Genomic DNA, 57,671 nt, shown 5'->3' with positions numbered 1-57,671 from the left:
TGGAAAACCTGCCGCGCACGCCGGAAGGTAAAGTCGACTACGACAAAGACTTCTTTGGTAAAGAAGCCTTCCTGACGGTATCCGGCCAGCTCAACGGCGAAACCTACGCCTGTGCGCTGTCTAAGATCTATACCTTCGGCCCAACCTTCCGCGCCGAAAACTCCAACACCAGCCGCCACCTGGCGGAGTTCTGGATGCTGGAGCCGGAAGTGGCGTTTGCCGATCTGAATGACGTTGCAGGTCTCGCAGAAGCGATGCTGAAGTACGTCTTCAAAGCGGTGCTGGAAGAGCGTCCTGACGACATGAAGTTCTTCGCCGAACGCATAGACAGCGATGCTGTGGCACGTCTGGAGCGTTTCGTCTCTGCCGACTTTGCGCAGGTGGACTATACCGATGCGGTAGCGATCCTTGATAAATGCGGTGAGAAGTTTGAGAACCCGGTTTACTGGGGCGTCGATCTGGCGTCTGAGCACGAACGCTATCTCGCCGAGAAACATTTCAAAGCGCCGGTTGTCGTTAAAAACTACCCGAAAGACATTAAGGCCTTCTATATGCGCCTTAACGAAGACGGGAAAACCGTGGCAGCGATGGACGTACTGGCGCCGGGCATCGGTGAAATCATTGGTGGTTCTCAGCGTGAAGAGCGTCTGGACGTGCTTGATGCGCGCATGGCAGAGATGGGTCTCAACCCTGCGGACTACAGCTGGTATCGCGATCTGCGCCGTTATGGCACCGTTCCGCACGCTGGGTTCGGTCTGGGCTTCGAGCGTCTGATCGCCTACGTTACTGGCGTTCAGAACGTGCGTGACGTAATTCCGTTCCCGCGTACACCACGCAACGCCAGCTTCTAAGCAACACAACAGACAATGGCCAGCATTTGCTGGCCATTATTTTATTCTGCCCTGTAAGTTTTTGTCAGCGTAAAGTCAGCGTTTTTAAACCACTAGCCCGTCACAACCGCTACCTGTTACGTTTTGTTTCCGCGAAATATCCAGCCACAAAAAATTAACCTCATTCTTATTGCGATTATTACATCCTGAAGTAATAGCACAAATTTCAACCAATTTTTCAGCCATCCAGAAGTCTTTATTGGGTCATAAGAAAAAACGAGTCGTTTAACATTCGTTTATAGGAATTGCCTTTATCCAAATTAATCATAAGGAATTCATATATATAGGAAACAAACCGATGCTTAATTCGCCAGGGGGTTCTGAAATTTGAGATGGTTCACAAAGTTCCCAAAAATACACATTTAGTTACACATATTTTCTTTCTGTAACTCAATCTTGAGAATTGTAGCACTTTCAGGCTAGCGAAACGCTTCGGTGAATGGAAAGATGCCTGTCAGATACATAAAGACACCAAACTCTCATCAATAGTTCCGGAAATATTTATTGACAGAATTTATTGACGGCAGTGGCGAGTGTCATAAAAAAACCAATGAGGGTAATAAATAATGATGAAGCGCAATATTCTGGCAGTGGTAATCCCTGCCCTGCTGGTAGCCGGTGCAGCAAACGCTGCAGAAATCTATAACAAGAACGGCAACAAACTGGACTTCTACGGGAAAGTTAACGCCGAGCACGATTTTGTGACCTCTGGCGATGACACTAACAACAACGACGCAACTTACGCGCAGATCGGTTTTAAAGGCGAAACCCAGATCAACGATCAGCTGACCGGTTACGGCCAGTGGGAATACCGCTTCATGGCTAACCAGGCTGAGAACACCGCTCAGGCTAACAAAAACCGTCTGGCCTTTGCGGGCCTGAAAGCGGGCGATGCTGGCAGCATCGACTACGGTCGTAACTACGGTATCGTTTACGACGTAGAATCTTACACCGATATGGCGCCGTCCTTCTCCGGGATGACCTGGGGCGGTAACTACGTTGATAACTTCATGACCAGCCGCAGCACCGGCCTGCTGACCTACCGTAACACCGACTTCTTCGGTCTGGTTGACGGTCTGAGCATGGGCGTACAGTACCAGGGCAAAAACGACCGTACTGACGTTAAAACCTCCAACGGTGACGGCGTAGGTTACTCTCTGGGTTACGATTTTGGCGAAGGCTTCGGTGCAATCGCATCTTACAGCAACGCAAACCGTACTCTGAATCAGAAAGCTGACGGCCTGGGCGATAAAGCTGAAGCATGGGGCGTGGGTCTGAAATACGACGCCAACAACCTCTACCTGGCAACCACCTATGCTGAAACCCGCAATACCACTCGTACCGGTTCCAGCGGCGATGCTGGTTTTGCTAACAAAACGCAGAACTTCGAAGTGGTTGCTCAGTACCAGTTCGACTTCGGCCTGCGTCCGGCAATCTCTTACGTGCAGACCAAAGGTAAAGACCTGGTTGGCGTAACCAATGCTAACGGCACCTTCTCAGGCGGCGATGCAGACCTGGCTAAATTCATCCAGGTTGGCGCGACTTACTACTTCAACAAAAACTTCAACGTGTGGGCTGACTACTACATCAACCTGCTGGACAAAGACACCGACTACGCGAAAGTGGTTGGCGGTCTGAACGGCAACGACGATATGGCTGCTGTGGGTGTAACCTACCAGTTCTAATCAGAACACCACGTTGTTATATGCATAATGAACAGGGCTTCGGCCCTGTTTTTTTATGCCTGACAGAAAATAATGGCGACTTTTGAAAAGCCGCACGCTTTTCGTCGCAAACGGTTGGCATTTTGTAAATCTCCCGTTAACCTGATAGCGGATTTCACTTCTGTAATCACAATGGAACTTCGTCATGTTTGAGAACATTACCGCCGCTCCTGCCGACCCTATTCTGGGCCTGGCCGATCTGTTTCGTGCCGACGACCGCCCTGGCAAAATCAACCTGGGTATTGGTGTATATAAAGATGAAACCGGCAAAACTCCGGTACTGACCAGCGTTAAGAAAGCGGAGCAGTATCTGCTGGAAAATGAAACCACCAAAAACTACCTCGGTATTGATGGTATTCCTGAATTTGGTCGCTGCACCCAGGAGCTGCTGTTCGGTAAAGGCAGCGCAATTGTGAGTGACAAACGTGCGCGCACGGCGCAGACCCCTGGCGGTACCGGCGCGCTGCGCGTGGCGGCGGATTTCCTTGCTAAAAACACCTCTGTTAAGCGCGTATGGGTGAGCAACCCAAGCTGGCCGAACCACAAGAGCGTCTTTAACTCTGCAGGTCTGGAAGTGCGCGAATATGCTTACTACGACGCGGCAAACCACGCTCTCGACTTTGACGGCCTGCTCTCAAGCCTGAGCGAAGCGCAGGCGGGTGACGTGGTGCTGTTCCACGGCTGCTGCCACAACCCAACCGGTATCGATCCAACGCTTGAGCAGTGGGAACACCTGGCGAAGCTCTCCGTTGAGAAAGGCTGGCTGCCGCTGTTTGACTTTGCTTACCAGGGCTTCGCCCGCGGTCTGGAAGAAGATGCAGAAGGCCTGCGCGCGTTCGCCGCCGTTCATCAGGAGCTGATCGTTGCAAGCTCCTACTCCAAGAACTTTGGTCTGTACAATGAGCGAGTAGGTGCCTGTACGCTGGTTGCGGCGAACGATGAAACCGTCGATCGCGCCTTCAGCCAGATGAAATCCGTGATCCGCGCGAACTACTCCAACCCGCCGGCACACGGTGCGTCTGTTGTTGCGACCATTCTGAGCAACGATGCGCTGCGCGCGATTTGGGAACAAGAGCTGAACGATATGCGTCAGCGTATCCAGCGCATGCGCCTGCTGTTTGTGAACACCCTGGCTGAGAAAGGCGCTGACCGCGACTTCAGCTTCATCATCAAACAGAACGGTATGTTCTCGTTCAGCGGCCTGACCAAAGAGCAGGTTCTGCGTCTGCGTGAAGAGTTTGGCGTATACGCCGTAGCCTCTGGCCGCGTAAACGTTGCAGGCATGACCCCTGACAACATGGCGCCACTGTGCGAAGCGATTGTCGCCGTCCTGTAATTTGCGCCCACAAAAAAGCCTGCGTTAAGCAGGCTTTTTTTATGCTGGTTACCAGACAGGCATTTCATCCTGAAGGAACGGGTTATGGAGCCGTTCATAGCCCAGCGTCGACATCGGACCGTGTCCAGGGATAAACGTTACGTCATCACCCAGCGGCAATAACTTCTGTTTAATCGACTGAATCAGCTGCCCGTGATCGCCGCGCGGAAAATCGCTGCGTCCTACGCCACCTTTGAAAATCACATCGCCGGAAATCAGCAGACGGGACTGGTCGTCAAAGAAGACGATATGGCCTGGCGTATGCCCAGGACAATGCAACACCTGTAAAGTCACATTCCCTACGTTAACGCGCTCTCCTTCGTTCAGCCAGCGATCGGGCGTCAATGGCAGACACTCATCAAGGCCAAACATGCGGCTTTGGGCGGGTAACCCCTGCAGCCAGAACTCATCTTCTTTTTCCGGGCCAATAATCGGCACACCGTAGTGTTTAGCCAGTTCAGCCGCTGCGCCTACGTGGTCGAGGTGACCATGCGTCAGCAAAATCTGCATCAGCGTCACGCCGCTTGCTGCGACTTCCTGCTTGATTTTCTCAGCGTCACCGCCGGGATCGACAAGCGCGGCCAGTTTGGTTTGCTCGCACCAGATTAATGAACAGTTCTGGGAGAACGCGGTAACCGGAATAATACGATAGTTCATACTGCTCCTGTGTTTCGTTATTACCAGTGCCGAACCGGCCCGGTATCAATATGCACAAAGTTGCTGCTGGGGTAATATCCTACACCACCCGCGCGCATAGATAACGCGGCTTTGCGAATATTGGCTAACGAAACGCCTTCAATGTGGAAATCCATTGCCTGTCCCTTCGTGTGGTAGCTTTTTTTCGCTACCCCACGGCTATGGGCGCGCAGTTCATTGTTGGTATCAATTGAGCGATAACCAGAAATAAGCTGCACCGGCTTGCTGGTGCCCAGCAGGCCCTGAAGGCGGAAAAGCTGATCAAACAGTCCTGGGTCGATGGCTTTTACTTTATTCGCGCGGAAATCACGGAAAAAATGGTTGAGTCTTGCTAATTCATCCTGAATATAGCCTCTGCCATCGAAAAACTCCGCTTTTAGCGACTCACCGGTGTGAAGATTGCTGAGCGTTAAAACGCGCGGACGAGGTGTCGAGAGGGTGGCAAATGCTGGCGTCGGTAAGATGGCCGCTGCGCCAAGCGCAACACCACCTAACGCCAGCAGCTTGCGGCGATTAGCGTCAAATTTGTCCATGATAATCAGGTCTACAGGTCAAAGAAATCGTAATATGCTTAGCGCACGAAGGGCACCTTAACTGGCAAAACAGGGTACGTCAAGGCGCCCAACCCCAGTGAATACGCGGCTTACAGCGATATTGGCCCCGATTCACCATAACTTACGACAATCATTTTTCCCGAACTACTTCATTTACCTGATTAATTGTTCCGCTTTTGGCAAAATTTGTGCGCCGGATCGCGCGGTGAGATCATAATTGTAAATATCTGTACGGTACTGAGTGCGACCGTCTTCACCCACAAACGCTGTCAGATAATAAAGATTAACCGGAATGTTGTGGCGAATATTCACGTAGCGCGTATCACCCTGCTTCAGGGCGTCAGAAATACGCGTATCGTTCCAGCCCGCATCCTGCAGCAGCATGTTGGCCAACTCCGAGGCTTTATTCACGCGCACGCAGCCTGAACTCAGTGCCCGGGTATCTTTCTGGAACAGATTGTGGTTCGGCGTATCGTGCAGATAGATAGCATCTGAACTTGGCATGTTGAATTTGTAGCGCCCCAGCGAGTTATGCGCTCCGGGAGCCTGCTGGAAGCGGAACGGCAGGTTGGAGGCAGTGATCGTCGACCAGTCGACCATGTAAGGATCGATCGCCTCTTTACTGTTCCAGCCACGCATGACCGTATAGCCGTGACGTTCCAGATAACCCGGATCGTTCCAGACCTTAGGCAGAATGTCCTTACGCGCCAGCGTCGGCGGCACGTTCCACGGCGGGTTAACCACCACGTTATTTAACGCGCTGCTCATCATCGGCGTTTTGCGATCCGGACGCCCGACAATCACGCGCGAGGCCAGCTTCTCGCTACCATCCTGATAATAAACCAGTGAATAGGCAGGGATATTGACCATAATGCCGGTAGACAGCGTGCCCGGCAGCAAACGCAAACGCTGAATATTAAGCGCCAGCACCCCGGCCCGCTGCGCAGGCGATACGTTAAGCCAGTCACGCGTTGAAGGTCCAATGACGCCATCGGCTCCCAGCCCTTGAGCGGCCTGGAACTGTTTAACCGCGGCGACCAGCTCGCGATCGTAAGCCTCGGGCTTATTGCTCAGGGTAGTGGCCTTGTTCTCTTTTATGGGCGCTGACGGGCTGACCACCGCGCTTTGCGGATCGTCGCTCGGCAGGGCAATGTTCGGCCCGCCATCAAGAATACCGGAGCGTTTAAGGATCTCGCGCAGGGCTGGCACATCGCTGCTCCACTGACCCGGACGCAGCGTTGCGGTCCCCCGCATTTGCGGCCATGGACGCGAGTCCCCCACCAGCGCGAGGAGCGACTGGTGCATAGTGGCATACTGTGGATGCGCCGGCGCGAGGCTGGCAATGAAGCGCGGCAGATCGCCGTTATCCAGCGCTAATTGCCACTGGTTAATCACCGACAGGGCTGGCGTCGCCAGCTTATAGGGCCTATCGCTGTACAGCCAGCGGTTGCCATTGACCGGAATACCCGCCACAAACTGCAGGTAACCCATCATGGCATCGGAAAGGACCACGTCCCGCGCCTGACCGGTGACGGCAGGATCGGTTAACAGCTCAACCCACTTCGTAAACTGCGGCTGGAATCCCGCAATCGCCACTTCCGCCAGCTGTTGCTGGAAGGCGCGCACGGCATCACGATTTTCCCACATGGGTTTCATATCGCGGGCAGCATAAAGCAGCGTGAGCTGATTGATATAGGCAGGCGTGTAGCCTGCAGGCAGGCCTGTCTGGAGCTGCTGGCTGAGCGATTCAACGTCGATGCCTTCCGGCAGCGGCTTAATCCCGGCCATGATGGCCGTAGCCGTAGACTGTTCCAGCGGCTGAGACAATGACGTCGGCTGCGCGCCTGTCGTTGCGGTGCTGTCAGTCGGCACAATTTCAGGCTCGTCGGCCTGGGCGGTTAACAGTGGAGCAAACATCACTGCCAGACATAAACTCAGCGCTGACAGCTGACGACCACATTCTTTCTTTAGCAACATCCCTTGCCCCCTGTTTTCACGACATGCCCATCACGGTGGGGCTTTCTTTTATTATAGGTAGACGACAACTCTGTTGCCTTACCTTATGTAAAGAAGTTTAAAGATAACGCAGCCCTGAACACAAGTTAAGAGAATAAAAAAAGCGGCGCTTCTGCGCCGCTCTTTGTAACAAAACGCCTCAGGAAGCGTCCGCCGTGGTTTCCGGCAATGATTCCGGCGGCTGCGGCGCAAAGCCACGCAGCCCGACAACGTGCACGTGTTCGCTGTTCTGGAACACTTTACGCACCAGCTTATAGGTGGTGCCTTTTTCAGGGCTGATGTTTTCCGGTGCCGCAATGATGAGCTGCATATCGAGACGTTCGCAAAGCTCAAACAGCGTGGCAATCGAGCGGGCATCAAGACGCGCCGCTTCATCGAGGAACAGCAGTCGGCATGGGGAGATGTCTTTCCCGCGCAGGCGGCGCGCTTCATCTTCCCAGCTCTGCACCACCATCACCAGAATCGACATCCCGGTACCAATCGCTTCACCGGTCGACAGCGCTCCGGATTCCGCACGCAGCCAGCCGTCTGAACCACGGTTTACCTCAACTTCCATTTCCAGGTAGTTACGATAGTCCAGCAGCTCTTCACCGATGGTTTGCGGCGTACGCTGGCCCATATCAATCTGCGGATTCAGGCGCTGATACAGCTTCGCCAGCGCTTCGGAGAAGGTCAGACGGTTGCTGTTGAACAGATCCTGATGCTGCTCGTGCTGCTCAGAGAGCACTTCCAGCAGCGTCGCGTGGGCTTCACGCACGTTGACGTTAAGACGCACGCTGTTGACCTGACCAAACGAGACGCTCTGCAGCCCCTGGTTCAGCTGGCGGATACGGTTCTGCTCGCGCTGAATGGTTTTGCGAATGATATTCGCCACGCTGCGGGAGCTGATCGCCAGCTTCTGCTCGCGGGAGGTCAGCTCTTCCGTCAGGCGGCCCAGCTCAATTTCCATCTGTTCGATGGCTTCGACCGGATCGTCGGTACGGATAATGTCCTGACGAATACGCTCGCGCAGGTGCTGATAAACCGCAACGAAGAACTGAATTTTACGTTCAGGACGTTTCGGATCCTCTGACATGCGCAGCACATCGCGCAGGTGTTCGTTATCCGCCACCGCCAGACGCAGAGCACCCAGCGCCTTATCCGACATCGAACGCAGCTCATCGGCAGAAAGGTATGCCAGCTCGCGACGGTGCAGGCGACGTTCAACGTTGTTGTCTTTCACCATCCGCATCACAGCGCACCAGCCCGCTTTCGCCGTCACGACCTGCTCGCGCATTTCATGATAGTCGCGCTCCAGCTTGCGCAGGCGGCGGGTCAGGTTATCCATTTCCGCTTCGCAGAAGGTGAGCGCTTTTTCCAGCTGATTACGACGCGCGCGGTTATTGCTGAGCTGGCTATGCAGCTCATCACGACGAATGCGCGCGCGCTCTTCCGCCCCGCTGTCGGCACGAACGCCAATGTCTTGCAGCTCTTTCTGCAGGTCGTTTAACAGCTCTTTCTTGGTGTCGAAGGAGCTTTTCAGCGAAGCCAGCACCTGGTTGTACTGGTTCAACTGAGCGGAGTGGCTGCGCATCGCTTCGCGAGCGCGGGTACGTTCCGCTTCCGCCTGCTCAAGGCGCTGGCGCAGTTTTTCATTCAGGTCGCTGTTACCGCTCAGCATTTCAGCCGAATCGGAGTAGCCGAAGTGCGCACGACGCTGCACCACTTCCGTCAGGGCAAACGCCTGCTGACGCGCTTCGCGCTGCACCTGCTGCGACCAGGCGTAATCTTCTTTTAACTGCTCGAACTGTTCCGGGTCGCTCTGCAGTACAGACACGACGGGCTCCAGCTTCGCCAGCTGGTTGCCGTGCTGCTGCACGAAGCGCGCGGCTTCCTGGGCTTCATCCAGACGTTCCTGGATCTCATCCACGCGGTCGGCCAGCGTGTCATCCGCCAGCAGGTTCAGGCGCGGCAGAATGCGGTTAAGGGCAGCGACGCCCTCTTTCGCCTGTTCGAACTGGACGCGGCTCTGCTGGTTGTCACTTTCATGACTGGCAATCGCGCGCTCAAGCTCGCCACGGCGGGTGTTGAGCTTGCGGATTTCCGCTTCCGGGTCGGCTTCAAACGCCACGCCCAGATGGCTGCCGATAAAGCGGCTGAACGCCTGGTGCAGACGCTGGGTTTTCTGTACGTCAAACGACAGAGTGGCAAAGCGTTCAGACAGCGTTTCACGCTCGGCGTGGAGGCTCTCGATGCGGCTTTCACGCGCGGCGCGGCCAAACAGCGGCAGCTCCGGGAAGCGGGAGTAACGCCACTGGCGATCGGCGATTTTCACCACCACCGCTTTTTCCAGCTCGTCAACGCTGAAGACGCTGTCATCGAACGACTGCGGATCCCCTTCGATCAGGTAGAGATCTTCCGGGCAATCTTCCAGCCCTGCGAGCTGCTCAGAAATCAGCGACAAATCCGGCACCACAATTGCGTTGCGGGACGGACCGTACAGCGCGGAGAAGTACGGCGCATCGTCCAGGCCAACGTCATCGTAAATCTCAGACAGCAGTACGCCGCCAAAACGCTCGGCTAAGGCGTTCAGACGCGGATCTTCTGACCCGCCCGGCTGGCTTAAGCGCTCGATTTCTTCATCGACGTCACGCTTGCGGGCACCCACTTCGTCACGTTCAACAATGGCTTCGCGCTCGCGCTCCAGCAACTGTTGCAGGTATTCGGTCACTTCCTGGCTGGACTCGAACTGCTCGCCGCACTGTTCGCTGAGCTGGTTCAGGCTGCTTTGCGCTGCCAGCCAGACCGGCGCACGCTGCAGGAGCGCCTTCGAACGGGACTGAAGCTGCTCCAGCTCCTGACGCAGCGTCATACGCTGTTCGCTGGCATTTGATACGGTATCGGACAGGGCCGCAATACGCGCTTCCAGCTCCTGATGCAGGGCCTCAAGCTCGTCGAAATCGTAATGTTTACCCTGACGCTTGCAGAACTCGGCCAGCAGACGCTCGGCTTCCTGCTGCTCGCGCAGACGCTGTTCCAGCTCGTTCAGGCGCATACGCAGCGGCTGCACCTGCTCGGCCAGATGGCGCTGGTTGACGCCGTCGCGCAGCAGTTCACGGGCAACGTCCCAGGCTTCGCTACGCGCCAGCGGGCCGTTAATCGCAACTACCAGCTGATAAGCCTGTTCAAACTGGCTGTGCGCCGTTTGCGCGACGCTCATTTTCTGTTCAAGCGAGAGCAGTTTCTCGGTGGCTTCCTGCTCTTTGGCCTGGAAGGTGTCCAGCCACTCGTCGGCACTTTCCGGCGTCAGGTCTGGCAGATGGCACAGCTCTTTCGCACGCTGTAGCGCCTGTAGCGCTTGGTTGTACTGAATCGCACGCGTCTGCTGTACGTCCAGCGCCTGCTGGTAGTCCGCAAGCTGGCTTTTCAGCTCGTCCACTTCCAGCTCGGCGGCTTCGGCACGGGCTTCGTTCTCTTCCTGCATCTCGGCGGCTTCGGCCACCACTTCATTCTGCTCTTCGAGACGAATTTGCAACTCATCGAGGTCCGCTTCGTAGCGTTCGATCTTTTCCTGCTGACGCAGCGCGGTCTGCACCAGGTTCAGGTGATCGCTGGCGGCCTGGTAGTCGGCTTCCAGATCGCCTTCGGCACCGTTGTGCTCACCCAGCTCGCGCGCCATTTCGACGTGCTTGTACTGCTCGGCCACCAGCTGTTTACGGGAGGTAAACAGCTCGCGGCGATATTCTAATGCCTGATCGAGATGGACGCGGCGCTCGTTGGCGTGGCGCATATAGTCCGCCGCCACGTAGTTGGTCGCTTCGCTGATCAGGTGTTTAAACAGGTCGCGGTCAGACTGGGTAACGCGAATCGCTTCCAGCGTCATGCGGTTTTCACGCAGTGCCGCCTCCATGTCCTGGAAGGCCTTACGCACGCCGCTGTTTTCCGGCAGCAGGTAGTCACGCAGGGAACGGGTAATGGCGCTGGAGATACCGCCGTACAGGGACGCTTCGATCAGACGGTAGTATTTACTACGGTCTGAAGCGGTGCGCAGACGGCGCGCCACCACGCCCAGATCGAACATCAGGGAGTGGTAGTCGGTAATGGAGTTGAACTGCTTAAACTGCACCCCTTCGATGGCTTCAAGCTTGTCCTTCAGCTCCTGCAGCGTCAGGACGCGCGCCTGGCGTTCATTCAGCGTTTCCGTCAGCAGCGCGGTCGGCTGTACGGAGGTTGGCAGCCCCTGAATGGCGAACGGTTTGATATCCACTTTACGGTCGCGGCCGGCAACCTGTTGCAGACGTACGCCCACCACCACGCGCTGGTGACGGGAGTTGATGACGTCCAGCACGGAATAACAGACGCCCGCTTTCAGCTTACCGTGCAGGCCTTTATCGCGGGAGCCGCTTGTCGCGCCCGCTTCGGTGGTGTTACGGAAGTGAAGCAGCGTCAGGTCGGGGATCAGCGCCGTTACAAACGCCGCCATGGTGGTGGATTTACCTGCCCCGTTACCACCGGAGAGCGTCGTGACCAGCTCATCCAGATCGAAGGTTCGGGCAAAGAAGCCGTTCCAGTTAATCAGCGTCAGTGAGCGAAATTTACCGCGTTCAATCATTACTCTTCCTCCCCGCTATCCGGCAGATTCTCTTCATGCTCATCATTGAGCTGCAAATGGTTTTCCACCGGCATCGCTTCACCGTCGCGGATCATGCGAAGCTGCGCTTCACGCGCATCATCGCCCGCACGCACGTCGGCGCCGAAGCGGAAGACCGATTCCGTGATGCGGAATTTGCTGCTGTCGTGGCCCATAAACCAGACCATCCCCAGACGGCGCAGACGGTTCAGGGAAGAGCGAACCTTTTCCTGTAATTTCTGACGGTCAAGATCCGACCCCGTCGAACGGTTATTCACCAGCTTAAGCAGCTTGCTCTCATCCGCCAGCGTCAGCAGTTCATCGTACAGCTCCTGCTGGGTGAAGATGCCTTCATTTGCCAGGCGTTCCGGGCTGAGGTAGAGATAGCAAAGAATTTTGCCAACCATCATGTCCAGCTCGGAGAGCACGGAGCGCGGGATCAGGGTCGTGGAACGCGGGCGCAGATAGAAAAAGCCTTCCGGCGCGCGGATAAGCTCCACGTTATAGCGGGCGTAAAACTCTTCCAGGTACTCCTGGAAGTCCATCAAAAAGGCGTGATTATCCAGCTCGTCCAGGCCAATGTGACGACCGGCACGCAGCTGGCTGTCCAGCGCCGGAAATAACGGATTCGCCAGCGCCTGTGCCAGCTTAACTGGCATCACTTGTTCAATATTTGTCAATGACATGCGCCTGTACCTTGGCTCCGTAATCGTTAATTGGCTGCCACTTCGGCGGCAGTCCGGTGAAGTCTGCTTGCGCGATACCCAGGCGCACCGCCTGGTCTACCACAATGCGGGCAACATCGAAGTGGCGCGCGCGCGGATATTGCGCCAGATAGTCGCGCACCACGAGCCCAAGATCCAGCGGCGCTTGTCTGGTTTTGTAGACGGCGAGCTGTTCTTCGATCATCGCCGCAAGTTGCTCACGAATTTCGTTGAATTCTTCGTACTCCAGATCCGGCGGCAGTTCACCGGTGACCTCTTCATCGCGCAGCGCCATCTCTTCGTCGCGCATATCCAACAGACGATCGGCATTGGCATAGGTCAGCGCCCACGGTGCATCAAAGTAGGTCTGTACCGACTGACGAAGACGCTGAGCAAAGACGCGGTTTTTATCCATATCAATCGCGGTACGGATAAATTTATGCACGTGGCGGTCATAGCCGATCCACAGATCGATCGACTGCTGGCCCCAGCTGATAATGCGGTCAAGTTTGCTCTGCAGATCAAACACCAGACGGTCGATAAAATGCAGATCGTCGTGCGCCAGGGTCGCGTCCTGGATGCGCAGCAGGTTGGCCTGCAGCTTGTCCCCTGCGGCCTCCAGCGTATCCTGCAGCTCACGCAGCGTACCGGAGGTTTCTGACAACAAAAGTTCACAGCTGGAAATGGCCGCACGCCAGTCCTTGTTCAGCAGCTGCGCGATATCGTCTTTCACCTGCTGCTGCTGCTCGTCCATCAGACGCTGAGTGAGATCGATACTGTCGAAAATCTCGGCCACCGAGTATTTCAGCGGCGCGTAAACGTTGCGATGCCAGTGGAATTCGTCACCGTTTTCATCGGCCGCGTCGGCGGCACGTTTAAGCTCACCCGCCACGATCGAGAGCTGCATGGAGAGACGCAGCGTGGAAAATTCGCGCTGGCGAATGTAGTAGTCGGTGATGCCGATGCCCAGCGGGGTCAGGCGATAGATGGCGTTTCCTTCCGCCTGCTCGCTGGTAAAGCGGTTCAGCAGACGTTGACGCACCATATCGTTGATTGCGTTATTGGCACGCACGCTAATGGTTTCGCTGGTTTGCTCAAACGCATCACTGACGTGGCGGAACGCATCCACCAGTTCACCCTCGCTCATTTCACCATCCAGCCGTTCGCCGTTCAGTGTGGCAACCGCCAGCAGGAAAGAGAGTCTGTCTACCGGCAGCGAGATGGAGAAATCGTTTTTCCTGGCCCAGGCAACCAGTTCGGGGACTGTCTGGGAAAATTCACTCATAGGTTATCCTTGCATCTGCGGCTTGTGCGCGGTGACGTGAATATAGCGGCCAAGGCTGACGAACGGCTCCTGGCGGCAATACCGCGTTTCTAATTCTGTTAAGGTGTCAAAACAGTCACGCTGTTTGTGTTTTTCACGCAGATAATCATGAAACACCCTGACGCCCGTCTTCCCGACGATCTGCCAGCCAATCTCTTCCAGCCAGCCGTAAACCTGCTGCGGATCGCGCGGATAGTCCGGGGAAAGCGTGCGTTTTTTCTTTTTCGGCATCCCGACCTGAACATAGTCGAAGTTCCCTGCCACCATGTTGTGCATCAGGAAGCCGTTAGCATTGTAGAACATCAGCGACAGCGTACCGCCCGGACGTAACATTGACCACAGGGTTTGTAACACGCTTTGCGGATCGGCAACCCACTCCAGCACCGCATGAAACAATATCAGATCAACCTGGGATTCCAAATGCTGCGCGATGTCCTGAGCGGCGCATTGTATAAAATGCATGTTGTCGCTCACACCTTTCTCTTCTGCCGCACGCGTCGCGCGGGCGACCATTTCAGCAGAAAGATCGCAAAGCGTGACGTGATGACCGCGTTCAGCCATTTTTATCGCCGTCTGCCCTTCACCGCCTCCGGCGTCCAGCACGCGCAACGTTTGACCACCGAACGTCGCCAGAATAGTGTCCAGATCCTGCCAGAGGATCGTCTGACGGAGCTGCCCTTTCGTGGTGCCATAAATGTTGCGCGAAAACTTTTCCGCGATGTCATCAAAATTGCGATCCCGCATTGGGAGAGTTCCACTCGCTAACTGCAAAACCGCTATTTTGTCACACCCGCGCGGAGAATGAACCTCTCTGGTGTAATATCACCGGTAATCATCTGCTGTATGGTCAAAAAAGGAACCAAAAAGGATGCTTTTTACCCTTAAGAAATACGTTGGAGGGATGATGCTTCCCCTTCCGCTGCTGCTTATCATCATCGCGCTGGGGCTGGCGCTGGTGTGGTTTAGTCGCTTTCAGAAGAGTGGCAAAACGCTTATTACGTTCGGCTGGCTGGTCCTTCTGCTGCTGAGCCTGCAGCCGGTGGCGGATGGACTGCTGCGCCCCATCGAAAACAGGTACCCTACGTGGCAGGGAAACCAGAAAGTTGATTACATCGTTGTGCTGGGCGGCGGGTATACCTGGGACCCTGACTGGGCCCCCAGTTCGAACCTGATCAACAACAGCCTGCCACGGCTAAACGAAGGTATTCGCCTGTGGCTGGCGAATCCGGGATCAAAAATGATCTTCACCGGCGCGGCGGCCAAAACCAACCCGGTGAGTACGGCTGAAGCGGGGGCCAGAATCGCGGAATCGCTCGGCGTACCGCGTTCCTCTATCATCACGCTGGACAGCCCAAAGGATACCGAGGAAGAGGCTGCCGCGGTGAAGCAGGCGATTGGCGATGTTCCGTTCTTACTGGTGACCTCCGCCTCGCACCTGCCAAGAGCGATGATTTTCTTCGAGAAGCAAGGTTTGCACCCGCTTCCCGCACCGGCAAACCAGATGGCCATCAGCGCGCCGCTCAACCCATGGGAACGGGTGATCCCCTCTCCGATGTGGTTGATGCATAGCGATCGCGTTGGCTACGAGACGCTCGGACGCCTCTGGCAGTGGCTGAAAGGCTCGTCAGGCGAGCCAGGGCAAGAGTGATTTAGCCGCCAGATCGAAGTTGGCGCGATTGAAACGTCCGGTGTTGACCAGCTGCGCCACTTCGTCCCAGAGCAGATAAAGCCAGCGACGCCAGAGAAACGCCTCTGCAACGGGCGCGCGTTGAAGGTAGTGCCACAGTAAACCTTCCGCCGCCCCGCTGTCGCTAAGCCTGAACAGCTCATATTCCCGCGGTGCCCAGAGCATGATCCCCGGCCCTAGCATCGCCAGGAGCTGATCGCTGCGGGAGTCTTTGAGCATACTGCGCAGAGTAAAATTGCCGTGGATCAGCACGCAGTTGTCGTTAAAGCCGTCGAACAGCGCCGGTAAGCACTCGCGGGTGCGAAACAGAATACGTTTGTCCTGCATGGTCAAACCGGTATTGTTGAACTGGTTAAGCGTCCCCCACAGCACTTCCACCCGCTGGCGATACCACAGCGGCCACAGGTTTTCCTGGGTGCTGTCAACCGGTCCAACAAGCCCGCGGCTATCCTGTCGGTGCCAGGCCAGCAGCGCCTCAACAATCTGATCCTTCAGCTGTTCCCAGCGTTCCGGCGTACGCGCGGGCGCTTCAACCGGCACACCGCGTAAACGCTCAATCAGCAGTACGTCCGGGCCGGGATGTTCCTCGTGGGTCATCACGCCGTACACGGTCGGCATACGGACGGTTCCCTCCCGTGCCAGCATCGACATTTTCCAGGCAAGCTGCCTGGCCACGCCCGGTGACGAGAAGCTTCGTGCCATCAGCGGCATCGGGTTGCCCTGGCCGTCATACAACGACCAGAGCGCGGTATCGACCTTTTCACTCACGCATTCGACCCGGCTTAACTTCTCACCCAGCAGATGGCTAAGTTCGGCACGCAGCTGTTCCATATGAGATTACCCCCATTAAGACTACTGCTTTTATAATGAGCGCACAGCGTGAAGATGTCACCCGGAAGAGATCAATTAGGGTAAAGAAAGGGGAATTTGCGGGGAGAGGACATCCCTCCGAAAGGAGGGATGCAGGCGGGATTAACGCAACTCGGCGCGGACGCGCTCAAGATCTTCCGGGGTATCAACGCCCGTTCCCGGTACTTCGCGGGCAACGGCAACGTGGATTTTTTCGCCATACCAGAGCACGCGAAGCTGCTCCAGCATTTCGATATGCTCCAGCGGGCTCGGCGCCCAGGCTACATAGCGGCGAATAAAGCCGGCGCGATAGCCGTAGATCCCAATATGACGCAGGAAAGAATCACCGATGGTCTCTTTAGAGAGCGCAAAGCGATCGCGATCCCATGGAATCGTAGCGCGGGAGAAATAGAGCGCATAGCCTTCGGCATCCATCACCACCTTCACCGCATTCGGATTGAATACCTCTTCAGCATGGTGAATAGGCACCGCGAGCGTCGCCATACCGACCTGACGCTGCGCCAGGTTTTCCGCCACCTGACGGATAATAACGGCCGGGATCATCGGCTCGTCGCCCTGCACGTTGACGATGACCGTATCGTCACTAAAACCACATTTCTCAACCACTTCCGCCAGACGCTCGGTGCCGGACTGGTGATCGGCGCGGGTCATGCACACCTCACCGCCTGCGGCCTCAACCGCACGGGCGACATCAGGATGATCGGTTGCAACGATAATGCGGTCGGCACCGGACTCACGCGCCCGCTCAAGGACATGCACAATCATCGGCTTGCCGTTGATATCTACCAGCGGTTTACCCGGCAGACGCGTTGAGGCATAACGTGCAGGAATAATAACAACAAAACTCATGGTTTGCTCTCTTCTGCCACCAGGGAACGGGCTTCATTTTCCAGCAGTACCGGAATGCCGTCACGCAGCGGGAAGGCCAGACTGTCCAGCTTGCAGATCAGCTCCTGTTTGTCCTGGCTGTAGTAAAGTTTGCCGTTGCATACCGGGCAGGCAATAATTTCAAGTAAACGGTGATCCATAGTTCCTCCGTATGGGTAATCGCTAAAGCTTAACACATTCCCTTTTCAGGGCGTGCCTGTTTCCCAGCCACTTCGACAGGATGTGAATAACCCGTCAGGTACCCGGCCAAGCGTTACGTCGCGAGCCTCCTGCCAGCGCGCGAACTCGCTAATGGCGGACGTTAACCCTTTTTCCAGGCTCGCCGTGACCCTGATGCCCTCTTGCAGATAAAGGGCAATGACTTCAAGCGTGCCGGTCTTGCGGTGCATTTTGGCATCCATCCGTCCGACCAGTTGTCCCTTGTGCAGCAGCGGTAAAACAAAGTAGCCGTATTGCCGCTTTGGCGCCGGGGTATAGCATTCCAGCCGGTAGCTGAAGTCAAACAGCTGCTCGGCGCGTTTTCTGTCCCAAACCACCGGATCGAAAGGTGACAACACCGCGCTGTGGGTCGCCCGGAGTTTCCCCTCCAGAGCCTCGGGCAGCAGAGGGACAAGATCCGCGTGCAGCCACATTTCGCCCAGCGTTTCCACCATAACGGGAATAACTCGCTGTTCACGCTGCCACATCTCCAGCAGAGGCTTCAGCGCAGGCTGACGGAGGCGGTAATAGTCTGCCAGCCATTGCGGACGGAAAATGCCCAGGCTGCGGGCGCTGTTCTCCAGCATGATGGCCTCGGCCGCCTCCTGAGTAAGCAGATCCCGATCGTCGTCCCAGTGAGGCATCACGCGATGCGTCAGATCATAAACGCGCTGAAAATTACGCCGTTCAATGACCATGACTTTGCCTGACGTGAACAACCCTTCAAGATGACGCTTGTGCGGCTTCCACTCCCACCATCCGCCTGCACCTTTGCGCGGATGTTCAAAATCGGCGGATCGAACGGGGCCGTTTTCCTCAATATGGCTGATAAGCTGCTCTATTTCGGCCTCATGTTCCTCCATCCACGCCTGTCGGTATTTCCATCCCATCTTTTCCGGAGCAAGCATACGGTGACGCACCAGGGCGAAATCGCTACGGGGCAGGAAGCAGGCTTCGTGAGCCCAGTACTCCATCAGCTCCCCTTTGGAGAGCGCCTCATCCAGCCACTGCGGAGGATAACTCCCCAGGCGGCTAAACAGCACCAGGTAAGGGCTACGGGCGACAATGTTAATGGTGTCGATTTGGAGCAGCGACATGCGCTGGACGGTAGAGAGTATATCGGCAGGCTGCGCGCGGCGACGGGGCTTTTTGAGCAGCCCCTGCGCGGCAAGGTGTAAATGACGTGCGGCTGAAAGCGAGAGTTGCGGTAAAGACATGCGTTTTCCTGTCAGTCAAAGCGCCACCAGAACCGCGTAAGCCTCTACTGCACCAACGCAATCAGTTCCTTAAGCAATTGTTCCGGCTGTTCGCCGCTGAGTTCAGCGTCAACCGGCAGATACCACCAGTTTTCTTTCGCAAAGGCACGGCATTTCACCGCATCTTTTTCGGTCATAATGAGCGTCTGGCCAGGCGCGGTAAGCGCCTCAACCTGCTCTGCCACCAGCGCCTGATGGTCAGCCAGCGGAACGCGTTTTTCCAGCCGGGCGCCACACTGCTCCAGCGTCGCGAAGAAGCGCGGCGGATGACCAATACCCGCCATTGCCACCAGCGAAGGCAGTTCTGCAACCGCCCGGCGTTCACCCGTCACCAGGTTGACCGCCATTCCCGGTAACAGACGCATAGGAATTTCACCCGACTTTGCTTCACCGCCGTTAACAATCACCGCATCAACGGACTTCAGACGCGAAGCGCGTTCACGCATGGGGCCAGCGGGCAGCCACCAGCCGTTGCCGAAACGACGCACGCCGTCGATAACTACAATCTCTTTATCACGCGCCAGAGCGTAATGCTGCAGGCCGTCGTCAGTGATGATGATTTGTGCCGCGTGTTCAGCAAGCAGGGCCTGCACGGCGTCGCTGCGCACCGGGGAGACCGCAACCGGCGCACCGGTACGCTGGAAAATCAATACTGGCTCATCACCCGCTTCTGCGGTCGTGGTTTCCGCCGACAGCAGCAATGGGTAGTGCGCCGCTTTACCACCATACCCACGCGACACCACGCCGGGGCGGATGCCGCGTTTTTGCAACTGCTCCACCAGCCAGATCACCACTGGCGTTTTGCCGTTGCCGCCCGCCGTGAGGTTACCCACCACGACTACCGGAACCGGCGCGCGCCAGGCACGCTTGATCCCCAGACGGTAAAACAGGCGAATAATGCCGCTCACCAGGCCGTACAGCCAGGAGAGCGGCAAAAGCAGCAGCCACAGCGGGGATTCACCGGACCAGATGCGTGCAATCATTCGCCGAACTGCATCTTGTGAAGCTGGGCGTAAACGCCACGATGTTCCAGCAGATCGGCATGGCTTCCGCGTTCAACAATGATGCCGTCTTCAACCACGACGATCTCATCTGCCTGCTCAATAGTGGACAGACGGTGCGCAATCACCAGCGAAGTACGGTTCTTTTGCAGTTCATCCAGCGCCGACTGAATCGCGCGTTCAGATTCCGTATCCAGTGCAGAGGTTGCTTCGTCCAGGATCAGTATCGGGCTATCGCGCAGCAGCGCGCGCGCAATGGCGATACGCTGGCGCTGACCGCCGGAGAGCAGTACCCCGTTTTCACCGATTATCGTGTCCAGACCGTTATCCATCTTGTTGATAAAGTCCATTGCATACGCCATACGCGCGGCGTTCTCAATCTGCTCGCGGCTGTACTCGTCAGTGCGTGCATAAGCAATGTTGTTGGCGACCGTATCGTTGAAGAGATGCACGTTCTGAGAAACCAGCGCAACCTGGTTACGCAGCGACTGCAGGGTGTACTCCCGCAGATCGTGACCATCCAGCAGGATCTCACCTTCGTTAATATCGTAGAAACGAGTGATGAGGCTCGCAATGGTGGATTTACCGGAGCCGGAGCGGCCTACCAGCGCAACGGTTTTACCTGCCGGAATCGTCAGGTTGATATTGCGCAGAGCCGGCGTTTCGCGGCCTGGATAGGTGAAGGTCACGTTGCGGAACTCCACGTCGCCACGCGCGCGCTCTACCTCCCGTGTACCTTCGTCTTTTTCCTGTTCAGAATCCAGAATGCTGAACAGCGTCTGGCAGGCGGCCATCCCGCGCTGGAACTGGGCGTTCACGTTGGTCAGGGATTTCAGCGGGCGCATCAGGGCAATCATCGAGGAGAAGACTACGGTGATAGTACCCGCCGTCAGCGTCTCCATTACGCTCGGGAAGCTTGCCGCATAAAGAACGAACGCCAGCGCCAGTGAGGCAATCAGCTGAATGATCGGGTCAGAGATGGAAGAGGCCGAGACCATCTTCATCCCCTGCAGACGCATTTTGTTGCTGACTTTGTCAAAGCGTTTGGTTTCAACTTCCTGACCGCCGAAGATCAACACTTCTTTGTGCCCTTTCAGCATCTGTTCTGCGCTGGTCGTCACCTGCCCCATGGTGTTCTGCATATTCTTACTGATATTGCGGAAGCGCTTTGAGACGACGCGGATAGCAATGGACACGACCGGTGCCAGCACGATAAGGATCAGCGACAGCTGCCAGCTGTAATAGAACATCATTGCAAACAGACCGATGATCGACGCTCCTTCGCGCACGACGGTAATCAGCGCGCTTGAAGAGGAGGAGGCAACCTGCTCTGAATCGTAGGTAATACGAGACAGCAGCGTCCCGGTGGATTGCTTGTCAAAGAATGAAACCGGCATGCCCATCATGTGGCTGAACAGACGACGGCGCATGGTCATAACCACTTTCCCGGAAACCCAGGAGATGCAGTAGCTGGAGATATAGCTGGTGATACCACGTAAGATCATCAGCCCGATAACCACCAGAGGCATCCATAGCAACACTGAGCGATCCGTTTTACCAAAACCGTCGTCCAGTAACGGTTTGAGGAGCGATAACATAAAAGTATCGCTGGCTGCGTTGAGGATTAACGCTACACCCGCCACGATCAGGCCTGCTTTAAAGGGTGCAATCATCGGCCAGAGTCGGCGGAAGGTTTGCCACGTGGAGAGATCTTTGTCGTTATGCATTCAAAAAACCAGCATTTGTTGAAATAGCCGCATATTCTACCCGTTATCTACGGGCGCGCCAAACCACTGATGATACCAGGGGGGTAAAAATTGATCCCGCACGCGCCGGATTTGCCAGCGATGGTGCGAAAATGTCACCGATATTTGCCCGGAATGGGGGGTATCGTGCCAGATATATCCCTCTTTTCGATAGCGCCGGACGACTTTAGCCGACGGGAATCGCCATGCGTTATAGCGGGCCGCTGAATCCAGAGCTATCTGTCCCTCAACCCGCTGTACCAGCGGCAATGACGACGAGGTATTGCTGCCGTGATGAGGTACCTGTATGAGGGTGGACGTTAGATGCTGCCAGTAATGGCTAAGCATAGCCTGTTCTGCCTGTGCTTCAATGTCTCCCGTCAGCAGAACGCTCTGCTCGCCGTCGTCAATTTTTACCACGCAGGAGTGATTGTTACCCTGAGCCGGATAATTTTCAGTGGGCCAGTGGACGGTGAACGTTAACCCCTGCCATTGCCATCTTTGCCCGCGAAAGCAGGGTCGATGCCCAGTCTGGTGCAACGGACTTCTTACCCACATTTCGGGCCATGTTTTTTGCAGCGATACAAGGCCTCCCGCATGGTCGAGATGCTCATGGCTCAGAATGACGCCTTCCGGCTGCAGATGATGCCAGCGCAGCCATGGAATAATTAACCGCTGTGCACTATCCCCGCCCGGCCAGGCAAGCCCGGTATCGTAAAGAATGGCTTTTCCCTGTCGTTCAATAACCATTGCCAGTCCCTGCCCCACGTCCAGCATATGGAGCGTCCAGGCGTCGCTTTTCGCCGTCCGCCAGAGGGGAGAAGCCAGCAAGACACTTCCCGCCAGACAAACGGCAGGAACGGTTTTCCAGGCACGGAAACGCCAGCCGATGAGGATAAGCCACGGCAGTAACGTCATGTACTGCCAGCGCTGGTCCACACTCTGCCAGCCGTCTGGCAGGCGCATCAGCAACCAGAACAACCCGGCAAGCGTCTTATCGGCTGCATACCAGATGCCGCTTTCCAGCCCCGCCAGCGGCAGCAGATGGAGCAGCATGCCGAGTAAAATCAGCGGTACGCAGACAAACGTCACCAACGGCACGGCAAAGAAATTGGCGATCAACGATGAAATGCTAAAGCCATGGAAAATCAGAACCTGTAGCGGCATGAGAAGTAACAGCATGCCGACCTGCAGATAGACAAGGTTCAGCAGCGGACGTATCCGGCGAGCCCACTGCCAGTGAGGAAGCGGCAACCACTGAAACCAGAAAATCAGCGCGGCGACGGCAAATGCAGACAAAAGCAGACTCTGCGAAAGTATGGCTAAGGGATCGCTTATCAGGATCGCCGCGACACAGCAGATCCACACCTGCCATGGAGACCATTGCCGGGAACCGATCCGCAGCGCCGCCAGTACAGCAAGTGCGATGACCGTGCGTAACGCGGGCGGTTGCAGACCGGTCAGCCAGGCGTAGAAAGCAGCGAAGAATAACCCCGCCAGCAGAGGCATCTGCCAGTTGACCCGATGGCAAGGTAATAAAAACTGAAGCCCGCGCACAAGAAACCAGACGATGGAGGCCGCGAGCGCGACATGCAGACCCGAAATCGCCATCAGATGCAGCGTGCCGGTTTCACGCATCAGGTCTTTTATTTCCCTGGGGACATCCAGACGTTCTCCCATGCCCAGCCCGAGGATAACCGCGCCCCAGCGATAAACTGAAAGTCGGTTTTGCAGCGATGTCAGGTATTGCGCTCGCAGGCTGCAGCGTCCATCGATGAGTTCTGCATGGGTAAAACGCCCACTTAGCGTTTGATGGCGGGCAATAGCGCTGCGCTGGGGGTCATACCCTCCGTCGTTCAGTTCGCCGTGTACAGGCCTGAGCCGGAGCGTCATCGCCCAGCGCTGACCGGCACACGCTTTCTGCGGCAGATAATGACCATAAAGCGTTACGCCTGTTGACGCCCACCAGCGCTGGCCATCAACGGTGAGTATTTTTCCCTGATGCACAGTTGCACCATCAGTCGCGGCGATCTCCACCTCGGCCTGCACGGCACCTGCGGTTAAATGCTGCATCGGCCAGACACTCTCTTGCGCGGCCAGAATGCCCCACACGCAAAATAACAGCGTCATCCCCACATACTTCAGCCGTACGTTTTGGCGTGCGGCCAGTGCAACTGCGCCAGCCATCATTATCCAGATGGTATAACGCGATGGCAGTTCAGGTAACCAGAGTAATGGGGCTATCGCCAGAATGGCGCTGATACCTAAAGCGGGAATTCCCATTGCTACCTCCCTGTTTCTGGGTGGCAGTATGCGGGCAGATCGAGCGGGGTGTCAGGTGTGAAAAATGCAATCTACAGCAAGCGCTGCAAGGTTTTTAGCGCGTTGCAGAAAATGCAACTTAAAATGCGAGACACCTTCAGAATGAAAGTGACGGAGGCAAAAAAAGCACCCGCAGGTGCTTTCTTTCGAACCCAGTTTAACCGGCTGGCTAAACTCAGTTGCCGTAAATATTGGCGCGATCGCGCAGTTCTTTACCCGGCTTAAAGTGTGGAACGTACTTCCCTTCCAGCTCGACTTTATCACCAGTTTTCGGGTTACGCCCGGTACGTGGAGCACGATAGTGCAGAGAAAAACTACCGAAACCGCGGATTTCAATGCGCTCGCCCTGGGCAAGAGTGGAGGCCATATGCTCCAGCATCTCTTTTACGGCATCTTCCACTGCCTTGGCAGGGATATGCGGTTGCTGACTGGCAAGTCTTTCAATCAATTCTGACTTGGTCATGATTCCTCCGGTTCCTTTCAAACCAATTAGCTGAACAGCTCATTAAACAAGGGCGGCCGTAGCCGCCCTTTGTTATTGATTACAGGACGAATCCTGCGATCTGTCAAGTCTGCTCATCATCCTTCGCGCTGTAAATGCGTTACAGCTCAAATGATGCTGAGAACCTGATATTACTCGCCTTTAGCTGCTTTGAAAGCTTCAGCCATTGCGTTGTTAGAGAAGTTTGCATCTTCCTGTTTGTTAACAGTTGCGATTGCATCTTTCTCATCAGCTTCGTCTTTAGCACGTACAGACAGGCTGATTGCACGGTTCTTACGGTCAACACCGGTGAACTTAGCTTCAACGTCGTCGCCTACGTTCAGAACCAGAGTGGCATCTTCAACGCGGTCACGTGAAGCTTCAGAAGCGCGCAGGTAACCTTCAACGCCGTCAGCCAGTTCTACGGTTGCGCCTTTAGCGTCAACTGCAGTCACTTTACCGTTTACGATTGCGCCTTTCTTGTTCAGTGCAACCCAGTTGTTGAACGGATCTTCTGCGAGCTGTTTAACGCCCAGGGAGATACGCTCACGCTCTGCGTCAACCTGCAGAACAACTGCAGCGATTTCGTCGCCTTTTTTGTATTCACGAACTGCTTCTTCGCCTGCAACGTTCCAGGAGATGTCAGACAGGTGAACCAAGCCATCGATGCCGCCGTCCAGGCCGATGAAGATACCGAAGTCAGTGATAGACTTGATTTTACCTTCAACACGGTCGCCCTTGTTGTGGGTTTCCGCGAACTGCTGCCATGGGTTGTTTTTGCACTGCTTCAGGCCCAGGGAGATACGACGACGTTCTTCGTCGATATCCAGAACCATCACTTCCACTACATCACCAACGTTAACAACTTTGGATGGGTGGATGTTTTTGTTGGTCCAGTCCATTTCGGAAACGTGCACCAGGCCTTCAACGCCTTCTTCGATTTCAACGAAGCAGCCGTAGTCGGTCAGGTTGGTTACGCGACCAGTCAGTTTAGTACCTTCTGGGTAACGCTTAGCGATAGCTACCCATGGATCTTCGCCCAGCTGTTTCAGGCCGAGGGATACACGAGTACGCTCGCGGTCGAACTTCAGCACTTTAACAGTGATTTCGTCGCCCACGTTCACGATTTCGCTTGGGTGCTTAACGCGTTTCCACGCCATGTCGGTGATGTGCAGCAGGCCATCAACGCCGCCCAGGTCAACGAATGCGCCGTAGTCAGTGAGGTTCTTAACGATACCTTTGACTTCCATGCCTTCCTGCAGGTTTTCCAGCAGCTGATCGCGTTCTGCGCTGTTTTCGGATTCGATAACGGCACGACGGGAAACAACAACGTTGTTACGCTTCTGGTCCAGCTTGATTACTTTGAACTCAAGCTCTTTGCCTTCGAGGTGCAGGGTGTCACGGACTGGACGAACGTCTACCAGTGAACCTGGCAGGAACGCACGAATACCATTCAGCTCAACAGTGAAGCCACCTTTAACTTTGCCGTTGATAACACCGACCACAGTTTCAGCTTCTTCGTAAGCTTTCTCCAGCGTGATCCATGCTTCGTGACGTTTAGCTTTCTCACGAGACAGCAGGGTTTCGCCGAAGCCGTCTTCTACTGCGTCCAGAGCAACGTCAACTTCGTCACCAACCTGGATTTCCAGCTCGCCCTGGGCGTTTTTGAACTGCTCAGCCGGAATGGCGGACTCAGATTTCAGACCGGCGTCAACCAGTACTACGTCTTTATCGATAGCAACAACAACACCGCGAACGATGGAACCCGGACGGGTTTCGATTTCTTTTAAGGATTCTTCAAACAGTTGAGCAAAAGATTCAGTCATGTTTAATCTTCAGGTTAATATTAACGTCCACCTGGCTCCGTGCCGGATGGGGTTGTTTCACATACCCGCCGTCAATCCATTGCAGCGGGGGTACTGCTAAATCGGTCGCGATTACGCGAGTGCCAGTTTTTGGCGCGCATATTGTAGCGCTTTTTCAATCACTTGCTCAATAGTTAAACTGGTTGAATCCAGAACTAATGCATCTTCTGCAGGAACAAGCGGTGCGACGGCGCGGTTACGATCGCGGTCATCGCGCTCTTTTATCTCGGATAAAAGGCGATCAAAGTTAACACTAAACCCCTTTTCCTGCAACTGAAGCATACGGCGTTGAGCACGTTCTTCCGAAGAGGCGTCAAGGAAGATTTTTACTGGCGCATCAGGGAAGACCACGGTTCCCATGTCGCGTCCATCAGCGATCAGACCCGGGGCTTCACGAAACGCTCGCTGGCGACGCAGCAGCGCCTCACGAACGCGTGGGAAAGCCGCCACCTGGGAGGCCGCATTAGCGACTTCCTGCGTACGGATCTCGCCGCTCACGTCTTCCCCTTCCAGGATCACTTCCAGGTTGCCATCGGTGGAAACAAAACGCACATCCAGATGCGCAGCCAGCGGTACCAGCGCTTCTTCAGAGGCGACATCCACGTGATGATGCAGCGCAGCCAGCGCCAGCACGCGATAGATTGCTCCCGAATCTAAAAGATGCCATTGCAATGCTTCCGCCATCGCTTTGCACAGAGTACCTTTCCCTGCGCCACTCGGCCCATCAATGGTGATTACCGGGGCAACTGCCGTCATCTTTTTCTCCTTAAATAAGGCATACCGTTAACATGAACGCCGCGCATTATACGCGCCAACGTGCGCAACTGTTACCTTTGCGTGCAAATTACGGAATGATAGAAGCAGAGTGTAGAAGAAATGAGCGGGAAAGATCGTCAGGAAGCGTAAGGAAATGCCGCATCAGGTGATGCGGCAAGACTTCATCATGCCAGGGTGCTAATGCGCGCCAGCTGTTCGAAATAGTCCGGGAAGGTTTTCGCCGTACATTTCGGATCGAGAATGGTCACAGGGGTATCGGACAGCGCCACCAGCGAGAAACACATCGCCATACGGTGATCGTTATAGGTCCCGATTTCAGCAAACTGCAGTTTTGCCGGAGGGGTAACGCGAATGTAATCTTCGCCCTCTTCTACCTCAGCGCCAACTTTACGCAGCTCGGTTGCCATCGCGAACAGGCGGTCCGTCTCTTTTACGCGCCAGTTATAAATGTTGCGCAGCGTGGTGGTGCCTTTGGCAAACAGCGCCGCCGTGGCAATGGTCATCGCCGCATCCGGGATATGGTTCATGTCCATGTCGATGGCGTTCAGCTCACCGTGGGTACAGGAGATGAAATCATCCCCCCAGGTGACAACCGCGCCCATTTTTTCCAGCACGTCAGCAAAACGAATATCGCCCTGCACGCTGTTGCGGCCAATGCCGGTCACTTTTACCGTACCGCCTTTAATCGCGCCAGCGGCAAGGAAATAGGATGCGGATGAAGCATCGCCTTCAACCAGGTAGTTGCCCGGCGACTGGTACTTCTGCGCGCCGCGAACCACGAAACGCTGATAAGACTGGTTTTCAACCTCAACGCCGAAGGTTTTCATCAGATGCAGCGTAATATCAATATACGGTTTGGAGACCAGCTCACCTTTAATCGTGATAACCGTATCCTGCGGGGCCAGCGGCGCGGTCATCAGCAGCGCCGTCAGGAACTGGCTGGAGACGCTGCCGTCAACCTCGACGGTACCGCCGGTAAAGCCCCCGCGCAGACGCAGTGGCGGGTAATTTTCCTGCTCCAGATACTCAATCTGCGCGCCGCCCTGACGCAGGGCATCTACCAGATGGCCGATCGGACGTTCCTTCATGCGCGGCTCGCCGGTCAGCACGATGTTATTGCTCCCGAGGCACAGGGCTGCCGCCAGCGGACGCATCGCGGTACCCGCGTTACCCAGAAACAGCTCAAGCTCGTCACTCGCCTGCAGCGCGCCGCCGTTGCCGGTCACTTCGCAGCGGGTACGATCGTCAGAGAGTGTGTAATGAACGCCCAACGCTTTCAGCGCATTGAGCATATGGCGCACGTCATCGCTGTCCAGCAGGTTGGTGAGGACGGTGGTGCCGTTTGCCAGAGCTGCCAGCAGCAGAGCGCGGTTCGAGACACTTTTTGAACCAGGCAGATTGATGGTGCCATCTACCCGCGCGATAGGTTGTAACGTCAGGGATTCCATGAAAACTAAACTCTCAACTCAACATAATAAAAACCCCGCAGGGACGCTGCGGGGGTGAAAAACAGCAAATTAACCGTGACGACGTTCGAAGTCGATCATGAAATCGGTCAGGGCTTTAACCCCTTCCAGCGGCATGGCGTTATAAATGGAAGCACGCATCCCGCCAACCACACGATGGCCTTTCAGCGCGTGCAGACCCGCTGCGAACGACTCTTCCAGGAACACGCTGTCCAGGCTGCTGTCTGCCAGCTGGAACGGTACGTTCATGCGCGAACGGTTCGCTTTCGCTACATCGTTACGGTAGAAATCGCTCTTGTCGATCGTGCCGTACAGCAGCTCGGCTTTTTGCTGATTGATCTTGTCCATCTGCGCCACGCCGCCGTTTTGCTTCAGCCATTTGAAGACCAGGCCGGAAAGGTACCAGGCAAACGTTGGTGGGGTGTTGAACATGGAGTCGTTGTCATTCAGGATGGTGTAATCCAGGATTGACGGGCAGGACTTATGGGCTTTACCCAGCAAGTCTTTACGCACGATGACGATAGTCAGGCCCGCAGGACCGATATTTTTCTGCGCGCCCGCATAGATAACGCCGTAACGGCTGACGTCTAGTGGCGCAGACAGAATGGTGGAGGAGAAGTCGGCGGCAACCACAACGTCTTTGCCGAAGTCTGGCGTCTCGTCGATGGCAATCCCGTCAATGGTTTCGTTCGGGCAGTAGTGAAGGTAGGCGGCGTTATCAGAAAGCTGCCACTCGCGCATTGGCTTCACGGCGCGCAGACCGTCAACGGTCACTTTGGCGTCAATAACGTTCGGCGTGCAGTATTTGTGCGCTTCTTTTACGGCGCTTGCCGCCCAGTAACCCGCGTCAACGTAGTCAGCCGTCGTTTTGTCGCCCAGGATATTCAGGGGTACGCCAGCAAACTGGCCGCGTCCACCGCCGTGACAGAACAATACTTTGTAGTTCGAGGGAATGTTCAGCAGATCGCGAAAATCCTTTTCTGCCTCTTCCGCCACCTGAATAAACTCTTTACCCCGGTGGCTGATTTCCATCACCGACGTACCCAGACCGTTCCAGTCACACAGCTCCTGTTGAGCCTGTTTGAGCACGTCTGCCGGTAACATTGCCGGACCTGAACTGAAATTAAAAACTTGAGCCATTTCCCCTCACCACGCTAAAAGCCATAAGTTATAACTGTGGATATCGGTTTTATCATTCAGTGACACGCGCCGCAATGTCTAAAACTTATGACCGGGGAAATGTGCCCTTCGTCACACAAAACAATCTGCCGCCTCGTCGTCACAAAACCGACAAAATCGCTGTCAGACGAGGCGTTTAGCCCGGCTAACCTTTGTCCATTCCGGATTTGCACAACGAGGGCATAATTGATGATCGCCCGCATGCATCCCCACAACATGACTACATTTTATACATGCATACTCCCCGGTTTCAGGTATCACCCTGAACCGTTCTACTAACATATCCGGCAGGATACACAGGCCGGGCTTAACGTCGTCATCAGCATAGTAATAGACGCTGATTTGCCCATTGGTTTCCATGATCGCCAGCCGCACCTGTCCGAGCTGTTCAACGCTATTCAGGCGCAGCTCCATGAAGAACTCAAACTCGGTCATATTGGCGCTTTGCACATTTTCCCAGGCCAGCTGACCGTCCTCGACGATAACGACCGGCTTCCCTTCAAGCAGATCTTCCAGCTTTTCACTTTTCGACATTAGCCACATCACCAGCCGGTAAAGCAAGGCGAGGGAAACAAAAACGATAAACACCGGCACCATCGGCACGTCGTCATAGAAGGCAACATCCCCCGCCGCCGAGCCCAGCGTCAGGATGATCAGCACTTCAAACAGCGACATCTGACGAACGCCACGACGGCCGGTAATTTTGAGAAACAGGAAGACGAGTACGAAGGTATACAGGCTGCGCAGCGCCACTTCGCCCAGAAATTCAGGTGGAACTTTATCAAACGCCATCCGCTGGAGATCAAATGCTTTCATTTTTCTATGCCTTAACAGTCAGTTACTGCTACTAAGCATAGCCCAGCCATTTATTTTCGCCGGAGATAGCACCCGTCACGCAAAACCCGTATCATTGCGCGCTTTACGTACGATAAAAGTGAACGCCATGACTCAAACGTTTATCCCCGGCAAAGACGCCGCTCTGGAAGATTCCATCGCTCGCTTCCAGCAGAAACTGACCGACCTGGGCTTTAACATCGAAGAAGCCTCCTGGCTGAACCCGGTGCCTCACGTCTGGTCCGTGCACATTCGCGACAAAGACTGCGCGCTCTGCTTTACCAACGGTAAAGGTGCGACGAAAAAAGCGGCACTGGCCTCTGCGCTGGGTGAGTATTTTGAGCGTCTGTCCACCAACTACTTCTTCGCTGACTTCTGGCTGGGTGAAACCATCGCCAACGGCCCTTTCGTTCACTATCCGAACGAAAAATGGTTCCCGCTGACCGAAGACGATGAACTGCCGGAAGGCATTCTGGATGGCCGTCTGCGTGCCTTCTACGATCCGGAAAACGAACTGACCGCCAGCATGCTGATCGATCTGCAATCTGGGAATGAAGAGCGTGGGATCTGCGCCCTGCCGTTCACCCGTCAGTCTGACGAGCAGACCGTGTATATTCCGATGAACATCGTCGGCAACCTGTATGTGTCCAACGGTATGTCCGCCGGTAATACCCGCAATGAAGCGCGCGTGCAGGGCCTGTCTGAAGTGTTCGAGCGTCACATTAAAAACCGTATCATCGCTGAATCCATCAGCCTGCCGGAGATCCCGGCGGACGTGCTGGCGCGCTACCCGGGCGTGGTGGAATCCATCGCCAAACTGGAAGCGGAAGGTTTCCCAATCTTTGCGTATGACGGCTCGCTGGGCGGTAAATATCCGGTTATCTGCGTCGTGCTGTTTAACCCGACTAACGGAACCTGCTTCGCCTCCTTCGGTGCGCACCCTGACTTCGGCGTGGCGCTGGAGCGTACCGTGACCGAGCTGCTGCAGGGCCGTAGCCTGAAAGATCTCGACGTATTCACCCCGCCAACGTTTGACGATGAAGAAGTAGCCGAGCACACCAACCTCGAAACCCACTTCATCGACTCCAGCGGTTTGATTTCCTGGGATATGTTCAAGCAGGACGCGGACTATCCGTTCGTGGACTGGAGCTTTGCCGGTACCACCGAAGAAGAGTTCGCTACATTGATGGCAATCTTCGACGCCGAAGATCAGGAAGTCTACATTGCCGACTACGAACACCTGGGCGTTTACGCGTGCCGCATCATCGTACCTGGCATGTCCGATATCTACCCGGCGGAAGATCTGTGGCTCGCAAACAACAGCATGGGCGCGCACCTGCGTGAAACCCTACTCTCCCTGCCGGGCAGCGAGTGGGAAAAAGAAGATTATCTCAACCTGATAGCCCAGCTGGACGATGAAGGCCACGATGACTTTACCCGCGTGCGCGAGCTGCTGGGTCTGGCGACCGGGAAAGACAACGGCTGGTATACGCTGCGCATCGGTGAACTGAAAGCGATGCTGGCCCTCGCGGGCGGCGATCTGGATCAGGCTCTGGCCTGGACAGAATGGACCATGGAGTTTAACCAGTCGGTCTTCTCCGCCGAGCGCACCAACTATTACCGCTGCCTGCAAACCCTGCTGCTGCTTGCGCAGGAAGACGATCGCGAGCCACTGCAGTACCTGAACGCTTTCGTACGTATGTACGGTGCTGAAGCGGTTGAAGCCGCCAGCGCGGCGCTGAGCGGTGAAGAGCCGTTCTACGGTCTGCAGGCGGTTGACAGCGATCTGAAAGCCTTCCCGGCGCATCAGTCTCTGCTGAAGGCCTATGAAAAGCTGCAGAAAGCAAAAGCCGCTTACTGGTCAAAATAAGCGCATATAACATTAACGGCAGTAGGCGTATTCAATCGTCTGGGCTATATTACGGGGCAATTTCATTGCCCCGTTTTTTATTCTCTTCGGCAATGATTGTTGATTGTAATAATAAAGTTAAACACGGGTAAATATAATAATATTTACCCGGGCTTTATTGTTACTTTTTATGGTAAATACTCCATATTAATTAACTGTTTCGAAGGGGGCCGAACGAAAAAATTCAACTCTTTTCATAACTTTTAAAATTTATTTTTATACGGATAATCAACTACTTACTCCGCATTTGTTGTAAAACCATACATACTGCGGGCCTATAAGCCAGGCGAGATATGATCTATATCAATTTCTCTTCTATAATGCTTTGTTAGTATCTCGTCGCCGACTTAATAAAGAGAGAGTTAGTGTGAAAGCTGACAACCCTTTTGATCTTTTACTCCCCGCCGCGATGGCAAAAGTTGCCGAAGAAGCGGGTGTCTATAAAGCAACGAAACACCCGATGAAGACGTTCTATCTGGCGATCACCGCTGGTGTGTTCATCTCTATCGCTTTCGTCTTCTACATCACCGCTACCACCGGTACTGCCGGAATGCCTTTCGGCATGGCCAAACTGATTGGCGGCATTTGCTTCTCACTGGGTCTGATTCTCTGCGTCATTTGCGGCGCCGACCTCTTCACCTCAACGGTGCTGATTGTTGTGGCGAAAGCCAGCGGAAGAATTACCTGGGGTCAACTGGCGCGCAACTGGCTTAACGTCTACGTTGGTAACCTGATTGGCTGTCTGCTCTTTGTTCTGTTGATGTGGCTCTCTGGCGAGTATATGACCGCCAACGGTGGCTGGGGGCTTAATGTCCTGCAAACCGCTGACCACAAAATGCATCACACATTTATCGAAGCCGTTGCTCTCGGCATCCTCGCAAACCTGATGGTCTGCCTGGCGGTCTGGATGAGCTACTCTGGCCGTAGCCTGATGGATAAAGCCATGATTATGGTTCTGCCGGTTGCGATGTTTGTTGCCAGCGGCTTCGAGCACAGTATTGCGAATATGTTCATGATCCCGATGGGGATTGTTATCCGCAACTTTGCAAGCCCGGAGTTCTGGACCGCAGTTGGTTCATCCCCGGAAAGTTTCTCTCACCTGACTATTATGAATTTCATTACTGATAACCTGATCCCCGTCACTATCGGGAACATTATCGGTGGGGGTCTGTTAGTTGGGTTGACATACTGGGTCATTTACCTGCGTGGCGGCGACCATCATTAATGGTTGTCTCAGGCAGTAAATAAAAAATCCACTTAAGAAGGTAGGTGTTACATGTCCGAGCTTAATGAAAAGTTAGCCACAGCCTGGGAAGGTTTTGCGAAAGGTGACTGGCAAAATGAAGTCAACGTCCGTGACTTCATTCAGAAAAACTATACCCCGTATGAAGGTGACGAATCCTTCCTGGCTGGCGCAACTGACGCGACCACCAAGCTGTGGGACAGCGTAATGGAAGGCGTTAAACTGGAAAACCGCACTCACGCGCCAGTTGATTTTGACACCTCCGTTGCATCCACCATCACTTCTCACGATGCTGGCTACATCAACAAAGCCCTTGAGAAAATTGTTGGTCTGCAGACTGAAGCACCACTGAAACGCGCCATCATCCCGTTCGGTGGTATCAAAATGGTTGAAGGTTCCTGCAAAGCGTATAACCGCGAGCTGGACCCAATGCTGAAAAAAATCTTCACCGAATACCGCAAAACCCATAACCAGGGCGTATTCGATGTTTATACCAAAGACATTCTGAACTGCCGTAAATCTGGCGTTCTGACTGGTCTGCCAGATGCCTATGGCCGTGGTCGTATCATCGGTGACTACCGTCGCGTTGCGCTGTACGGTATCGACTTCCTGATGAAAGACAAATACGCGCAGTTCGTTTCCCTGCAGTCTGACCTGGAAAACGGCGTAAACCTGGAAGCGACTATCCGTCTGCGTGAAGAAATTGCTGAACAGCACCGCGCGCTGGGTCAGATCAAAGAGATGGCGGCTAAATACGGCTGCGATATCTCTGGTCCTGCGACCAACGCTCAGGAAGCTATTCAGTGGACCTACTTCGGCTACCTGGCCGCTGTTAAGTCTCAGAACGGTGCAGCAATGTCCTTCGGCCGCGTATCCACCTTCCTGGATGCGTACATCGAACGTGACCTGAAAGCAGGCAAAATCACCGAGCAAGACGCTCAGGAAATGATTGACCACCTGGTCATGAAACTGCGTATGGTTCGCTTCCTGCGTACCCCAGAATATGATGAGCTGTTCTCTGGTGACCCAATCTGGGCAACCGAATCTATCGGTGGTATGGGCGTTGACGGCCGTACACTGGTTACCAAAAACAGCTTCCGCTTCCTGAACACCCTGTACACCATGGGTCCTTCTCCGGAGCCGAACATCACCGTTCTGTGGTCTGAAAAACTGCCTCTGAACTTCAAGAAATTCGCCGCTAAAGTGTCCATCGATACCTCTTCTCTGCAGTACGAGAACGATGACCTGATGCGTCCGGACTTCAACAACGACGACTACGCTATCGCTTGCTGCGTAAGCCCAATGGTTGTTGGTAAACAAATGCAGTTCTTCGGTGCGCGTGCAAACCTGGCGAAAACCATGCTGTACGCTATCAACGGCGGCGTTGATGAAAAACTGAAAATGCAGGTTGGTCCTAAGTCTGAGCCAATTAAAGGTGACGTGCTGAACTATGACGAAGTCATGGAGCGCATGGACCACTTCATGGACTGGCTGGCTAAGCAGTACGTGACCGCGCTGAACGTTATCCACTACATGCACGACAAGTACAGCTACGAAGCCTCTCTGATGGCGCTGCACGACCGTGACGTTATCCGCACCATGGCGTGTGGTATCGCAGGTCTGTCCGTTGCGGCTGACTCCCTGTCTGCAATCAAATACGCGAAAGTTAAACCAATTCGTGACGAAGACGGTCTGGCCGTAGACTTCGAAATCGAAGGTGAATACCCGCAGTTTGGTAACAACGACGCTCGTGTTGATGACATGGCGGTTGACCTGGTAGAACGTTTCATGAAGAAAATTCAGAAACTCACTACCTACCGTAACGCTATCCCGACTCAGTCTGTTCTGACCATCACCTCTAACGTTGTGTATGGTAAGAAAACCGGTAACACCCCAGACGGTCGTCGTGCTGGCGCGCCATTTGGCCCAGGTGCTAACCCAATGCACGGTCGTGACCAGAAAGGTGCTGTAGCTTCTCTGACCTCCGTTGCTAAACTGCCGTTTGCTTACGCGAAAGATGGTATCTCTTACACCTTCTCTATCGTGCCAAACGCGCTGGGTAAAGACGACGAAGTGCGTAAAACTAACCTCGCGGGTCTGATGGATGGTTACTTCCACCACGAAGCGTCCATCGAAGGTGGTCAGCACCTGAACGTGAACGTAATGAACCGTGAAATGCTGCTCGACGCGATGGAACATCCTGAGAAATATCCTCAGCTGACCATCCGCGTATCTGGCTACGCAGTACGTTTTAACTCCCTGACGAAAGAACAGCAGCAGGACGTTATCACCCGTACTTTCACTCAGTCCATGTAAGTGGAATTGACTGAAATCACGCGTTAAAAAGCGTACAATAAAGGCTCCACGCAAGTGGGGCCTTTTTAACACCCTCGCTTCACCAGTCTCTTTTGTCCGCTATCTATACTTTATGGATAACAGCCAAAACAGACTCGACATAGCCTTTGAGCTGTGCAACTACACAGGCCCCCGGATGGGCCAAATTCGGAGATATCACCGCAATGTCAACTATTGGTCGCATTCACTCCTTTGAATCCTGTGGCACCGTCGATGGCCCGGGGATCCGCTTTATTACTTTTTTCCAGGGCTGCCTGATGCGCTGCCTGTACTGCCATAACCGCGACACCTGGGACACGCACGGCGGTAAAGAAGTCACCGTGGAAGATCTGATGAAAGAGGTGGTGACCTACCGCCACTTTATGAACGCATCCGGCGGTGGCGTGACCGCGTCCGGCGGTGAAGCTATTCTTCAGGCTGAGTTTGTCCGCGACTGGTTCCGCGCCTGCCATAAAGAAGGCATTCATACCTGTCTCGACACCAACGGCTTTGTACGCCGCTACGATCCGGTCATTGATGAACTGCTCGACGTGACCGATCTGGTCATGCTCGATCTCAAACAAATGAACGATGAGATCCACCAGAATCTGGTTGGCGTTTCTAACCACCGTACGCTGGAGTTTGCCAAATACATCGCCGATAAAGGCATCAAAACCTGGATCCGCTACGTTGTTGTTCCCGGCTGGTCAGATGACGATGACTCCGCGCATCGCCTGGGTGAATTTACCCGCGACATGGGCAACGTCGAGAAAATTGAGCTTCTGCCCTATCACGAACTGGGTAAACATAAATGGGTGGCGATGGGCGAAGAGTACAAGCTTGATGGCGTGAAGCCGCCGAAAAAAGAGACGATGGAACGCGTGAAAGGTATTCTTGAGCAGTATGGCCACAAGGTCATGTATTAAAGAGAAGGCCCGGTAAACACCGGGCCTTTTTATATTCTATTTAAAGACGCCGTTAATTACGGAGGTCACAATCGCCGTACTCAGCGCAATTAAGACCAGGTCGTCCCCGACCACGCGCCATTCATAGCCCGGGTAGGAAGGAAGCTGGCCGAGCATAGAGGCTGGTACGGTCTTCTTCGCAATGCCCGGAGGAAGCGGTTTACCGCGGGCGAGGTTTTTCGCAATCCCCGGAGGCAGAGACTCATAGCCCGTTAAGCCGTAATTCAGGGCCAAATGACGGGCATGATCGAAGCTGACGCGAGCGTCGACGTCATTACCGACATCTTTGCTGTTTTTAACGCTCTTATTCGATTTGCCCGGGTTATCCTGACCGTTATTTTGCTTATTACCATGGTTACCAGAATTCCCGTTACCATGATTGCCGCTGTTACCCTGTCCGCCCCCGTTTCCGTGACCATTGCCATTCCCGTTTCCTGGGTTAGCCCAGACCGGAGCCGTTGCAAACGTTAAAGACAACACTACGGCCAGTGCGGTAGTGGAAAAACGACGAATAGACATGATTGCTGCCTTATTGTGGTAGGACTCACCTGAATTATCGTCCGGCGCAATAAACAAACAATAAGTAAAATTCTGAGATGTGACAGAGACAAAAAAGCCTGTCATCGACAGGCTTTTATTTAATCAGGCGTGCGCCACAGGAGTTGGATGCTCGCCCGCTTTGCGCAGCAGCATCAGGAGATAAATAAACGACACGCTGGCAATCATGATAAACAATAAATTATCAGAGTAATTCTGCATCAGCATCGCGGTAAACGTCGGCCCTAATAAGCTGCCGATGGTATAGCTCAGTAACAGCGCCTGGTTCATTGCCACCAGCTGGTGATGTTCTACTTTCTCACAGGCCCACGCCATCGCGACCGGGTAAAGCGTGAATCCTGCGGCCCCGAGAATAAACAGTGCAGGCGCCATCGCGGCGTTGCTGAGCATCGCAAGGCATCCCATGATCACCACGAAGACCTGAACGCGCAGCACCAGCAGACGACCAAAGCGGTCCGCCAGGCGGCCAATCGGCCATTGCCCCACAATACCCGCACTGACCATCACCGCCATCCAGAAACCAATTCCGGAATCGCTGACGCCCTGATGATTCAGGTAGAGCGGCATCAGGCCATAGAGCGAGCCCAGTACAATTCCCGAAATAATGCATCCGTTTACGCCCAGACGCGCCTGACGGAGTCTCAACATCGGCCAGACGTGGGTCGCTTCCTGATGTTCGCTGTTCTGGTTCACAATGCGCGTAAAGAGCAGCGGCAGGATCGCGGCCAGCACCATGCCGGTTACCCACGGCAGTACGCTCATCAGGTCGGTTGGCAGTTTGCTGACCATCAGTTGCCCCAGAACGGTACCGACGTAGTAAACCATCATATAGGCCGCCAGAAGACGTCCGCGGTTGCGGGAGGTACCACTACACATCAGCGCGCTTTCAACCACCACCCAAATCATCGCGCAGCCGACGCCGGCGATAAAGCGCCATGCCATCCAGCTCCAGAAGCCCACCATCAGACCCAGACCGGCGCACCCGGCAGCGAAAATCAGCGAGGCCAGATAATAGCTGCGATTAAAGCCAAAACGCTTAATCAGGCTACCGGTTAATAATGTGCCCAACAGGTTCCCGGTAAAAAAGGACGAGCTGACCATACCCACCTGCCAGGTCGGTAAGTTTTCATGGGCGAGCCACAGCGGGACGAGCGTGTTTAACACGGCGATCGCCAGGGTCAACAGAAGCAGGCCACAGAGCAACAGGAGCACTGGCCGGGTATAGGTGGTCATGGATTAAAAACCGTGAGGAAGTTCAGATTTCGTGCGCATCATGCCACTGGCAAAAACAAAGTCAATCCACAGATTTAGCCGGCTCGCACAATATGTTCCCTGTCGATTTAAAAAACTTATCCTGCTAATGCAGCGCCTGCTATAGATATTAATTATGTATCTGTTTTTATTTATTAATGACCTAAATTAAAACAAAACGACAGTCGAAAAATTTCATGAATGAAAAAAAGAAAAGCCGGGCGCTATGTCCCGGCTTTTTATAACGAAAAATGAAATTAGCTGGCGATAGCCATACCGACCGTCATATGCAGGCCGTAAAACACACCGCGACCAATTAACTCCCCTGCCAGCACCAGCACAAAAGCCAGTGACAGGAGCGGCAGTGCAGGCTGATAACCTTTAAGCTGAGGGGCGATCCAGCACACCAGCGCAGCTGCCAGCAACACCACGCGCCAGGCCATCAGCGAACCGTAGTCCGGCACCAGTGCAGAAGCCTGCTGGATAGAGCTGTGAATGGTTGCCAGCTCGGCCCCCTGCATCAGGGCGACCATCGCGCTCACCACCAGCGCCAGCAGCGAAACGGCTGGCAGCAGACGCATTGCCCAACCGTTTACCCCCGCCACGCGCAGCAGCAGGTAGCCCAGCAGCGGCCCGCCGATAAACATCGTCAGGAAGAAGCTCATCGGCGTCCAGACGCTGTACCAGGTTGGAACGGTATCGATGGTGTTATAGACGCGCACCATCATCCACACGAACACCACGCCCAGTACCATGGTGACGATCAGCCACAGGCTGCGCAGGCCCGCAGGCAATTTCTTCAACGCAGCCAGCAGCCACCCCAGCCCGCCGACGGCAAAGAATATTGCCCCGCTGGCAATTTCGTTACTGAGCGACGACGCCCCCACGCGGTTCAGGGAGTTAAACGCGCGCATCGGTGAGCCCAGGTGCAGCGTAGAGGCGATAAATCCAATCCCCATCAGCACCCACAGGCCAAACATGCTCAACACTAAACGCTGCTGCTGTTCGGCATTGAGGTTCCCTTTTAACAGCGCCAGCGCCAGAACAATAAAGCCGCCCACTACGCACTGCCCAAAGACCGTGAAGATCATCAGCGGCCATTCATGCCATCCACTTCCCATCTCACACCTCCTTCGGATTTGCCAGGTAGCCGGTGGTGTCACCCGTCGGACGGCTGTTGGCGTTAGGTTTAATGACAATACTCGGCTTGGTGAAGTGCGCGGACGGCAGCGGTGCCACTGCGGCAAGCTGACCGTGTTTCTGACGCAGCTCTTCTATAGGACCAAAATCCAGCGCGCGCAGCGGGCAGGACTCGACGCAGATTGGCTTTTTGCCGTCCGCTACGCGGCTGTGTCAGCCGTCGCACTTGGTCATATGTCCTTTGGCGGCGTTGTACTGCGGCGCGCCGTACGGGCACGCCATATGGCAGTAGCGACAGCCGATGCAGACATCTTCATCCACCACCACAAAACCGTCCTCCCGTTTGTGCATCGCCCCGCTCGGGCACACTTTTGTGCAGGCCGGATCTTCACAGTGGTTACAGGCAATCGACAGGTAATAAGCAAAGACGTTCTGATGCCAGACGCCGTTATCTTCCTGCCAGTCGCCCCCGGCGTATTCGTAAATGCGGCGGAAGCTCACGTCCGGGGTGAGATCTTTATAATCTTTACAGGCCAGCTCGCAGGTTTTGCACCCGGTGCAACGGCTGGAATCAATGAAAAATCCATACTGGGTTGTCATCGGTTACTCCTTAAACCTTTTCAACCTGGACAAGGTTTGTGTGAGACGGGTTGCCTTTCGCCAGCGGCGACGGACGCTGCGTGGTCAGGACGTTAATACTGCCTGCCTGGTCGATGCGGTTGGCATCCGGGCTGTACCAGGCCCCTTCCCCCAGTGCCACTACGCCAGGCATCATGCGCGGTGTCACTTTGGCTTCAATGTGTACCTCGCCGCGACCGTTAAAGATACGCACGCGATCCCCGTTACGGATACCACGTGCTTTGGCATCCATCGGGTTGATCCACATCTCCTGGCGGCAGGCGGCCTTCAGTACGTCAACGTTGCCGTAGGTGGAGTGCACGCGCGCCTTGTAGTGGAAACCGGTCAGCTGCAGCGGGAATTTCGCCGTCAGCGGATCGTTATAGTTTTCGAACCCCGGCGTGTAGATCGGCAGCGGATCGATAACATCTCCCTCCGGCAGCTCCCAGGTAGACGCGATTTTTGCCAGCGCTTCGGAGTAGATTTCGATTTTGCCCGACGGCGTGGTCAGCGGATTCGCCTGCGGATCTTCACGGAACGCTTTATACGCCACGTGATGCCCTTCCGGGTCACGCTGCTTGTACATGCCCTGCTTGCGGAAGGTGTCGAAGTCCGGCAGGTCTGGAATGGCTTTACGAGAGAGCTCGTGCAGATGGCGCATCCACCCTTCCTGAGTACGCCCTTCGGTAAACTGCTGTTCGACGCCCAATCGCTTCGCCAGTTCGGAGGTCATCTCATAGATGGTTTTGCACTCGAAGCGCGGCTTGATGGCCTGGTCGGTAAAGATCACGTAGGACATGTTGCCGCAGGAAGCGTCCAGCGCGAAATCCATCTGCTCAGACGCGGTGCAGTCCGGCAGCAGAATATCGGCATATTTTGCCGAGGAGGTCATGTGGCAGTCGATCACCACAATCATCTCGCACTTCTTGTCGTCCTGCAGAATTTCATGGGTGCGGTTGATTTCCGAGTGCTGGTTGATAAGGCAGTTGCCGGCGTAGTTCCAGATCATCTTGATCGGCACATCCAGCTTGTCTTTGCCCCGAACGCCGTCGCGCAGCGCGGTCATTTCCGGGCCGCGCTCGATCGCGTCAGTCCACATAAACATGGAGATGCTGGTCTGAACCGGGTTATCCAGCGTCGGCATCCGCTCAAACGGCACTTCATAGGAACCTTCGCGCGCGCCGGTGTTACCGCCATGAACGCCGACGTTGCCGGTCAGAATTGAAAGCATGGAGATAGCGCGGGTGGCGATTTCACCGTTCGCATGACGCTGCGGTCCCCAGCCCTGGCTGATGTAGGCCGGTTTAGCTGAACCAATCTCACGCGCCAGCTGAACAATGCGCTCGACCGGAATACCGGTGATGGTGGAGGCCCACTCCGGCGTTTTCGCTACGCCGTCGCTGCCCTGGCCGAGAATATATGCCTTGTAGTGACCATTGGCAGGGGCACTGGCTGGCAGCGTTTTCTCGTCATAACCGACGCAGTATTTATCAAGGAACGGCTGATCGACGAGGTTTTCAGTAATCATCACCCACGCCAGCGCGGAAACCAGTGCCGCATCGGTACCGGGACGAATGGGGATCCACTCATCTTCGCGCCCGGCACCGGTGTCGGTATAGCGCGGATCGATAATGATCATGCGGGCATTAGATTTGGCGCGGGCCTGTTCGAGGTAGTACGTCACCCCGCCGCCGCTCATGCGGGTTTCGCCCGGGTTGTTACCGAACAGGACGACCAGCTTACTGTTTTCGATATCGGACGGGCTGTTGCCGTCGGCCCAGCCGCCGTAGGTGTAGTTCAGACCTGCGGCAATCTGTGCGGAAGAGTAGTCGCCGTAGTGGTTGAGATAACCGCCGCAGCAGTTCATCAGACGCGCGACCAGCGTTTTACCCGGTGGCCAGGAGCGGGTCATCGTGCCACCCAGCGTCCCGGTGCCATAGTTCAGGTAGATGGACTCGTTGCCGTACTCTTTGATCAGGCGCTGCATGTTGGTGGCGATAATGTCGTAGGCTTCGTCCCAGCTAATGCGCTCAAACTTCCCTTCCCCACGCTTACCGACACGCTTCATTGGGTATTTCAGACGATCCGGGTTGTAGACGCGGCGACGCATGGACCGACCGCGCAGGCAGGCGCGAACCTGGTGTAACCCTTCGTAGTTATCGTCCCCGGTGTTGTCGGTTTCGACATACTTAATTTCGCCATCCACCACATGCATACGCAGCGGACAACGGCTACCGCAGTTTACGGTACACGCACTCCACACCACTTTTTCCGGAGCTGCGGCTGCGGATAGTGCGTCCGCCGCCGACGCCAGCCGGGTAAAAGGGAGCGTGAAGGCGCTGCTGGCTACAGCCAGGCCGCCTATTGCCGTGGTTTTCATCAACCCACGGCGAGTGACCTCGGCAGCCATTAACGCTTCAGGCGCTTTGATTTTCATAGAGACTCACTTTGGTTGCTCACAAAGAAAAAAGAGGCGGCACGAACCGCTATATAGTTTTGTAAATAACGAATTACTTCGTTATCAGCGTCTTATGCTGACTTTCATTCGGAGGAGTATTACTACTTTAGAGGGAGGGGGTATTGCGTCGTGTCAATTCAGAGGCATAAAAAAAGCGCCCGAAGGCGCTTTTTTGTTGTGAGGCAAAGAATTAGCCGATGTACTGCTGTCCTTTCATGTATGGACGCAGCACTTCAGGGATCTCGATGCGGCCATCTGCCTGCTGGTAGTTTTCCAGCACGGCAACCAGCGTACGGCCAACAGCCAGACCAGAACCGTTCAGGGTATGCACCAGACGGGTTTTCTTGTCAGATTTGCTGCGGCAGCGTGCCTGCATGCGGCGCGCCTGGAAATCCCAGACGTTAGAGCAGGAGGAGATTTCACGGTAGGTGTTCTGTGCAGGCACCCAGACTTCCAGGTCGAAGGTTTTGCAGGCACCAAAGCCCATGTCACCGGTGCACAGCGCCATGCGGCGATACGGCAGGCCCAGCAGCTCCAGCACTTTTTCCGCATGGCCAGTCATCTCTTCCAGCGCGTCCATAGATTCTTCCGGACGGACAATCTGCACCATCTCGACTTTGTCGAACTGGTGCATACGGATCAGACCACGGGTGTCGCGACCGTAAGAACCGGCTTCTGAACGGAAGCACGGAGAGTGTGCCGTCAGCTTGATTGGCAGATCGTCTTCGTCAATGATCTCATCACGCACGAGGTTGGTCAGCGGCACTTCCGCGGTTGGGATCAGCGCATAGTTGCTGCTGTCTGCTTCTTCATCCAGCGGACGGGTATGGAACAGATCGCCGGCAAATTTCGGCAGCTGGCCCGTACCGTACAGCGTATCGTGGTTAACCAGATACGGAACATAGGTTTCGCTGTAGCCGTGCTGCTCGGTGTGCAGATCCAGCATGAATTGCGCTAGGGCGCGGTGCAGATGGGCAATCTGACCTTTCATTACTACGAAGCGAGAGCCGGTCAGCTTAACCGCAGCGGCAAAGTCCAGGCCCGCGTGCATTTCGCCCAGCGTCACGTGATCGCGCACTTCGAAGTCAAACTCGCGAGGCGTACCCCAGCGCTTCACTTCAACGTTGTCGTTCTCGTCTTTGCCGACAGGCACGCTCTCGTCAGGAATGTTCGGGATAGCCAGAGCGATGTCACGAATTTCGGCCTGAAGAACGTCCAGCTCCGCTTTCGCCTGATCCAGCTCTTCACCCAGCTTGTTCACTTCCAGGCGTAATGGCTCAATATCTTCCCCGCGCGCTTTCGCCTGGCCAATGGATTTCGATCGAGAGTTACGCTCTGCCTGCAGATTTTCAGTTTGTACCTGCAGTACTTTACGACGCTCTTCAAGAGCGCGCAGCTTATCTACATCCAGCTTAAAGCCCCGGCGTGCCAGTTTTTCAGCGACTGCGTCTGGCTCATTACGCAGCAGATTGGGATCGAGCATGCTTATCCTGTGCTTATCGAATTAAAATAGGAAATGTGACCACAGCCTGCGGTCACAAGGATACAATTGCCAACATTACCGCAACGATTGAACTAACGGTAGCGTTTTATAGGGCTATTTTGATCCTGTCCGGCGAGCCAGGTGAGCTTTTCACCAATCTTGCCTTCAAGACCTCTGTTTGTGGGATGATAATAGCGCGTTTGTGCCATCTCCTGCGGGAAATATTCCTCCCCGGCGGCGTAGGCGTTAGGCTCATCATGGGCGTAGCGATACTCCTGCCCGTAACCCATCTCTTTCATCAGTTTGGTTGGCGCATTGCGCAGATGAACCGGCACATCGTAGTCCGGGCGCTCGCGCGCATCCGACATCGCCGCTTTGAACGCGGTATAGACCGCATTGCTTTTCGGCGCGCAGGCCAGATAGACAATTGCCTGCGCAATGGCGCGTTCGCCTTCCGCCGGGCCTACGCGGGTGAAGCAGTCCCAGGCTGAAAGCGCAACCTGCATGGCGCGCGGGTCGGCATTGCCAACATCTTCTGACGCAATCGCCAGACAGCGGCGCGCAACGTATAGCGGATCGCCACCTGCGGTAATGATACGTGCGTACCAGTAGAGCGCAGCATCCGGCGCGCTGCCGCGCACCGACTTATGCAGCGCCGAGATCAGGTCGTAGAAACGGTCGCCTTTATTATCGAAACGCGCGCTGCGCTCGCCGGCAATTTCCGTGAGCAGTTCAGGCTTCAATACGCGCTTGCCCGCATCGTCCACTTCTGCCATATCGGCCATCATTTCGAGCGTGTTCAGCGCGCGGCGCGCATCGCCGTTGACCAGCTCCGCAATCGCACGTCGCGTGTCGTCAGGCAGAACGATATCCTGCCCGCCGTAACCCCGCGCTTTGTCGTCCATTGCCTGGGTCAGAACCTTTTCGATATCTTCCGTGGTCAGGGATTTAAGCAGGTAGACGCGGGCGCGGGACAGCAGCGCCGAGTTGAGTTCAAACGACGGGTTTTCGGTAGTCGCGCCGATGAAGAAGATCGTCCCGTCCTCAATGTGCGGCAGGAAAGCATCCTGCTGGCTCTTGTTGAAGCGGTGGACTTCATCGACAAAGAGAATGGTGCGGCGTCCGGCATTGCGGTTCTGACGCGCGCGCTCGATCGCCTCGCGGATCTCCTTCACGCCAGACGTTACCGCCGAGATACGCTCAACGTCCGCGTTGGCATAGCGGGCGATCACTTCAGCGAGCGTGGTTTTTCCGGTGCCGGGCGGCCCCCAGAGGATCATGGAGTGCAGATGCCCCGCCTCAATAGCGCGCGGCAAGGGTTTCCCCGCAGCCAGCAGATGCTGCTGACCGATGTACTGCGCTAAATTTTCTGGCCGCATACGGGCGGCCAGAGGTTGAAACGCATTATCTGAAAAATCGAGCGACAGGTTGCTCACTCACGCCTCTTACTTATTGCGTTGGTCGTCCACCGTTACGCCCTGCGGCGGGGTAAAGGTGAATTTCGATGCGTCAACGGCGCCGTTTTGCTGAGACTTAAGCTGGTAGCTGCTGCGCTGATCGTCCTGCTCAACCGCGCCGAACTGATTAATGGTACCGTTGGTGCTTACGTTGATGGTGAACTGCTTCAGATTGCCGTTGCTGCCTTTCGGCGTCAGGACAAACTCATCACCGTTCTGTTTAATGTTGTACTGCTGCCAGTCGCTGGTCTGGTTGCGGGCGATCAGCATAAACGGCGTATTGCTGGTCGCGTCTTTCAGCCAGGTCGCAGTGGCCTGCTCAACAAACGGGTTGAAGAACCACAGGGTTTTACCGTCAGAAACCAGGATGCTCTCATCCGGCTGGGTCATGTGCCAGTTAAACAGATTGGGGCGTTTCACCCACAAATCACCCTGTCCTTCCTGCACCGCGTTGCCGCTGCCGTCCGTCACTTTTTGCGTGAAGCTGGCGTGGAAGCTGCTTACTTTATCCAGTCGGCTTTTAAGGTCGCTGGCTGCATCAGCCCAGACGCTGCTGGCTACAAAACTGGTGAGTAATGCACAGGCGATGGCGATTTTTTTCATTGTTATTCCTTAAAATACGTCTTCCCGAAATGGGGTTTCCGTTTCTATTCTGGACCTGCCCGAAGGCAGGCGACAGAAGAATATGCTTAATTTTTGCTGATTTACCCTTCTTTGCAATCGCTGAAGGTTAATCAAACGGCGGCGGAGCCAGCACCTCACGGTTACCGTTGTGCCCCTGCTCGCTCACAATGCCCTGCGCTTCCATCTGCTCGATGATGCGCGCCGCGCGGTTATAGCCGATGCGGAACTGACGCTGCACGCCAGAGATGGACGCTTTGCGTTTTTCAGTAACGAAATTAACCGCCTGGTCGAATAACGGATCCAGCTCTTCGCCGCCGTCAAAGCCACCACCGCCGCCTTCGCTTTCGCTGTCGGAGGTAATGCCGTCAACGTACTGCGGACGTCCGCGCGCCTTCCAGTCCTGCACCACGGCGTGTACTTCCTGGTCGCGAACAAACGCGCCGTGTACGCGCACTGGAGAGGTGGAGTTCGGGCCGGAGTACAGCATGTCACCCATTCCCAGCAGCGACTCAGCGCCGCCCTGGTCAAGAATGGTACGGGAGTCGATTTTGCTCGAAACGGTAAACGCAATACGGGTCGGAATATTCGCCTTAATCAGACCGGTGATAACGTCCACGGACGGACGCTGGGTCGCCAGCACCAGGTGAATACCTGCCGCACGCGCTTTCTGTGCCAGACGCGCGATCAGCTCTTCCACTTTCTTCCCGACGGTCATCATCAGGTCGGCGAATTCATCCACCAGCACGACGATATAAGGCAGTTTCTCCAGCACAGGATGCTGGGCATCCATGCTGTCACCCGGCTTCCAGTATGGGTCCGGAATCGGACGACCCATGCGCGCCGCCTCGGCGATCTTCTCGTTATAACCGGCCAGGTTACGCACGCCCAGCGCAGACATCAGCTTGTAGCGACGCTCCATTTCATTGACGCTCCAGCGCAGGGCGTTGGCGGCGTCCTTCATGTCGGTGACCACTTCCGTCAGCAGGTGCGGAATGCCTTCGTAGACCGACAGTTCGAGCATTTTCGGGTCGATCATGATGAAACGCACGTCTTCAGGCTGCGCTTTGTAGAGCATGCTCAGGATCATGGCGTTCACGCCGACCGATTTACCGGAACCGGTGGTACCCGCTACCAGCAGGTGAGGCATTTTCGCGAGGTCTGCCACCACCGGGTCGCCGGCGATATCTTTACCCAACACCACGGTCAGCGGAGATGGGTTATCGCGGAACTTGGTGTTATCCAGCACTTCACGCAGGTAAACGGTCTGACGTTTCTTGTTCGGCAGCTCAAGGCCAACGTACGGTTTACCCGGAATCACTTCCACCACACGTACCGCCACGGTCGACAGAGAACGCGCCAGGTCGCGGGAGAGGTTAGAAATACGCGCGGCTTTGACGCCCGGCGCCAGATTCAGCTCGAAACGGGTGATCACCGGGCCCGGCGAGTAGTTCACCACGTCCGCCTTAATGCGGAAGTCTGCCAGACGGGCTTCCACCAGACGGGCCATCTGCTCCAGGGCAAACGTATCAACCGGTTCGACTTCAGCCGGTGGCGGCGTCAACAAATCCAGCGAAGGCAGCGGCGTGCTCGGACGCTGCAGCGGACGGCTATCACCGTTACGCATCAGCAGCGGGTGAATCAGGCTCTCCTGCGGCTGCGGTGCTGGCTGCTGGTACTGCGGCGGCTGCTGTTGTGGCTGCTGCGGTTGCGCATACGGCTGCTGAACAGGTTGTTGCGGCTGCGCGTAAGTCTGTGCCTGCGGCGCTGGCTGCTGGCGCACAGGCTCTGCTTCAGGCATCACGCTCGGGGTGAACAGTGGCTCGCTCGGGCCATCATCCACCAGATCTTTCATCGGCGAAAACTCGAAATCCGATAATGAGAACGGGTTCGCACCAGCTGGCTGTTCACCTGAGTAACGCTGCTGCTGGGTTGCCGCAAACTGACGCGCTAATTCGGCTTCAGCCGCGTCATCTTCGTCTTCCAGCATCGGTTCATCATGCTGATAGTCTTCACCGTAGCGCTGATTCTGCTGCGCGGCGAACTGGCGCGCCAGCTCGTCCTGCTGAATTTCATCAGCATCATCTTCGTAGTCCGTCCCACGCGCTTTCTCTTCGGCCATCCGCTGGGAAGGCAGCTTGATCCCATAGGAGGCAAGCTCACGACGGGTTGGAACGCGGACGCGGTTAGGGCGAGGCAGTTGCGGACCAATTCCCTCTTTCACCTGCGGACGCGGCGCACCGCCCGTTGCCAGGCTAAAGACAGGTGCCGCCGCCGCTGCGGCTGCGGTAGCCTGCTTCACGCTTTCCGCTACGGGGGCAACAGCAGGCGTCGGGTCGACCGGTGGAACCGAAACCGACGGGGCTTTTGGCGCAGGTTCCTGCACCGGTTCAGGCACAGGCTGATACCATGCCGCCAGCTGTTCGCGCTCACGAGCACGGCGTTCTTCAACTTCTTCAAAATAGTACATTGGCGGACGAGACGGTTTCACCTCTTCCACCACCTCAGGTTCAGGCTGAGGCTCGACATAAGGCTGCACAGGTTCAACCGGTTCAGGCACGTGCTCCTGATAAGGCTGGGCCACAGGCTGCTCATAGTGCGGCTGTTCATACTCAGGTTGCGGCGGCTGATAAGGCTGCTGCCACTGCTCCTGCTGCACGGGGATATAGCTCTCTGGTTCCGGCGCGATAACAGGCTCCGGCGTGTGGACACCCGGCGCGGTCTGCCAGGCAACCTGAGGCTGCTGAATAGCGGATTCCGGAGGCGGAACCGGCGCGGATGGCATCACGGCTTCGACAGGCGCGGCATACGCCTGTGATGCTGTCGTTGCGGCTGCGGCCGCGGCAACCGGCGCGGTAACGGTATGGCCGTTAAGCAGCGGATCGTATTCATCGAAATCACCCGGCATCGCCCGGTTGCCGGAGAAAAGCACATCATCAGGATCGACTGCACTACCCGCTGCGCGGTACTCCACCTGCTCGTCTTCATCCATACGCTTACCGGAGAAGAGCGCCGCATCGGTTTTACGTCCAAGCGGGTTGGCAAATTTTTCAGCAACGCGCTGTCGACGCGCCAGGGCACCGCGCAGAATACGGGCACGACGAGATTCACGACGTTGCACCGGCGCATCGTCTTCCTCTTCGTACTCATCTTCATATTCTTCTTCATCGACCCACGTGTCGTCTCGGCGGGTACGGTTGCTCGCGAAGGTCAGGATCGTCAGAATAAAGCTGCCGATCTTCTCGGCAATGCTCACCCATGACCAGCCGGTAAACAGCGTCAGTCCGGCCGCCCAGATGCAGAGCAGCGCCAGCGTGCCGCCGCTGCTGTGAAGCATCGGCTGTAGCGCAGAGCTCAGCAGGCTGCCAATCACCCCACCGGAGGCGAAGTACCAGATATCATCGGCATTAATCGCCGCCAGCCCGCAGGAGGTGAGGATCAGCGCCAGGGCGCCAATCAGGCGCAGGGAAACCGCAAAATAGTCGATGTAATCATCGTTCTGACGATGACGCCATGCAAACCAGCATCCGCCAATGATTATGACGGGAATGGTGTAGGCCATCACACCGAAAATGAAAAAGAGCGTGTCCGCAAGCCAGGCTCCGGGTACGCCGCCTAAATTATGGATAGGCTCATGCCACGCGGTTTGCGACCAGCTGGGATCGGAGGGGTTGAAACTGAGTAAGGCTGCCATCAGCCAGACGGCAAAAAGGGCAATAACGATCAGCAAAGCCTCGAGGAGACGACGTCCGCTGCTTAGCTTCGATAGTGTGACTTCTTTGTCTTCAGTGTATTCCTGGCTCAAGAAAGGCTCTCCAGGTATCAGGCATATCCTGCCTGTTTGCTAAAACGGACAACAGCGCCGGGGCTCCCCGGCACTGTTGCTGTATGGATTAACAGGAGTGTAATCAAACTACGCTGATTTTGCACCTGTTCCGTGTTAGCGCGTCTTAATAACCAGACGATTGCTCTGTTTGACCTCTTCCATCACCACATAGGTACGGGTGTCGTTCACGCCTGGCAGACGCAGCAGGGTTTCCCCCAGCAGCTTACGGTAGGCGGACATATCAGGCACACGGGTTTTCAACAGGTAGTCGAAATCACCGGACACCAGATGACACTCTTGAATTTCTTCAAGTTTTTGTACAGCGGCGTTAAATTGCTCAAACACATCCGGCGCACCACGATTCAGAGTAATCTCAACAAATACCAGAAGTGAGGCATCCAGATAATGCGGGTTCAGCAGAGCCGTATAGCCCTGAATAAAACCCTGTCTTTCCAGTCGGCGCACACGCTCAAGGCACGGCGTCGGGGAAAGTCCCACACGTTTTGAAAGCTCGACGTTGGAAATACGCCCATCCTTTTGCAATTCATTAAGAATGTTACGATCGATACGGTCGAGATCTTTGCCAGGGCGCTTCTTGCTATCTACCATTATTATTGTCTCTCTGTATTCCTTCCCTACTCCTGCCTGGACCCTGTGCACATCACTGTTCAGAGCCTGTACCCGTTAGTCATCACATCGCCTGGTTATGTATTAGACGCGATGCGGATTCGGGTTCTGTTGGTAAGAAGACCGCTGCCCGAAGGCTGTCACCGACATCACGTATGGCGTCTGTCCACGCCATGCGTAGATTTCACTGACACGGTAAAAATGGCATTTACGTGCATGCCTATGCGGCATACGGTTAACGCGGTTTTTTTTCTTCCTTGAATGTTTTCGCAAATGCGCAGGGGATTGTCAAAGCAAAACATCGTTTTTTAGTACAAGATGCCGGATATTCATTACGGGGGGGTATTAATCCTCATTTTACTGCTTTATAAACGAGCGGTTTTCAGTAGAAAACGTGACGTAACGGCACTGGATTCATCGGGCGCAGCTATTACATATATCGAAAGCAAAATCCCAGTGCTCTTTTTTTACGGCAACAAATTCCCTACAATCCAGCCCATTGCCTGCCAACAACAATGGGGATCTCATGGGCACGACCAAACACAGTAAGTTGTTAATCCTTGGTTCTGGACCTGCGGGATATACCGCGGCGGTCTATGCTGCACGCGCAAACCTGCAGCCGGTTCTGATCACCGGCATGGAAAAAGGCGGTCAGTTGACCACCACCACGGAAGTGGAAAACTGGCCGGGCGACCCGAACGATCTGACCGGGCCGCTGCTGATGGAACGCATGCACGAGCATGCCGCCAAATTCGAAACCGAAATCCTGTTCGACCACATTAATAAAGTAGATTTGCAGAACCGTCCGTTCCGCCTGACGGGTGACAGCGGTGAATACACCTGCGATGCGCTAATCATTGCCACCGGCGCCTCTGCCCGCTATCTCGGCCTGCCGTCTGAAGAAGCGTTCAAAGGCCGCGGCGTCTCTGCCTGTGCGACCTGCGACGGTTTCTTCTACCGTAACCAGAAAGTCGCGGTTATCGGCGGCGGTAATACCGCGGTGGAAGAAGCGCTGTACCTGGCGAACATTGCCTCTGAAGTGCATCTGATCCACCGTCGTGACACCTTCCGCGCCGAGAAGATCCTTATTAAGCGCCTGATGGATAAAGTGGCGAGCGGCAACATCGTGCTGCACACCAACCGTACCCTGGAAGAAGTCACGGGCGATCAGATGGGCGTTGCGGGTCTGCGCATTCGTGATACCCAGAACACCGATAACGTCGAAACGCTGGAAGTGGCGGGCCTGTTTGTGGCAATCGGCCACAGCCCGAACACCGCGATCTTCCAAGGCCAGCTGGAGCTGGAAAACGGCTATATCAAAGTGCAGTCCGGCATTCACGGTAACGCGACCCAGACCAGCATCCCGGGCGTGTTCGCTGCCGGTGACGTGATGGACCATATTTATCGTCAGGCGATCACCTCTGCGGGCACCGGCTGTATGGCCGCGCTGGACGCTGAACGCTACCTCGATGGACTGGCTGAACAAGGTAAATAATCTTTACAAGTCAGTAACAAACGTAAATAAAGGCGGCCACAGGTCGCCTTTATTTTTGCTCGCGTGTAACATGCAGATGTCTAATTTCTTATAACGTCACCTGCAAAATACGCAATGGAAAAAACCCGTCAACAAGAGTTAACACGCTGGCTGAAACAGCAAAGCGTTATTTCCCGCCGCTGGCTTACGATCTCCCGTCTTCTGGGGTTCGTTAGCGGTCTGTTGATTGTTGCCCAGGCATGGCTGCTGGCCCGCATTCTTAATCACATGATCATGGAGAACATTCCCCGCGAAGCGCTCCTGCTGCCCTTTATCGTTCTGATCCTGGTTTTTGTCCTGCGCGCCTGGGTGGTGTGGCTGCGTGAACGTGTTGGCTTCCACGCCGGACAGCATATCCGCTACGAGATCCGTCGTCAGGTGCTCGACCGCCTGCAGGAAGCCGGGCCCGCGTGGATCCAGGGTAAACCGGCCGGAAGCTGGGCGACGCTGATCCTTGAGCAGATCGACGATATGCACGATTACTACGCGCGCTATCTTCCGCAGATGGCGCTGGCGGTTTTTGTGCCGCTGTTGATTGTTATTGCCATCTTCCCGGTTAACTGGGTGGCGGCGCTGATCCTGCTGGGGACCGCCCCGCTGATCCCGCTGTTTATGGCGATGGTCGGCATGGGGGCGGCTGATGCCAACCGCCGCAACTTCCTGGCTCTGGGCCGGCTGAGCGGACATTTTCTCGATCGTCTGCGCGGGATGGAAACCCTGCGTATTTTTGGTCGCGGTGAAGCGGAAACCGAGAACATTCGCCTGGCATCACAGGACTTCCGCCAGCGCACGATGGAAGTGTTACGTCTGGCGTTCCTCTCGTCCGGCGTGCTGGAATTCTTTACCTCGCTGTCGATTGCCCTCGTGGCGGTTTATTTCGGTTTCTCCTATCTCGGCGCGCTGGATTTCGGCCACTACGGCACGGCGGTGACCCTCTCTGCCGGTTTCCTCGCGCTCATCCTGGCTCCGGAGTTTTTCCAGCCGCTTCGCGACCTGGGGACCTTCTATCATGCCAAAGCGCAGGCCGTTGGCGCGGCCGACAGCCTGAAAACCTTCCTGGAGACGCCGCTGGCGCACCCGGAGCGCGGTGACGTGGCGCTGAACGCTAAAGAGCCGGTAACCGTCGAAGCGAGCGATTTCTGCATTCTCTCGCCGGAAGGAAAAGTGCTGGCTGGCCCGCTGAACTTTAGCCTGCCCGCCGGAAAACGCGTGGTGCTGGTCGGCACCAGCGGTTCAGGGAAGAGTTCTCTGCTGAATGCGTTATCCGGTTTTATGGCCTACACCGGTTCTCTGCGGATAAACAAAACTGAACTGCGTAATCTCGATCCCGACGCGTGGCGTAAGCAGCTCAGTTGGGTCGGACAAAACCCTCAGCTACCTGCTTCCACGCTGCGCGAAAACGTGCTCCTGGCACGCCCGGATGCTCGTGAAGATGAACTGCAGTCCGTTCTCGACCGCGCGTGGGTCAGTGAATTTCTGCCGCTGCTCCCGCAGGGTGTCGATACCGTGGTAGGCGATCAGTCTGCCGGGCTGTCTGTCGGCCAGGCACAGCGCGTGGCCGTCGCCCGTGCGCTGCTGAACCCGTGCCAGCTGATGCTGCTGGATGAGCCTGCTGCCAGCCTGGATTCACACAGCGAGCAGCGCGTCATGGCGGCCCTGAGCGCCGCTTCCCTGCAGCAAACCACCCTTATGGTTACCCATCAGCTGGAAGGCATTGCTGACTGGGATGAGATCTGGGTGATGGAAAACGGTCATATTGTTGAGCAAGGCAATTACGCCGCGCTTGTTGCCGCGCAGGGGCCGTTCGCCGCCCTGCTGGCGAACCGTCAGGAGGACATCTGATGCGTGCTCTGCTGCCTTATCTTGCGCTCTATAAACGCCACAAGTGGATGCTGACGCTGGGGATCGTGCTGGCGATTGTAACGCTGCTCGCCAGCATCGGCCTGCTCACGCTTTCCGGCTGGTTCCTGTCGGCCTCCGCCGTAGCCGGGTTCGCCGGATTATACAGCTTCAACTATATGCTGCCGGCGGCAGGCGTGCGGGGTACCGCCATTACCCGTACTGCCGGACGCTATTTCGAGCGGCTGGTCAGCCACGACGCGACGTTCCGCGTCCTGCAGCACCTGCGCATTTACACCTTCAGCAAACTGCTTCCCCTCTCCCCTGCCGGGCTGGCGCGTTTTCGCCAGGGCGAATTACTGAACCGTGTCGTTGCGGATGTCGACACGCTGGACCACCTTTACCTGCGGGTGATCTCCCCGATAGTGGGCGCGCTTGTGGTGATTGTGGTAGTTACGCTGGGGCTGTCCGTTCTGGATGTTCCCGTTGCGCTGACGCTGGGCGGGATCATGCTGCTGACGCTTATCATTCTGCCGCCGCTGTTTTATCGCGCCGGGAAATCCACCGGGGAAAACCTGACGCGGCTGCGCGGGGATTACCGCCAGCAGCTGACCTCCTGGCTTCAGGGCCAGGCGGAGCTGACCATTTTTGGTGCCAGCAAGCGCTACCGTGCCCGAATGGAAAGTACGGAGCTGAACTGGCATGAAGCCCAGCGCCGCCAGTCGGAACTGACGGCCTTCTCGCAGGCGCTGATGGTGTTAATCGGCGGCGTGGCGGTGATCGCCATGCTGTGGCTGGCATCCGGCGGGATTGGCGGTAATACCCAGCCAGGCCCTCTTATTGCACTCTTTGTTTTCTGCGCGCTGGCCGCATTTGAGGCTCTGGCCCCGGTGACGGGCGCTTTCCAGCATCTTGGACAGGTGATCGCCTCTGCCCTGCGCATCACCCAGATTGCCGAACAAAAGCCTGAAGTCACGTTCAGTGCCGGGCAAACCACCGTGCCTGAGCAGGTGGCGCTGACGCTTGATAACGTGACCTTCGCCTATGACAAACAGGCGCAGAACGCGCTGGAGGGTATCAACCTTTCCGTTAATGCAGGGCAGCGGATTGCGATCCTCGGCCGTACCGGCTGCGGTAAGTCGACGTTGCTGCAGCTGCTGACGCGCGCCTGGGATCCACAGCACGGTCAGATTCGTTTTAATAACACGTTGCTGACTGATTTCAGCGAGCAGGCCCTGCGCAAGACCGTGAGCGTTGTTCCACAGCGCGTGCATCTGTTTAGCGCCACCCTGCGCGATAACCTGCTGCTGGCCGCGCCAGAGGCTTCGGACGATGATCTTCGCGCCGTACTGGAGCAGGTCGGACTGCAAAAGCTGCTTGAGGACGAAGGACTGAACAGCTGGCTGGGAGAAGGCGGTCGTCAGCTTTCCGGCGGAGAGCTGCGCCGTCTGGCCATTGCGCGCGCGCTGCTGCATGATGCACCTCTGATGCTGCTCGACGAACCTACAGAAGGTCTTGATGCGACAACCGAGAGTCAAATCCTTGATTTACTGGCAAACGTTATGGCAGGAAAAACCGTCCTGATGGTGACGCACCGCCTGCGCGGGCTGGCAAGTTTTGATCGGATAATTGTGATGGACAACGGACACATTATTGAGCAAGGTAGTCACGCAGAGCTGTTGGCGAAACAGGGTCGCTACTACCAGTTCAAACAGCGTCTGTAGACTATATTTGTAGCGTCCTCACTCGCGTACTGGAGTTTTGCTGTCATGCGCCTGGTCCAGCTTTCTCGTCATAACATCGCGTTTCCTTCGCCGGAGGGAGCGCTGCGTGAGCCCAACGGGCTGCTGGCCCTTGGCGGTGACCTTAGCCCTGCGCGGCTATTAATGGCCTACCAGCGCGGCATCTTCCCGTGGTTTTCTCCCGGCGACCCGATTTTATGGTGGTCTCCCGACCCGCGCGCCGTGCTGTGGCCAGCGCAGTTCCATCTGAGCCGCAGCATGAAGCGTTTCCATGCTAAATCCCCATATCGCGTCACGCTGAATCACGCCTTTGGGCAGGTGATCGAAGGCTGTGCCGAAGATCGCCATGAAGGGACGTGGATCACCCGCGATATCGTCAACGCCTACCACCAGCTCCATGAGCTTGGCTACGCCCACTCCATTGAGGTTTGGGAAAAGGGGGAACTGGTTGGCGGCATGTACGGCGTGGCGCAAGGGACGCTGTTTTGCGGCGAATCGATGTTCTCCCGTGCGGTTAACGCCTCGAAAACCGCGCTGCTGGTCTTCTGCGAGGCCTTTGCCCAGCGCGGCGGACGCCTGATCGATTGTCAGGTGCTCAACGAGCACACGGCTTCTCTCGGTGCAGTTGACATCCCGCGACGACAGTATATTGAGCATCTTGACGCCTGCCGTCAGGAGAAGCTCCCGCGCGACTTCTGGATCCCCAGAACGCTCTTTATGCCCAATGCTTAAATGTTTTCCGCATATTTTTTGTGAGGGTGTTATAATTATGCCGCAGAGTAGCTTCTGCCTGTTGCCCCGCCGCCGTTTGGGACCCTCGCTTCAGATAACGTCCTGACGTTTATCCTGTTGTCTCCCCTTTACGAATGCGCTTCCTGTTCGGTTGTACCGTGACGCTTGGGCAATGCGCCGAAACTGTTTTGCTGCGTTTTAATCGCGCAATTCTTTACTTAATTGATGAATTTCGGCATTATCTTGCCGGTTCAAAACTTGGTAGTGATACCCCAGAGGATTAGATGGCCAAAGAAGACAATATTGAAATGCAGGGTACCGTACTTGATACGTTGCCTAATACCATGTTTCGCGTAGAGCTGGAAAACGGTCACGTGGTAACTGCGCACATCTCCGGTAAAATGCGCAAAAACTACATCCGCATTTTGACGGGCGACAAAGTGACTGTTGAACTGACCCCGTACGACCTGAGCAAAGGCCGCATTGTCTTCCGTAGTCGCTAATTTTTTCGCCTGTAATGGCAGATGAATATTAAATAAGGCCGGGATATTCCCGGCCTTATTTTTTAGTGGTGCTGTTGATTATTTGAACAATTATTTAGCCGTTCGTTCCAGCTTCAGGGCTGTCTGTTCGACGGTGCACGGTGCGACGACTGTTAGGCCTTATTTTCTATTTTGCTGAGCTGCGTGTGCGGCAGTGCACTACTCCCGGTACTGTCGGTTAATTCGATTGAATTTCTAAGCTGTCTGTACGGCAGTGCACATTAGCGAGGGCTGCCGCTTCTTCCAGATCGTCTTTCTAAGCTGCCTGTACGGCAATGCACCTCAATGTTGTTAATGGTTGGGTTGTTTTTTTCTTTCTAAGCTGCCTGTA

42 protein-coding genes and 1 pseudogene (1 of these 43 running past the window's edge) are annotated in these 57,671 nt (G+C 55.5%); 13 read left to right on the top strand and 30 right to left on the bottom strand.

What is annotated here, in order from left to right; translation table 11 throughout:
- From asnS to aspC, 3 genes are all read left to right on the top strand, one after another.
- On the top strand, nucleotides 1-851 hold the 3' portion of the coding sequence (gene asnS / locus IM313_RS18815) for an asparagine--tRNA ligase (protein WP_192970864.1). 550 nt of this gene lie to the left of the window's left edge; 851 of the gene's 1,401 nt are visible here — the last part of the coding sequence; its start codon lies beyond the left edge, outside the window; the stop codon is at nucleotides 849-851.
- A 605-nt stretch (nucleotides 852-1,456) separates the two neighbouring features.
- Complete coding sequence (locus IM313_RS18810; RefSeq protein ID WP_275991486.1) at nucleotides 1,457-2,575, top strand: porin; 1,119 nt, start codon at nucleotides 1,457-1,459, stop codon at nucleotides 2,573-2,575.
- A gap of 184 nt (nucleotides 2,576-2,759) precedes the next feature.
- Nucleotides 2,760-3,950 carry an aspartate transaminase gene (aspC, locus tag IM313_RS18805; RefSeq protein WP_045261757.1) on the top strand — a complete coding sequence of 397 codons (1,191 nt, stop codon included), beginning with the start codon at nucleotides 2,760-2,762 and terminating at the stop codon, nucleotides 3,948-3,950.
- 48 nt (nucleotides 3,951-3,998) lie between these two features.
- On the opposite strand, the gene IM313_RS18800 is transcribed toward aspC, so the two are convergent.
- From IM313_RS18800 to cmoM, 7 genes are all read right to left on the bottom strand, one after another.
- Entirely contained in the window at nucleotides 3,999-4,646 is a 648-nt protein-coding gene (locus tag IM313_RS18800; RefSeq protein ID WP_048999378.1) for an MBL fold metallo-hydrolase, read from the bottom strand.
- Between the two features lie 20 nt (nucleotides 4,647-4,666).
- Nucleotides 4,667-5,218 (bottom strand): YcbK family protein, encoded by a 552-nt coding sequence (locus IM313_RS18795; RefSeq protein ID WP_048999377.1) that lies wholly within the window; start codon nucleotides 5,216-5,218, stop codon nucleotides 4,667-4,669.
- Between the two features lie 174 nt (nucleotides 5,219-5,392).
- Nucleotides 5,393-7,216 carry a L,D-transpeptidase gene (ldtD, locus tag IM313_RS18790; RefSeq protein WP_192970863.1) on the bottom strand — a complete coding sequence of 608 codons (1,824 nt, stop codon included), beginning with the start codon at nucleotides 7,214-7,216 and terminating at the stop codon, nucleotides 5,393-5,395.
- A 178-nt stretch (nucleotides 7,217-7,394) separates the two neighbouring features.
- A complete protein-coding gene (gene mukB / locus IM313_RS18785; protein ID WP_048999375.1) occupies nucleotides 7,395-11,846 on the bottom strand; it encodes a chromosome partition protein MukB in 4,452 nt (1,483 codons plus the stop codon).
- Complete coding sequence (gene mukE / locus IM313_RS18780; protein ID WP_008499954.1) at nucleotides 11,846-12,550, bottom strand: chromosome partition protein MukE; 705 nt, start codon at nucleotides 12,548-12,550, stop codon at nucleotides 11,846-11,848. Before mukE ends, mukB begins: the two co-directional genes overlap by 1 nt.
- Complete coding sequence (mukF, locus tag IM313_RS18775) at nucleotides 12,531-13,853, bottom strand: chromosome partition protein MukF (RefSeq protein WP_041910621.1); 1,323 nt, start codon at nucleotides 13,851-13,853, stop codon at nucleotides 12,531-12,533. Before mukF ends, mukE begins: the two co-directional genes overlap by 20 nt.
- Before the next feature lie 3 nt (nucleotides 13,854-13,856).
- Nucleotides 13,857-14,636 (bottom strand): tRNA uridine 5-oxyacetic acid(34) methyltransferase CmoM, encoded by a 780-nt coding sequence (gene cmoM / locus IM313_RS18770; RefSeq protein ID WP_192970862.1) that lies wholly within the window; start codon nucleotides 14,634-14,636, stop codon nucleotides 13,857-13,859.
- Between the two features lie 124 nt (nucleotides 14,637-14,760).
- On the opposite strand from cmoM, the gene elyC reads away from it, so the two are divergent.
- Nucleotides 14,761-15,540 carry an envelope biogenesis factor ElyC gene (gene elyC, locus IM313_RS18765; RefSeq protein ID WP_028012575.1) on the top strand — a complete coding sequence of 260 codons (780 nt, stop codon included), beginning with the start codon at nucleotides 14,761-14,763 and terminating at the stop codon, nucleotides 15,538-15,540.
- On the opposite strand, the gene IM313_RS18760 is transcribed toward elyC, so the two are convergent.
- The 13 genes from IM313_RS18760 to IM313_RS18700 form a co-directional block, all read right to left on the bottom strand.
- Nucleotides 15,517-16,410 (bottom strand): YcbJ family phosphotransferase, encoded by an 894-nt coding sequence (locus IM313_RS18760; protein ID WP_028012574.1) that lies wholly within the window; start codon nucleotides 16,408-16,410, stop codon nucleotides 15,517-15,519. The two genes, elyC and IM313_RS18760, sit on opposite strands and share 24 nt — an antisense overlap.
- A 141-nt stretch (nucleotides 16,411-16,551) precedes the next feature.
- The gene (kdsB, locus tag IM313_RS18755) at nucleotides 16,552-17,298 is read right to left on the bottom strand and encodes a 3-deoxy-manno-octulosonate cytidylyltransferase (protein ID WP_047368214.1); all 747 of its coding nucleotides are present in this window, start codon (nucleotides 17,296-17,298) and stop codon (nucleotides 16,552-16,554) included.
- A complete protein-coding gene (gene ycaR / locus IM313_RS18750; protein WP_006174474.1) occupies nucleotides 17,295-17,477 on the bottom strand; it encodes a protein YcaR in 183 nt (60 codons plus the stop codon). The genes kdsB and ycaR overlap by 4 nt, the downstream gene beginning before the upstream one ends.
- A gap of 45 nt (nucleotides 17,478-17,522) precedes the next feature.
- On the bottom strand, nucleotides 17,523-18,752 hold the full coding sequence (locus IM313_RS18745; RefSeq protein ID WP_192970861.1) for a winged helix-turn-helix domain-containing protein: 1,230 nt from the start codon (nucleotides 18,750-18,752) through the stop codon (nucleotides 17,523-17,525).
- A 44-nt stretch (nucleotides 18,753-18,796) separates the two neighbouring features.
- Nucleotides 18,797-19,774, bottom strand: coding sequence for a tetraacyldisaccharide 4'-kinase (gene lpxK / locus IM313_RS18740; RefSeq protein ID WP_028012571.1), 978 nt, complete (start codon nucleotides 19,772-19,774; stop codon nucleotides 18,797-18,799).
- A complete protein-coding gene (gene msbA / locus IM313_RS18735) occupies nucleotides 19,771-21,519 on the bottom strand; it encodes a lipid A ABC transporter ATP-binding protein/permease MsbA (RefSeq protein WP_028012570.1) in 1,749 nt (582 codons plus the stop codon). Before msbA ends, lpxK begins: the two co-directional genes overlap by 4 nt.
- A gap of 36 nt (nucleotides 21,520-21,555) precedes the next feature.
- Nucleotides 21,556-23,820, bottom strand: a complete 2,265-nt coding sequence (locus IM313_RS18730) for a ComEC family protein (RefSeq protein WP_028012569.1) — start codon at nucleotides 23,818-23,820, stop codon at nucleotides 21,556-21,558.
- A gap of 214 nt (nucleotides 23,821-24,034) precedes the next feature.
- On the bottom strand, nucleotides 24,035-24,322 hold the full coding sequence (ihfB, locus tag IM313_RS18725; RefSeq protein ID WP_008499965.1) for an integration host factor subunit beta: 288 nt from the start codon (nucleotides 24,320-24,322) through the stop codon (nucleotides 24,035-24,037).
- Nucleotides 24,323-24,492: 170 nt separating this feature from the next.
- Nucleotides 24,493-26,166, bottom strand: coding sequence for a 30S ribosomal protein S1 (gene rpsA, locus IM313_RS18720; RefSeq protein WP_008499966.1), 1,674 nt, complete (start codon nucleotides 26,164-26,166; stop codon nucleotides 24,493-24,495).
- Between the two features lie 111 nt (nucleotides 26,167-26,277).
- Entirely contained in the window at nucleotides 26,278-26,961 is a 684-nt protein-coding gene (gene cmk, locus IM313_RS18715; protein WP_013097305.1) for a (d)CMP kinase, read from the bottom strand.
- A 185-nt stretch (nucleotides 26,962-27,146) separates the two neighbouring features.
- Nucleotides 27,147-28,430: a 3-phosphoshikimate 1-carboxyvinyltransferase gene (aroA, locus tag IM313_RS18710; RefSeq protein ID WP_192970860.1), complete on the bottom strand. Its 1,284-nt coding sequence runs from the start codon at nucleotides 28,428-28,430 to the stop codon at nucleotides 27,147-27,149.
- Between the two features lie 69 nt (nucleotides 28,431-28,499).
- Nucleotides 28,500-29,588: a 3-phosphoserine/phosphohydroxythreonine transaminase gene (gene serC, locus IM313_RS18705; RefSeq protein WP_192970859.1), complete on the bottom strand. Its 1,089-nt coding sequence runs from the start codon at nucleotides 29,586-29,588 to the stop codon at nucleotides 28,500-28,502.
- Nucleotides 29,589-29,750: 162 nt separating this feature from the next.
- The gene (locus IM313_RS18700; protein WP_028012566.1) at nucleotides 29,751-30,443 is read right to left on the bottom strand and encodes a DUF421 domain-containing protein; all 693 of its coding nucleotides are present in this window, start codon (nucleotides 30,441-30,443) and stop codon (nucleotides 29,751-29,753) included.
- A 127-nt stretch (nucleotides 30,444-30,570) separates the two neighbouring features.
- On the opposite strand from IM313_RS18700, the gene ycaO reads away from it, so the two are divergent.
- The 4 genes from ycaO (at nucleotide 30,571) to pflA (ending at nucleotide 36,873) form a co-directional block, all read left to right on the top strand.
- Nucleotides 30,571-32,331: a 30S ribosomal protein S12 methylthiotransferase accessory factor YcaO gene (gene ycaO / locus IM313_RS18695; protein ID WP_049136587.1), complete on the top strand. Its 1,761-nt coding sequence runs from the start codon at nucleotides 30,571-30,573 to the stop codon at nucleotides 32,329-32,331.
- Between the two features lie 406 nt (nucleotides 32,332-32,737).
- Nucleotides 32,738-33,595, top strand: a complete 858-nt coding sequence (gene focA / locus IM313_RS18690; protein ID WP_028012564.1) for a formate transporter FocA — start codon at nucleotides 32,738-32,740, stop codon at nucleotides 33,593-33,595.
- Nucleotides 33,596-33,646: 51 nt separating this feature from the next.
- Entirely contained in the window at nucleotides 33,647-35,929 is a 2,283-nt protein-coding gene (gene pflB, locus IM313_RS18685) for a formate C-acetyltransferase (RefSeq protein ID WP_023338210.1), read from the top strand.
- Nucleotides 35,930-36,132: 203 nt separating this feature from the next.
- A complete protein-coding gene (gene pflA, locus IM313_RS18680) occupies nucleotides 36,133-36,873 on the top strand; it encodes a pyruvate formate lyase 1-activating protein (RefSeq protein ID WP_028012563.1) in 741 nt (246 codons plus the stop codon).
- A gap of 36 nt (nucleotides 36,874-36,909) precedes the next feature.
- On the opposite strand, the gene IM313_RS18675 is transcribed toward pflA, so the two are convergent.
- From IM313_RS18675 to lrp, 10 genes and pseudogenes are all read right to left on the bottom strand, one after another.
- Entirely contained in the window at nucleotides 36,910-37,431 is a 522-nt protein-coding gene (locus IM313_RS18675; protein ID WP_192970858.1) for an anti-virulence regulator CigR family protein, read from the bottom strand.
- Nucleotides 37,432-37,554: 123 nt separating this feature from the next.
- On the bottom strand, nucleotides 37,555-38,703 hold the full coding sequence (locus IM313_RS18670) for an MFS transporter (protein ID WP_045261768.1): 1,149 nt from the start codon (nucleotides 38,701-38,703) through the stop codon (nucleotides 37,555-37,557).
- 275 nt (nucleotides 38,704-38,978) lie between these two features.
- Entirely contained in the window at nucleotides 38,979-39,842 is an 864-nt protein-coding gene (locus IM313_RS18665; RefSeq protein WP_048960585.1) for a dimethyl sulfoxide reductase anchor subunit family protein, read from the bottom strand.
- Nucleotide 39,843: 1 nt separating this feature from the next.
- Nucleotides 39,844-40,461, bottom strand: a pseudogene (locus IM313_RS18660) (DMSO/selenate family reductase complex B subunit).
- Between the two features lie 10 nt (nucleotides 40,462-40,471).
- The gene (gene dmsA / locus IM313_RS18655; RefSeq protein WP_047362717.1) at nucleotides 40,472-42,916 is read right to left on the bottom strand and encodes a dimethylsulfoxide reductase subunit A; all 2,445 of its coding nucleotides are present in this window, start codon (nucleotides 42,914-42,916) and stop codon (nucleotides 40,472-40,474) included.
- Nucleotides 42,917-43,127: 211 nt separating this feature from the next.
- Nucleotides 43,128-44,420, bottom strand: coding sequence for a serine--tRNA ligase (serS, locus tag IM313_RS18650; protein WP_063154575.1), 1,293 nt, complete (start codon nucleotides 44,418-44,420; stop codon nucleotides 43,128-43,130).
- A 92-nt stretch (nucleotides 44,421-44,512) separates the two neighbouring features.
- Nucleotides 44,513-45,856 (bottom strand): replication-associated recombination protein RarA, encoded by a 1,344-nt coding sequence (gene rarA, locus IM313_RS18645; RefSeq protein ID WP_028012558.1) that lies wholly within the window; start codon nucleotides 45,854-45,856, stop codon nucleotides 44,513-44,515.
- Nucleotides 45,857-45,865: 9 nt separating this feature from the next.
- Nucleotides 45,866-46,480, bottom strand: a complete 615-nt coding sequence (gene lolA / locus IM313_RS18640; RefSeq protein WP_028012557.1) for an outer membrane lipoprotein chaperone LolA — start codon at nucleotides 46,478-46,480, stop codon at nucleotides 45,866-45,868.
- A 127-nt stretch (nucleotides 46,481-46,607) separates the two neighbouring features.
- A complete protein-coding gene (locus IM313_RS18635; RefSeq protein ID WP_192970857.1) occupies nucleotides 46,608-50,303 on the bottom strand; it encodes a DNA translocase FtsK 4TM domain-containing protein in 3,696 nt (1,231 codons plus the stop codon).
- 135 nt (nucleotides 50,304-50,438) lie between these two features.
- Nucleotides 50,439-50,933, bottom strand: coding sequence for a leucine-responsive transcriptional regulator Lrp (lrp, locus tag IM313_RS18630; protein WP_000228469.1), 495 nt, complete (start codon nucleotides 50,931-50,933; stop codon nucleotides 50,439-50,441).
- 544 nt (nucleotides 50,934-51,477) lie between these two features.
- Between lrp and trxB the strand changes: the two genes are divergently transcribed.
- The 5 genes from trxB (at nucleotide 51,478) to infA (ending at nucleotide 57,301) form a co-directional block, all read left to right on the top strand.
- Complete coding sequence (trxB, locus tag IM313_RS18625) at nucleotides 51,478-52,446, top strand: thioredoxin-disulfide reductase (RefSeq protein WP_192970856.1); 969 nt, start codon at nucleotides 51,478-51,480, stop codon at nucleotides 52,444-52,446.
- 114 nt (nucleotides 52,447-52,560) lie between these two features.
- Nucleotides 52,561-54,327: a cysteine/glutathione ABC transporter permease/ATP-binding protein CydD gene (cydD, locus tag IM313_RS18620; RefSeq protein WP_049136502.1), complete on the top strand. Its 1,767-nt coding sequence runs from the start codon at nucleotides 52,561-52,563 to the stop codon at nucleotides 54,325-54,327.
- Nucleotides 54,327-56,048, top strand: a complete 1,722-nt coding sequence (cydC, locus tag IM313_RS18615; RefSeq protein ID WP_192970855.1) for a cysteine/glutathione ABC transporter ATP-binding protein/permease CydC — start codon at nucleotides 54,327-54,329, stop codon at nucleotides 56,046-56,048. Before cydD ends, cydC begins: the two co-directional genes overlap by 1 nt.
- 45 nt (nucleotides 56,049-56,093) lie before the next feature.
- Entirely contained in the window at nucleotides 56,094-56,798 is a 705-nt protein-coding gene (aat, locus tag IM313_RS18610) for a leucyl/phenylalanyl-tRNA--protein transferase (RefSeq protein WP_041910636.1), read from the top strand.
- Nucleotides 56,799-57,082: 284 nt separating this feature from the next.
- Nucleotides 57,083-57,301 carry a translation initiation factor IF-1 gene (gene infA, locus IM313_RS18605; RefSeq protein WP_002211347.1) on the top strand — a complete coding sequence of 73 codons (219 nt, stop codon included), beginning with the start codon at nucleotides 57,083-57,085 and terminating at the stop codon, nucleotides 57,299-57,301.
- The last annotated feature ends 370 nt before the right edge of the window (nucleotides 57,302-57,671 follow it).

The organism is Enterobacter cloacae complex sp. P2B (assembly GCF_014895985.1).
Taxonomy (GTDB): domain Bacteria; phylum Pseudomonadota; class Gammaproteobacteria; order Enterobacterales; family Enterobacteriaceae; genus Enterobacter; species Enterobacter bugandensis.
Note: the sequence above shows the minus strand (reverse complement) of the source record. Positions and strands in the feature narration are given on the sequence as shown.

Bases quoted from the DNA above. Each gene is read 5' to 3' on its own strand.
- pflA (WP_028012563.1), top strand. From the start codon at position 36,133: ATGTCAACTATTGGTCGCATTCACTCCTTTGAATCCTGTGGCACCGTC.
- mukB (WP_048999375.1), bottom strand. From the start codon at position 11,846: ATGATTGAACGCGGTAAATTTCGCTCACTGACGCTGATTAACTGGAAC.
- serS (WP_063154575.1), bottom strand. From the start codon at position 44,420: ATGCTCGATCCCAATCTGCTGCGTAATGAGCCAGACGCAGTCGCTGAA.
- IM313_RS18730 (WP_028012569.1), bottom strand. From the start codon at position 23,820: ATGGGAATTCCCGCTTTAGGTATCAGCGCCATTCTGGCGATAGCCCCA.
- cmoM (WP_192970862.1), bottom strand. From the start codon at position 14,636: ATGCGGGATCGCAATTTTGATGACATCGCGGAAAAGTTTTCGCGCAAC.
- mukF (WP_041910621.1), bottom strand. From the start codon at position 13,853: ATGAGTGAATTTTCCCAGACAGTCCCCGAACTGGTTGCCTGGGCCAGG.
- ycaR (WP_006174474.1), bottom strand. From the start codon at position 17,477: ATGGATCACCGTTTACTTGAAATTATTGCCTGCCCGGTATGCAACGGC.
- pflB (WP_023338210.1), top strand. From the start codon at position 33,647: ATGTCCGAGCTTAATGAAAAGTTAGCCACAGCCTGGGAAGGTTTTGCG.
- lrp (WP_000228469.1), bottom strand. From the start codon at position 50,933: ATGGTAGATAGCAAGAAGCGCCCTGGCAAAGATCTCGACCGTATCGAT.
- aspC (WP_045261757.1), top strand. From the start codon at position 2,760: ATGTTTGAGAACATTACCGCCGCTCCTGCCGACCCTATTCTGGGCCTG.
- IM313_RS18800 (WP_048999378.1), bottom strand. From the start codon at position 4,646: ATGAACTATCGTATTATTCCGGTTACCGCGTTCTCCCAGAACTGTTCA.
- dmsA (WP_047362717.1), bottom strand. From the start codon at position 42,916: ATGAAAATCAAAGCGCCTGAAGCGTTAATGGCTGCCGAGGTCACTCGC.
- lpxK (WP_028012571.1), bottom strand. From the start codon at position 19,774: ATGATTGCACGCATCTGGTCCGGTGAATCCCCGCTGTGGCTGCTGCTT.
- ycaO (WP_049136587.1), top strand. From the start codon at position 30,571: ATGACTCAAACGTTTATCCCCGGCAAAGACGCCGCTCTGGAAGATTCC.
- ldtD (WP_192970863.1), bottom strand. From the start codon at position 7,216: ATGTTGCTAAAGAAAGAATGTGGTCGTCAGCTGTCAGCGCTGAGTTTA.
- aroA (WP_192970860.1), bottom strand. From the start codon at position 28,430: ATGGAATCCCTGACGTTACAACCTATCGCGCGGGTAGATGGCACCATC.
- IM313_RS18670 (WP_045261768.1), bottom strand. From the start codon at position 38,703: ATGACCACCTATACCCGGCCAGTGCTCCTGTTGCTCTGTGGCCTGCTT.
- elyC (WP_028012575.1), top strand. From the start codon at position 14,761: ATGCTTTTTACCCTTAAGAAATACGTTGGAGGGATGATGCTTCCCCTT.
- cydD (WP_049136502.1), top strand. From the start codon at position 52,561: ATGGAAAAAACCCGTCAACAAGAGTTAACACGCTGGCTGAAACAGCAA.
- rpsA (WP_008499966.1), bottom strand. From the start codon at position 26,166: ATGACTGAATCTTTTGCTCAACTGTTTGAAGAATCCTTAAAAGAAATC.
- mukE (WP_008499954.1), bottom strand. From the start codon at position 12,550: ATGTCATTGACAAATATTGAACAAGTGATGCCAGTTAAGCTGGCACAG.
- IM313_RS18745 (WP_192970861.1), bottom strand. From the start codon at position 18,752: ATGTCTTTACCGCAACTCTCGCTTTCAGCCGCACGTCATTTACACCTT.
- IM313_RS18760 (WP_028012574.1), bottom strand. From the start codon at position 16,410: ATGGAACAGCTGCGTGCCGAACTTAGCCATCTGCTGGGTGAGAAGTTA.
- IM313_RS18810 (WP_275991486.1), top strand. From the start codon at position 1,457: ATGATGAAGCGCAATATTCTGGCAGTGGTAATCCCTGCCCTGCTGGTA.
- ihfB (WP_008499965.1), bottom strand. From the start codon at position 24,322: ATGACCAAGTCAGAATTGATTGAAAGACTTGCCAGTCAGCAACCGCAT.
- kdsB (WP_047368214.1), bottom strand. From the start codon at position 17,298: ATGAGTTTTGTTGTTATTATTCCTGCACGTTATGCCTCAACGCGTCTG.
- trxB (WP_192970856.1), top strand. From the start codon at position 51,478: ATGGGCACGACCAAACACAGTAAGTTGTTAATCCTTGGTTCTGGACCT.
- cmk (WP_013097305.1), bottom strand. From the start codon at position 26,961: ATGACGGCAGTTGCCCCGGTAATCACCATTGATGGGCCGAGTGGCGCA.
- IM313_RS18665 (WP_048960585.1), bottom strand. From the start codon at position 39,842: ATGGGAAGTGGATGGCATGAATGGCCGCTGATGATCTTCACGGTCTTT.
- serC (WP_192970859.1), bottom strand. From the start codon at position 29,588: ATGGCTCAAGTTTTTAATTTCAGTTCAGGTCCGGCAATGTTACCGGCA.
- aat (WP_041910636.1), top strand. From the start codon at position 56,094: ATGCGCCTGGTCCAGCTTTCTCGTCATAACATCGCGTTTCCTTCGCCG.
- IM313_RS18700 (WP_028012566.1), bottom strand. From the start codon at position 30,443: ATGAAAGCATTTGATCTCCAGCGGATGGCGTTTGATAAAGTTCCACCT.
- lolA (WP_028012557.1), bottom strand. From the start codon at position 46,480: ATGAAAAAAATCGCCATCGCCTGTGCATTACTCACCAGTTTTGTAGCC.
- msbA (WP_028012570.1), bottom strand. From the start codon at position 21,519: ATGCATAACGACAAAGATCTCTCCACGTGGCAAACCTTCCGCCGACTC.
- IM313_RS18675 (WP_192970858.1), bottom strand. From the start codon at position 37,431: ATGTCTATTCGTCGTTTTTCCACTACCGCACTGGCCGTAGTGTTGTCT.
- infA (WP_002211347.1), top strand. From the start codon at position 57,083: ATGGCCAAAGAAGACAATATTGAAATGCAGGGTACCGTACTTGATACG.
- IM313_RS18795 (WP_048999377.1), bottom strand. From the start codon at position 5,218: ATGGACAAATTTGACGCTAATCGCCGCAAGCTGCTGGCGTTAGGTGGT.
- cydC (WP_192970855.1), top strand. From the start codon at position 54,327: ATGCGTGCTCTGCTGCCTTATCTTGCGCTCTATAAACGCCACAAGTGG.